This window comes from Marinobacter xestospongiae (assembly GCF_023156385.1).
In the GTDB taxonomy this organism is placed as follows: domain Bacteria; phylum Pseudomonadota; class Gammaproteobacteria; order Pseudomonadales; family Oleiphilaceae; genus Marinobacter; species Marinobacter xestospongiae.
In genome coordinates this window covers 57,148-111,624 of the sequence record NZ_JAKZAK010000015.1, presented here as the reverse complement: position 1 = coordinate 111,624, position 54,477 = coordinate 57,148, and the positions used below count along the sequence as shown (strand labels likewise).

Here is a 54,477-nt window from a genome sequence, read left to right as displayed (position 1 = left end):
TTCGAGTTCTACTACGGCGCCCTGGCCAATGCCCTGCGTACCAAGTATCGCAAGGTGGACCGGCCGCTCAGCGAGGCGGGCGTGCGGCGGGCCTGGCAGCAGGGTATCCGGGCGGTGGTGCATGGTCACCGCAACCGCCTGCAGGGACAGCAGCTGACCCTGCGTCAGGGGCTGCTGCACGTGGAGGGGGATGTGACTCTGGACCGCAATTCCCGTCGCAAGGAAGGGCTCAGTGGCATTGGTGCCGGCGTCACCATCATCCGGCCCCAGGGCCAGCTCATCGGTATCAGCCGTGACTACCCCTATGCTAAGGTGTTCAGCGCCGATTCGATCGCCCACGTCCGGTCACCAAGGAACCACGCCGCGCCATGACCAACGACAAGACCCGCTTCCGTCACCAGTCCCTGCAGGATCGCAAGAGCGTACAAAGCCTGCTGAAGGCCATTACCAAGGGCATCGCCAAGGGGAACCTGGAGTTTCGTGATGAGGAAGGGGAAATCACCCTGCATCCGGAGGGGCTGCTGAACCTGAAGGTGACCGCGCGCCGCGAGGGCAGTCGCGACCGGCTGGATATCCAGGTGTCCTGGCACTCGGAAGAAGCGGTCGGTTCGGATGGCAAGCTGGTGGTGAACGGCAAGGAATAAGTCGGGGGCTGGGTCGCAGACTATTCGACAGGTCCGCTAAAAACCCTGGCGTCAGGCCAAAAAAAAGGACAACCCCTTGGGGTTGTCCTCGTCGGAACAGTTGCCGCGTCCTTGCGTCCTGGCAACATCCTGTTGCCGCTCTGTCCAATCGCCAGCTCCGTGGCGCCAGCTTCCTAGCCAGCGATCCAATCATTATCCCTTAAGCCTGTCTTCCCTGTATCCCTGCTTCTCTCCGCGTCCGGTGCGGGGGTGCCTCCAAGCGTCTTCCTTTTCCCTGTCGTCCGTGACAGCTTCACTATAGCAATACCCTTTTGATGTTTGTGTGACAGCCGCTGTTCGAATGCTGAGCGATTTTTCCGATCAAAAAATTTTGCACTAAATAACAATTGCTTGCTGTTCGGCTGACAGCCTGCTGTGCTCTTGCGCACGGGTGATTGCCGAAAAGACTTACTCGCATGTAGGAAAAGGCTTACACCGCTATGAGCCATTGTCGCAATGGGCGGACGAGGTGTTCAGAGTGCGTTTCAGCCAGTCCAGTCCGACCCAGCCGGTCAGCCCCAAAATAATGCCGATCAGGTCAGCAACCAGGTCATCCAGACCGAAGCTGCGATAGTGCAGTTGTGCCTGGGCCAGCTCGATCAACAGGCCGTAGCCCAGCAGCCAGAGCGCAGCATACCAGGCTCGCGCCGCTGGCCAGCCAAGGTGTGCCAGCAGGGTCAGTTCAACGAACGCCAGGACGTGATTGATTTTGTCACCGTGGGCGACCGGCAGCGCCGGGCCGGAGCGGATGGTGGCCAGGACCAGAATAGCCAGCAGTGACACCACCAACGCCAGGCGCCAGATCGACGGTTGTGCCAGCAGGGCGCCAAGGCGCTGTTTCAGTGCGGACATGGGACTCCTCGGGCTGTGGGCGCTGGCACAACATGATATGCTTTGCGCCCCGTTACTGTCATCGCGGTTATCACCGGCGGAGAACCTCATACCATGCTCAAAGGCAACTTCTTTCACGGGCTGGGGTATCTGGCAGAAGGGTTTCGTCTGATTCGCCAACCGGGGCTGCGACTGTTTGTCGTGATCCCGTTGGTGCTCAACATCCTGCTCTTTGCCACCCTGTTCGTTTTTCTGGCTGATATCTTTTCTGTATTCATCGCAACCGCCATGGGCTGGCTGCCCGACTGGAGCTGGCTGCAAAGCCTCGACTGGTTGCTGTGGCTGCTTTACGGCGGCGTGATCCTGCTGATGCTGGCCTATGGTTTTGTGATTGTGGCCAACCTGATTGGCTCCCCCTTCTATGGCTATCTGGCGGAACTGACCGAGAAGCACCTGACCGGCCAGGAGGTCGGGGTGGACGGCGGCTGGGCCCAGATCATCAAAGACATCCCACGCGCGCTCTGGCGCGAAGTGCAGAAGATTCTCTATTACCTGCCCCGGGCCCTCGGGTTGCTCATCCTTGGTCTGATTCCGGTGGTCAACCTGGTGGTGGCGGTGCTGTGGTTCCTGTTCAACAGCTGGATGATGGCACTGCAGTACGTGGATTATCCCGCCGACAACCATCGCATGAGCTTCCCGCTGCTGCGTCAGCGGCTGGCACAGCAGCGGCTGTCCGCCCTCGGGTTTGGCCTGCCGGTGTCGCTGGGGGCGATGGTGCCGATTCTGAACCTGTTTGTCGTGCCGGCCGCGGTGTGTGGTGCGACCGCCTACTGGGTGCGAGAACCCCAGTTGTCTCTGGAAAAGCAAACGCAAGCCTGATCAGGCCAGTCAAAGAGTACTGGCAAGAAAGTGCGAGCAAGAAAGTACTGGCAAGAAAGCAATCGGAGGTTTTTTGGATACATCAGATTTTGTCGTCGGGCAGCGCTGGGTCAGCCACAGTGATTCCGGACTTGGCCTTGGTATCGTTACCGAGGTTTCCGGCCGACGGGTTACGCTCGGGTTTCCAGCGGCGGACGAAGAGCGCACCTACGCCATCGACAACGCCCCGCTGTCGCGGGTGGTGTTTCAGATTGGCGAGCAGATTGAAACCTTCGACGGCGAGGCGTTCACAGTAAGGGCGGTGGAAGACCTTGGTGGTGTTCTGCTTTACCACGCCGATGACGGCGGTGAGACGCTGCAGCAGATCTCCGAAGTCAAACTCACCAGCGTGGTGAATTTTTCGGCCCCGCACCAGCGGCTGTTTGCCGGTCAGTTTGACCGCAACGGCGCGTTCCGGCTGCGGGTGGCCTCCATGCAGCACCTGGACCGGCTGCGGGGCTCGCCCGCCCAGGGCCTGATTGGTGCCCGTACCCAACATCTGCCCCACCAGATCCACATAGCCCACGAGGTCGCCAGCCGGTTTGCACCGCGGGTGCTGCTGGCGGACGAGGTTGGCCTGGGCAAGACCATCGAGGCGGGGCTGATCGTCCATTATCAGCTGCACACCGAGCGCGCCCGCCGGGTGCTGATTGTGGTGCCGGATTCGCTGGTGCACCAGTGGTTGGTGGAAATGCTGCGGCGCTTCAACCTGCGCTTCACCATCATTGATCAGGACCATTACGTCAGCGACTACGACAGCGATGACATTGAGCTGGAACGGGACAACCCGTTTGAGGCCGAGCAGCTGGTGTTGTGCAGTCTGGACTTCCTTACCCGCAATCGCTCCGCCCAGCAGGATGTCGCTGACGCCGACTGGGATCTGCTGGTGGTGGACGAAGCCCACCATCTGGCCTGGAGCCCGGAATCCGCCAGCCCCGAGTACCAACTCATTGAACGCCTGGCGGACCAGGTTCGCGGGCTGCTGTTGCTGACCGCGACACCGGAGCAGGTGGGGGTGGCCAGCCACTTCGCCCGTTTGCGGCTGCTGGACCCGGCTCGCTTCCATGACCTGGAGGCCTTCCAGCGCCAGGAGCAGGATTACGAACGCATCAATCAGGTGGTGCGGGGGCTGCTGGACAACCCGGGCCTGCCCGACGCCGACCAGCAGACCACCCTGCGGGCGTGGTTGGGGGATGAGCTCGACACCCTGCTGACAACCGAACAGCCGGTGCAGGCCATTGTTGATGCCCTGCTGGATCGACACGGTACCGGGCGGGTGCTGTTCCGTAATACCCGGGCGGCGATTCAGGGCTTCCCGCAACGTCAGCCCGAGCCGGTGCCGTTGGCGTGTCCTGAGCTGTATGACGAACGCCGCGACGGTCGCCATGGCCTGACCCCGGAAACCGGCCGGGACGATGAGGAGTGGCTGGCTGCCGATCCCCGTGTGGCCTGGCTGGAACAGACCCTGACCGCGCTCAAGAAAGAGAAGGTGGTGGTGATCTGCGCCCATGCCGAAACCGCAATGGCGCTGGAGGTTTATTTGCAGCTGCGTGCCGGCATCCGCAGTGCAGCCTTCCACGAGCACCTATCGCTGGTGGAGCGTGACCGTGCCGCCGCCTACTTCGGCGAGACCGAACAGGGCGCCCAGGCGCTGATCTGTTCCGAGATCGGCAGTGAGGGTCGCAATTTCCAGTTTGCCCATCACCTGGTGCTGTTCGACCTGCCGGAGAACCCGGACCTGCTGGAACAGCGCATCGGGCGCCTGGATCGCATCGGGCAGGCGGAGACCATCCGCATTCACATTCCCTATCTGCAGGGAACGGTGCAGGAACGCCAGTTCCGCTGGTTCCATGAAGGGCTCAATGCCTTCGCCGAGAGCTGTGCCGTTGGCGTTGCGGTGAAGGAAACGGTTGCGACGCAATGGCAGGCGGTGATCGATGGGGAAGGGGATCTGGACGCGCTGGTGGCGGCCTCCCATGACGAGGCCCAGCGTCTCCGCGCGCTGTTGCACAGCGGCCGTGACGCGCTGATTGAACTCAACTCCTGCCGTCGCCCCCAGGCAGAGGCACTGATTGCCCGAATTGAGGAAGAGGAAGCGCCGGAGCGGGTGCGGGACTTCATGATGGAGGCCTTCGATATCCTCGGCGTGGATGTGGAAGACCACTCCGAACATGCCGACATTCTCAAGCCCAGCGAGCAGCGCAACACCGGCCATGTGCCGGATCTGCCGGAAGATGGTCTGACCGTAACCTGGAACCGCCAGCAGGCGCTGGAACGAGAGGACATGGCGTTCATGAGCTGGGAGCACCCGCTGGTGGCGGGCGTTCTGGAGTCGGTGACTACTACCGATCTGGGCAAGGCGGCGCTGGCAAGCATGTCGGTCAAGGGGGTGGCACCGGGAACGCTGATGCTGGAGGCACTGTTCAAGGTGCATTGTCCAGCCCCGGCGGCGCTGCAGCTGTCCCGTTACCTGCCGCTGTCTCCGCTGCGGCTGTTGGTGGACGTGAATGGCCGTGACCTGTCCGAGATCCTGCCCCACGATCGTCTCAACGGTCTGTGCTCCAACATCCGCCGACGCACCGCCCAGGCGGTGGTGCCCAAGGTGCGGGCGGAAGTGGAAACCATGGTGGATCACGCTGAAACCCTGGCCGATGGCCATCTTGAGAGCCTGCGGGAACAGTCACAGAAGCGGGTGCGGGCGTTCTTTGAACCGGAAATCCGCCGTCTGGAGGCGTTGCAGCGCGCCAATCCGGCGATTCGTGACGAGGAAGTGGCGTTCTTCCGCGACCAGCTGGCGGCGAGTGAGGACGCCCTGGCCCGGGCCACGCTCAGCCTGGAGGGAATTCGGGTGATTGTGACCTCGTGAGTTGACGCCACGGCGCTGGCGAGCAACCATCACAGGGCTGGTCCGCCATGGCGGGCGGGGACGCGGGCCTGGCCGGCGTCCCTGAGTCGGTTCCCGGACGCCGCTGGTGTTGGCGGGCCGACGGCAACGTGCCGCACCTCAAGTCTGTGTTGCGGCCCGGTGCGTACAATGCTGCTGAGAGAGTAGACGGATCAACCCATTTCAACCCTGGAGTCGCGGAGACGATCCCGGCGGGAGCGCTCCCGGACTCCGTAAGGATGATGAGTAGCTATGATGACGTTTATCCTGTTGCTGATAGCCATCGCCGGCCTGCTGGTGGTGATGCGCAAGGAAGCCGGAGCCAAACCGGCACTGACGGTGCTGGTCTCGGTGGCGGTGGTATCGCTGCTGTTCGCCTCCGGCACCCTGGCGCTGATACTGTTTGTGGCTGCGGGCCTGGTGGCCGCGGCCGGTCTGCCCGGGTTCCGCCAGAGCTGGCTGACCCCCCGTGTTTTCGCCATGTTCAAAAAAGTGGCGCCGAAAGTCTCTGACACCGAACGTACGGCCCTGGAAGCGGGTACGGTTGGCTGGGATGGCGAACTGTTCAGTGGTCGCCCGGACTGGCACAACCTGTTGATCAATCGCAACACCGGCCTGACCGAAGAGGAACAGGCCTTTGTCGATAACCAGTGCGTGGAGGCAATCTCCCAATGCAACGCCTGGGATGTCGCGGTGGAGCGTGCAGACCTGCCCCCGGAAGTGTGGGAATTCCTCAAGAAAGAGAAATTCTTCGGAATGATCATCCCCAAGGCCTACGGTGGTCTGGAATTCTCCGCCAAGGCCCAGTCTGCGGTGCTGCAGAAGCTGGCTTCCAATGAGTCCCTGATGGTTACCGTTGGCGTGCCTAACTCACTTGGTCCGGGCGAACTGCTGCTCAAATACGGCACGGACGAGCAGAAGAACCACTATCTGCCAAGGTTGGCAGACGGCCGGGAAATTCCCTGCTTCGGTTTGACCGGCCCTCGCGCGGGCTCCGATGCCACCTCCATTCCCGACACCGGGGTGGTGTGCAAAGGCACCTATGAGGGCAAGGAAGTTCTCGGGCTGCGGCTCAACTTCGAGAAGCGCTGGATCACCCTGGCACCGGTTGCCACCGTGGTGGGGCTGGCGTTCCGGATGTTCGATCCGGACGGCCTGCTGGGTGAGACCAAAGATTACGGCATCACCTGCGCGCTGATTCCGCGGGGGACCGAGGGCATGGATATCGGCCGTCGCCACTGCCCGATCGGCAGCCCGTTCCTCAACGGCCCGATCAAGGGCAAGGACGTGTTCATCCCGCTCGACTTCATCATCGGTGGCCAGGAGATGGCCGGTCAGGGCTGGCGCATGCTGGTGGAATGCCTGTCGGTGGGCCGCTGCATCACCCTGCCGTCCGGTGCGGCCGGGGCTTCGGCGTACGCTGTGGGTACCGCCGGTGGCTTCACCAGGGTCCGTCGCCAGTTCAATACCCCGGTGGCGGATATGGAAGGGGTGCAGGAACCGCTGGCGCGTATCGCCGCCCATACCTACATCGCCAAGGCGGCGGTCAACCAGACCGCCAACATGGTGGATAATGGCGAGAAACCCGCCGTACCCTCGGCCATCCTCAAATACCACCTGACCGAGTTCCAGCGCAGCGTGCTGACCGACGCCATGGACGTTCACGGTGGTAAAACCGTGACCCTGGGGCCGCGTAACTACCTGGGCATCGGCTATTCCGGTGCGGCGGTGTCGATCACCGTGGAAGGCGCCAACATCATGACCCGCAGCCTGATGATCTTCGGCCAGGGCGCGATACGCTGCCATCCCTACGTGCTCAAGGAGCTGGCGGCGAAGGATAACGACGACATCAACGCTTTCGACGATGCCTTCTTCAGCCACGCCGGTCTGATCATGGGCAACGCCGCTCGCGCCTTCACCCAGGCGCTGGGGCTGGGCCGTGCCGAGGTGCCGTTCGATAACGCCTCCCGTCGCTACGCCCAGGGTGTGGCTCGCTTCAGCGCGGCCTTTGGCCTGTGTTCCGATGCGGCCATGACCACCCTGGGGTCAGAGCTGAAAATGCGTGAGCTGATTTCCGCCCGTCTGGGGGACATGCTGTCGAACCTGTACCTGGCATCGATGGTGCTCAAGCACTGGTACGAAACCCAGCCGGTGGAAGGTGAGAAGGAAGTGATGCAGTATAGCCTGGAGCTGCTGCTCAACCGCACCGAGACCGCCCTGGAAGAGTTTCTTCAGAATCTGCCGAACCGGGCCGTTGCAGTGGCCTTGCGGGCGGTTACCCTGCCGCTGGGCCGGCGCTGGGATCGTCCCCACGATGACCGGGCGCGGGCGTTGGCGCGGGCTATCTCCACCGATACCCCGGTTCGCGGCAAGCTGTTGGCCGGGGTTTGGACCACGGCCGGTAACGACGCGGTGGACAACCCGGTTGCCCGCTACAACGACCTGCTGAAGGATTACAGCAAGGCTGAAGGGCTGTACCGCAAAGTCACCAAGGCCTACGCCAAGGGTGAGCTGCCGATGGATGCGCTGCATCCGGAGGAGCGTGTGGAAGCGGCGCTGAAGGCTGAGCTGATCAGCACCGAGGAAGCCGAGTTCATGCGCGCGTACGAAGCCAATGTGCTGGATCTGCTGTCGGTGGATGACTTCCCCTTCGACGCATTTGCCCAGCGCAAGGAATCGGTGATCGAGCACAACGCCGCCTGACTTGGCAGCCCTTGCCGATCGACCTGACAGGACCCGCCGTTGGGGCTGTAAGGCAGCGTCACGCCGAGCCGGCGTGACGGCCTGCCCGAGGTCCCGGCGGCGGGTTCTTTGTTCTATCAGCAGGAGAATTTGCCATGTGGTTGTCTTGCCTGGCTGTCAGCCTGGGGGCCGTGATTGGCGCCAACCTTAGATGGCTGCTGGGGTTGTGGCTGAACAGCAGCTACCACGCCATTCCCGTCGGTACTCTGGTGGCCAACCTGGCGGGTGGGTGGCTGATCGGTGTGCTGATCAGCTACTTCAGCCACGACAATGCCCTGGCGCCGGAGTGGCGATTGTTCGCCATCACCGGCCTGTGCGGTGCCCTGACCACCTTCTCCACGTTTTCTCTGGAAATGTTCGCCGCCATTCAGGATGGCAAGTGGCTGATGGCGGTGGCCGGCAGTCTGGCGCACCTTCTGGGGTCCCTGCTGATGGTGGCTCTGGGGGTCTACAGTGCCGGTCTGCTGCGGGCGTAATGGGCCACTTTCAGGCTGGGATAAGCGTCGGTATTGTTGTGAAAAAATCAGCTTGGCAAGAATAAAAACAAGGAGTAGAGTGCAACGGGTAGGAAAGATTTGAAAAGCATGTCATGAATAAGACGTATTCGGCCGAAGTGAGTTGTGCATCGTCCTGTTTTTGATCCGCGAGTCCAGTTTTTCCGTTACCAGGCGTCACCACATGTGACGACAGAAATATGATTGATTTCAGGAAGTGTTAAGATATGTCTACAACCACCGGCACCGTTAAGTTCTTCAACGAAACCAAAGGTTTCGGCTTCATCACCCGCGAAGATGGCCCGGACGTTTTCGTTCACTACAGCGCCATTCAGGGCTCCGGCTTCAAGACCCTGGCCGAAGGCCAGCAGGTCGAGTTCACCGTAACTCAGGGCCAGAAAGGTCCTCAGGCGGAGAACGTTGTAGCTCTGTAATCGCAGAGATACGGCAGAAAAAGGCAGCTTCGGCTGCCTTTTTTCGTTTTTGCGTCCCGGGCCGTGATTCGGTCGATCAGCAACGTAACCCGATGGGCCACTAGTGTTCGAACAGTTGCCGGTAGAACGCCAGGGTACCGTCCCAGGTCCGCTGGGCGGCGCCTTCATCGTACCCCAGCGGCAGGTCAAAACGTTCACCGACCTGATCGGCGGCAGGGTTGCTGAAGGAATGCTGGACGCCGGGGAAGCTGGTGATGGTCAGATCTACGCCCGCCGTCTGCATCTCCTCCACCAGACCGGCCACCTGGCTGGCCGGCACCAACTGGTCCGCACCACCGGTGTACACCTGGACCCGCGCCTGCACCTTGCCGGGTTGCGCCGGCACAGCGCTGGTCAGCGCGCCGTGGATACTGACCACGCCGGTCAGCTCCACCCCCTGTCGAGCCATATCCAGCACCACCGACCCACCAAAACAGTAGCCCTGGGCGGCAATCTGGTCCGAAGCTACCGTGTGGTGATTTTTCAGCACCGCCATTGCCGCCAGAAAACGCTGCCGCAGTCGCTCCGGGTCGGCTTTGGCAAACGCCATGGCGTCTTCGGGATGTTCGGCCAGCTTGCCATCACCATACATGTCGAGGGCGAACGCGGTGTAGCCCTCTGCTGCCAGTCGCTCGGCCTGCTGGCGGGCAAACTCGTTATGCCCCCACCACTCGTGGACCACCAGTACGCCGGGGCGGGGCTGGTCGGAACTGTCATCGAACGCCAGGTACCCTGAGAAGGTTTCATCGTCGATCCGGTAATCGACCGTCTCGGTATGAAGCGCCGCCAGGGCGGGTTGACCGAGCCACAGTAGCGAGGCGGCTGCCAGGGCTGGAAGAGGGTACAATTGCATGTCCGGGACTCCTGTCTAGATGGGAAGGGAAGAGGCGGCGCCAAGTGGCCGCAGGCTCTCAAACTATAGTTGTTGTGAAGGGACTCTGTGACAGATGTTGGTAACAGCGGTGGTTCGTTGGTGATGAAGTGGACGCAGTTACGGGGTGTCCGCCGTCTGATCTGGCTGGTGGTCTGGGTCTTCACCGGGGTCACGGTGTGTTCGTTGGCAGCGGCTGGCACGCCGCCGTTCCGGCCGGCGATTCTGTTTAACGGCGAGGTGCTCGACGATCAGGGCTTCAATGCCCAGATGGTGCGGGGCATCCGGCGGTTTGAAGATCGCTACGGTGTGGCGGTGACGCCCTTTACCGAAGTGGAGCCGGTGGCTCATCGGCAGCGGCTGCGGCAGCTTGCTGAGGCCGGCTATACCCCGATCCTGGTGCCGAGCAGCAGCACTGCGGAGTCGGTGCGCCGGGTCGCAGCCGATTTTCCTGATACCGTATTTATCACGCTGGATTACACCCTGGACCGCCCCAACGTCCGCTCGGTGGCCTTTCGCGAGGCGGAAGTGGCTTTCCTGGCCGGTGTGGCTGCGGCTCGTCGCAGCGACAGCGGGCATCTGGGCTTCCTGGGTGGCGTTGCCAACGAAGCGCTGGAGGAGTTTCGCCGAGGTTTCGAGGCCGGTGCACGAACTGTTCGGGACGATGTGCAGGTAACCGTCCGCTACCTGGCGGAGGTGACTCCGCGACCGTGGAGCGATCACGCAGCAGCCCGTCGGTTGGTGGCGGCCATAGTGGCCAACGGGGCCGATGTGGTGTTCCCGGTGGCCGGTGACAGCAGCCTGGGGGCGTTGGCCGAGGCGGACCGCCTGGGAGTGTTGGCCATCGGCGTGGACAGCGACCAGAATCCGCTGTTTCCCGACAGTGTCCTCACCTCCGCAACGAAACGGCTGGACCAGGCTGTATATGTCTCCCTGATCAACGAGCGCTATCGGCTTTGGTTGACCCACCAGAAGAACCTGGGGCTGGCCCAGGGCGGTATTGCTCTGGTACTGGATGGCGGCAGTCGGCGCCTGCTGGGGGAGACTCTGGTGGCCGAGTTGCAGGATTATCAGCGGGAAATTGTGCTGGGTGCACGGAACCCGCTGACCGGTGAGCGTGACGATGTTTTGTGGCAGGCGATGGCCTCCACCCGCGGCCGGCCGGCGGAAATGACGGTGGCGTTGCCCGCCGAAGCCTTTTTCCCGCTGCTGCTGAGCAATGGTCCTGCCCTGCATCAGCCTCGTCCCGGCCTGCTGGTGGATGCTCTGGAACTGCTGGCAGAGCGCGCGGGAGTCACCATTCACTATCGCCGTCAGCCCCGAAAGCGGGCGCTGATGAGTCTGCAGCAGGGGCGGGTGGACGGCGTGATCAGTTCCACCGCGCTGGATGATGTCCGCAGCCAGGGGCACCTGCCCGGTGGCACCGAGCGACTGGACAGTGCCCGTGCGGTACTGAGCTGGCGCTGGGGGCTCTATCGACTGAAGACCGACGATGAGGATCGCCCCTGGCCCCGGTCGGCGGTGGTACCGACTGCGTCCTCGGTCGGTCAGCGGCTGCGCCGCCACGGCGTCCGGGTGTATGAGAACCCGAGCCTGGAGGGACGCTTTGAGATGCTGCTGCGCGGTCGGGTGCAGGCGGTAGCAGCGGACCGGCTGTATGCGGAACATCTGCTGGCGGTCAACCCGTGCTTTCGTGAACGGATCGAGCCGATACCGGCGCCCCTCGGTCGCGGGTACTCCTATCTGGTGTTTTCCGACGACTTTTATCAGCGTTATCCGGAGTTCTGTGAACTGTTGTGGAATCAGTTGTCTGAAATTCAGCAGTCTGCTGAACTGTGGGACAGGGTACCCGAGTATCTCGACAGTCTCTGATGCACCGGGGATCACCTCAGGGTGACGTCCGGGTGGATCAGTGGCGTCTCTGAAGCGTGGCAAGCTGTGGACGGGGGTGAGTCGGCCCGGTCCGCTCGGGTAGCCATTGGCAGGCCGGCGCCGGTGAGCCGGTGGCCGGTCCAGTGGAGTAACCAGCAACGGAGGACAGTGCGCACCGGGGAGCCCGCTTTGGCGGCTGACCAGGTGGCGTACCGGCATCATGATTATCGGCGTACCCAAGGAAATCAAGAATCACGAGTATCGTGTCGGCATGACACCGTCGGCGGTTCGGGAACTGGTCGGCCATGGCCACCGGGTGGTGGTGGAAACCCAGGCCGGAGCCGGCATCGGCTTCAGCGACGACGACTACGCCCGCGTGGGCGCCAGCATTGCCGGTACGGCGGCGGAGGTGTTCGGGCAGGGGCAACTGATCGTCAAGGTGAAGGAACCCCAGGCCGGCGAACGGGCTATGCTGACCCCCGATCATACCCTGTTTACCTACCTGCATCTGGCTCCGGATCGTGCCCAGACCGACGACCTGATCGCCTCCGGCGCCACCTGTATCGCCTATGAGACGGTGACCGACGATCACGGCCACCTGCCGCTGCTGGCGCCAATGTCAGAGGTTGCCGGGCGAATGTCGGTGCAGGCCGGCGCCCACTGCCTGGAGAAATCCCTCGGCGGCCGCGGTGTGTTACTGGGAGGCGTTCCCGGCGTCAGTCCGGCACGGGTGACGGTGATTGGCGGCGGCGTGGTCGGCCAAAATGCACTGGCCATGGCGGTAGGGCTGGGCGCGGATGTGACAGTGCTGGATCGCAACATGGAGGTGTTGCGGAGCCTGGATCGTCAGTATGGCAATCGCATCCGCACGCTGTTCTCCACCGCCGACGCCCTGGAACAGGCGGTAACCGAAGCGGATCTGGTGATTGGCGCGGTGCTGATTCCCGGCGCCTCGGCGCCCAAGCTGGTCACCCGGGATATGCTCCGGGGGATGCCAGATGGCAGTGTGCTGGTGGATGTGGCGATTGATCAGGGCGGCTGTGTCGAGACCTCCCGGGCCACCACCCACGACAATCCCACCTTTGTGGAAGAAGGGGTGGTGCACTACTGTGTGGCCAACATGCCCGGGGCTGTGGCGCGTACATCCACCCTGGCATTGAACAACGTCACGCTGCCGTATATCGTCGCCCTGGCGGACCAGGGCACGGCACAGGCGCTGCTTAACGACGCTCACCTGCGCCGGGGGCTGAATGTCTGCCGTGGCCAGGTCGGTTACCGGGAAGTGGCGGAAGCCCACGGCTACGAAGCGGTCGATCCCGACACTCTGGTATCCCAACTGGCCAACAACCCCTAAGGACCTGTCATGAAACTGATTGGCTCAACCACCTCGCCCTACGTGCGACGAATCCGCCTGCTGCTGACCGACGAACCCCATGAGTTCGCCAACCTGGACATCTATGGCGGCGATCGGGACGAACTGCGTAAGCACAATCCGGCGCTGAAGATACCGATGCTGATCGACGGTCATCAGACCCTGTTCGATTCCCGCGTCATCGCCCGCTACCTGAGCGCCCGCCAGGGCCTGGACCCGCTGACCTGGGACCAGGAAAACCTGCTGACGCTGATCGACGCCGCCAACGATTCCTTCGTGACCCTGCTGTTGTCCAAACGCTCGGGGCTGGATGTCGACCAGGACGCGATGTTCTACAACCTGCAGTGGGAGCGAGTGGCCAAGACCCTCAGCGCCCTGGCGGAGCGGGTTCAGGACGGTGAGTTTGACCACTGGCATTACCCGGCGATGTGTTTGTACTGCCTGGTGGACTGGCTGGAATTCCGCGATTTCCTTCAGGGCGAAGGCGTGGACGTACTGCTGGCGTTCCGCGATCGAAACCGGGATCAACCAGGGGTTGAGGCCACCGACCCCCGGCTGTCGTGATGGCGCGTCGGTAAACTGGAGCTTTGGCCGTTTCTGATCTAGTTTCAAAGTGAGGCGTATAAAAAATGCGCAACACAACAATAGAGGGAAACGGCTATGCTTCTAGGTCACGCGTTTGGTCTGTTTACCCACCCTGATGATGAGTGGGCATCCATCCGAAAAGAACACGAAACCCCGACCCGGGTCTATGTCGCCTATGTGGTGCTGCTGGCGGCGATTGGTCCGGTATGCGCCTATGTTTCTACCGCCATGTTTGGCTGGACCATCGGCAATGACCGTCTGATCAAGCTCACCGAGATCAGCGCGCTGCAGCTCAGCGTCCTGACCTATCTGGCCATGCTGGTGGGGGTCTTTGCGCTGGGCTACGCCATTAACTGGATGGCGCGGACCTATGGCGCACGAGAAGAGCACAATGCCTCCAACGGCATCGCCCTGGCGGCTTACTCCTGCACCCCCCTGTTTCTCGCCGGTTTTGCTCTGCTGTACCCGGTGCCCTGGTTCAACGCCGTGGTGTTCCTGGTGGCGGCCTGCTACGGCGCCTGGTTGATGTACGATGGCCTGCCGATTGTCATGCAGATTCCGAAGGAACGGGCGGTGATGTACGGTGGCGCCCTGCTGACGGTTGCCCTGGTGATTCTGGTAACCACCCGGGTGGGCTCGGTGCTGTTGTGGAACCTCGGCTTCGGTCCGGTGTTCATCTCCGGCTGACGATCACTCTCGCATCTACCCGCCCTGTTGCCCGTCGCTGGCGGAGGCCTCCGCCAGCGCCATTTCCTGCTCCGTGTAGTGACCCACCATGGTAGCCAGGCCCTCCACCAGTTCGTCAAAGCTGATGGGCGGTGCCGGGTCCGACAGATGCCGCACCACCGCAAAGATACCGCCGTTGATCATGATGTAGCTCATGGTGGGAATGTTGCGGATCTTCAGGGTTTCCGGGTGGTGCATCAGGTATTGGGTCACCAGTTCTGACAGCGCTTTCTGCAGCGGCTCCATGTGTTCTTCGAAGCCCAGCGTCATGGCGTGACGGGCGCATTTGAGGTAACGCTCGTCGTCTTCCTGCAGGAAATCCCGGAAATGCTGCAGCAGTTCCCGCACCGCATCCTTCATCGGTTTCCGAACAAGGGTCGGAATGAGGGGGTGGATCAGGGCAATGGTGTCGGCCACGAAGCGTTCCCCCATCACCTGGAAGATCTGCTCCTTGTTGTCGAAGTACTCGTACAGCGACCCCACACCAACCCCTGCAATATCAGCAATCTGGCGAGTTGTGGTGGCGGCGGGGCCGTGCTCTGCCATGGCGATGAAGCTGGCTTCAATGATGGCGTTGACGGTGGCTTTGGCGCGTTGTTGACGGGGTTTTCTGGCCATGATTTTCCGAATTGAATCCGAACAAGCATTCGCTTTACTGTGGACGAAAGTAATCGGGGATGCAACGCCCGCCTGCCCACAGATCGGCTGTACGGAGTACCCATGGCCAAGATTGATCTCGACAAAATGCTTGCCAAGGTGAAGGCGACCCAATGGTCCCTCGCCGACATCGACTGGGACGCCCCGGGGGCGGACCGGATCACCGACGAACAGTGGCCAAGGCTGAAGGAATTCATGGCCGATTTGATGTGGATCGAGCACGTCGGCGCCCGGGCTTTCGCCGCCATGGCGAAGAAAGCACCCACCGACACCCTGAGAGAGCTGTACAGCTACTTCCACGCCGAGGAGCAGCGCCACGCCAATGCCGAGATGGCACTGATGAAACGCTGGGGCATGCTCGACGGCGATGAGCTGCCCGAGCCCAATATCAACCTGCGTCTGGTCATCGAGTGGCTGGATCGCTACAGCGATGAGATGCCGGTGTACGTGCTGGGGACCGTGGTGCCGATGCTGGAAATTGCCCTTGATGGCGCCCTGTGCAAGTTCCTGCTGGATACCGTGGATGATCCGGTGTGTCACCAGGCCTTCGAAAAGATCAATGACGATGAGTCCCGCCATCTCGGGGTGGGCTTCACGGTCATGGAAATGCAGGGCCATGGCGCCACCTACACCAGAATGGTGACCATGGCGGCACGGCTGATGGACCCCCGGCTGATCCTGGGTATTGCATCCTACTTCCCCCTGCTCAACAAGATGCGGGACAACGTGGTGGCGATGGGGCTGTCAGAGGAGAAGCTGTACGAGTGCATGGGCAAGTTCGAGAAGATCGGTGGTCGCACGGAAGATGGTCGCCGTAATCCCTGGTTCCAGATCATCAAGCTCCACAGTCGCTGGGTGGTCAACCGTGACAACCGTCTCTACCACACGCCGGTGGATGCCATCGTCAAGGTCACCAGCTACATCCCCCGCCGCGCGCTGCCGGCGGTCCCCAGCTGGGTGCGGGAGCTGACCTACCGACCCACCGCCTGAGCTGTGGTATCACCGATGACCCCGGGGCGTTTCGGGCGCCCCGGGATGGCCATCGTTCCGTTTCCGGTTCTGTGAGAGTTTGATATGAGCAATCCTTCCCGCCCCAAAACGCCCGGACGCCGCAAGCGTCATCCCTCCGCCACGGTGTTGATCGTCGGTGCCGGCTTCGCCGGCCTGGGCACCGCCATCCGCCTGCAGCAGGCCGGTATCCGCGATATCGTGATCCTGGAGCGGGCTGCCGATGTTGGCGGTACCTGGCGTGACAATCAGTACCCCGGTGCGGCCTGCGACATTCCGTCCAACCTGTATTCATACTCGTTCGACCAGAACCCGGACTGGAGCCGCAGCTTCTCCGGCAGTACCGAGATTTTCGAGTACATCAAGGCGATGGTGGAGCGTTTCGACCTGGCGCAGTATATCCGCTTCAACCAGAACGTCACCGACCTGGCCTACGATGATCAGCATGGCCTGTGGCGGGCCAGCACCGAGTCCGGCGAACAGTTCAGCGCTCGCGCGGCGGTGATGGCCCATGGCCCGCTGTCCAACCCCAGCTACCCGGACATCGCCGGCATTGATCGCTATCAGGGCCATAAGATCCACAGCGCCGCCTGGGATCACGACTACGATTTCCGCGGCAAGAAAGTGGGGGTGATCGGAACCGGAGCCAGCGCCATCCAGATCATTCCCGAGCTGGTCAAGGACGCGCAAAAGCTGACGGTGTTCCAGCGCACGCCGGCCTGGGTGATGCCCAGACCGGACTTCGAAACACCGCAGTGGCAGAAACAGTTGTTCCGCCGGCTGCCGGCCAGCCAATCGGCGTTACGGAAGGGGCTGTACCTCGCACATGAATCCATGGCGCTGGCGGTGATCTGGGACTCACCGGTCACCCGGCTGGCGGAGCGTCTGGGGCGTTGGCACCTGCGTCACCAGGTTCGCGACCGCTGGCTGCGGCGCCAGTTGACGCCGGATTACCGGATTGGCTGCAAGCGTATCCTGGTGTCCAACGACTACTACCCGGCGCTGCAGCAGCCCAACTGCAAGCTGATCACCTGGCCCATTGCCCGGCTTTGTGAGAACGGCATCCGCACTGTGGAGGGCATTGAGCACCAGTTCGACTGCATCGTCTTTGCCACCGGATTCGATGTCAGTCATTCCGGCACCCCTTTCCCGGTGCGGGGCAGTGGCGGCCGGTTGCTGTCAGAGGATTGGCAGCGGGGCGCCCAGGCCTACAAGAGCGTCAACGTGGCGGGTTACCCCAACCTGTTTTTGACCTTCGGTCCCAACTCCGGCCCCGGCCACAACTCGGTGCTGGTGTACATGGAATCGCAGATCGACTACATCGTGCGGGGGGTGAAAACTATCCTTAACCGCAACCTCAAGTCCCTGGCGGTGCGGGACAGTGCCCAGCAGGCCTACAACGACGGTATCCAGAAACGGCTGGCCCGCACCAACTGGAATTCCGGCTGCAAGAGCTGGTACCTCACCGAAGATGGCTTCAACGCCACCATGTATCCCGGGTTTGCCTCGCAGTACGCCCGCCAGATGAAAGAGCTGGACCTGCGGGACTACGTGCTGACCCCACCCTGAGCGGCGATGACGGGTTGATGAAGGAGTGATGGCAGGGTGGTGAAAGGGATGTTGAAGGACGTTCAGGCCGCCGCCGGCCAATAGGGCCCGGCGGCGTTCGCTGGTATAGTAGGCGGATCGTGTCCGCAGTTTCGGCTTGCGGATTGCACCGGCCCTGTGCCCAATCGCCTGACCAGAGAGCCCCGTTCTACATGTTCCGTCGTTCATTTTGCCGTCTTCTTGCCATCACCCAGGCGCTGTTGCTGTTGAGTCTCGCTGGGGGTGCCCAGGCCGGAGCAACCGGAGAGACGTCAACTACGCCGAAGCTGGCTTCCGTCAGCGCCGCGGTAGCCTACCTGGATGACGGCGAGCTGCTGGTGAACAAGCACGCTGAGCGTTCGGTGCCCATCGCCTCCATCACCAAGCTGATGACCGCCCTGGTGGTTCTGGATTCCGGCGAACCGCTGGACGAGTGGCTGGAATTCTACCCACGGCACCAGGCCGCCAGCGCCAATGCCTACACCCGCATCCGCGTCGGCTCCACCCTGCGTCGGGGCGACATGCTGCGCATTGCGCTGATGTCGTCGGAAAACTTTGCGGCCTATACCCTGGCACGTCATCACCCGGGAGGCTTCGATGCCTTTGTGGCGGCGATGAACGACAAGGCCCGGGCGCTGGGCATGAGCCACACCCGCTTCGTTGATCCCACTGGCCTGTCTACCGACAACCGTGCCTCCGCCGGCGATCTGGTCCGCCTGGCGAGGGCCGCCGCGGCCGATGAGCGCCTGCGGCAGTACTCCACGACTGTGACCTTTGAAGGCCGTTTCCGTCAGCCCCGTTATCGTCTGCTGTTCGGCAATACCAACGTGTTGGTCAACCGGGGTAACTGGTCGGTGGGGTTGAGCAAAACCGGCTACCTGGACGAAGCCGGCCGGTGCCTGGTGATGGTGTCGGAGATGCAGGGACGTGAAGTGATCACCGTGTTGCTGGATTCCTTTGGTACCCGGTCACCGCTGGGGGATGCCGGCCGTATCCGGCGCTGGCTCGCCACCGGGGAAACCGGTCAGGTGGCCGGAGCCGCCCGGGACTATGAACAACGCCGCAATGCCCATTACGCCGCTGCGGCCCAGGACCGTAAGGTGCACTAACCGAGGGTGGATTAAGGACGTACCCGTATGATTCAGATCTTCACCACTGGCGGCACCATCGACAAGCACTACTTCGATGCCAACAGCGAGTTTGAGGTGGTCGACAGCCTGCTGCCGACCCTGCTGCAGGAAGCCAACATCAGTGACGGTTATGAGTTGACCGGGCTGATGCGCAAGGACAGCCTGGAAATGGACGACCAGGACCGGGCCATCATTCGCGATGCGGTGCAGGCCTGTAAGGCCGAGCGGGTGTTGATCACCCACGGCACCGACACCATGCCCCAGACCGCGGACGCCCTTGCCGGTATCGATGGTAAGACCATCGTGCTGACCGGGGCCATGCAGCCGGCGCGTATGCGCCACAGCGATGCGGTGTTCAACCTGGGGTTTGCCTGGGCCGCGTTGAAACTGCTGCCCGCCGGTGTGTACCTGGCGATGAACGGCGAGGTTTTTGCCGCCGGCCAGGTCCGCAAGAACCTGGCTCAGCAACGGTTTGAGTCCACGTCCTCCTGAGCCGCTGACCGACCGGGAACCGCTTCAGGCCGGTTCGTTCTCTCCACCTTTCAGAAAGCCGTCAATCTCGCTGTCTGTCAGCGCCCGAAACTCACCCGGCGCCAGCTCAGGGTCCAGCACCAGATCGCCGATGCGGGTCCGGTGCAGGGCCACCACCCGATTCCCCACCGCCGCAAGCATCCGTTTTACCTGATGATAGCGACCCTCCCGCAGAGTCAGGTCCAGACAGTGGGTGTCCACCGCTTCCGCCTCGGCGGGTGCTGTGGGAGTGGGGTCGTTGCGAAGCCGCAGACCTTCTCGCAACTGGGCCAGCGCGCTGGCGGTCAGTGGCTCGGCCAGGGTGACCCGGTAGGTTTTCGGGCAGCGGTGGCGAGGGGCGGTGATGCGGTGGGACCACTGGCCATCGGTGGTCAGCAGCAACAGGCCGGTGGTGTCCTGATCGAGGCGGCCGACGGGGTGCAGGTCTCGTTGCCACTGCGCGGGCAGCAGGCTCAGCACGCTGGGGTGGCGGTCCTCACCGACCGTGGCGCTGACCACTCCGGCCGGTTTGTGCAGCATCAGGTAACGCGCCGTGGGGGCGTTCAGCTCACGGTCATCCAGGGTAACCGTGTCGTCGGCAGCGACGGCGTGGGCGGCCTGGCGACAGGGGGAGCCGGCCACCTGCACCCGGCCCTGGCCGATGGCACGCTTGGCGTCCTTGCGGGACAGTCCGGTGGCCTTGGCGATAAATCCATCCAGTCGCATGATCAGCTACAGCTTTCGGCGTCCGGTTGTGCCTGCAGGGTGGCCAGGCACAGCACCGGCTGCTCGCCAGTCAGACGCTGCCACAGGGTGCCCAGCAGCCGGCGGTCCGGGGTTGGGGTTTCGTGGCGGCTGGAGCGGGCGGGCTGCCATTGGCCGTCCTGACGTTTGGCCAGCACGAAGGTGAACGGGTGGGCGCCGGGCACGCCGAGCCGGACGTCGGTTGCGGCCAACTGACCTTCAATGATGGTGTAGTCGAGAAAGCTCCGGGTGAACCAGGCCAGGCGTTGACCTTCCGGTAACCGCTGCGCGGCGGCCGCCAGCTCTGGCCGGGTGGGAAAGGTCTCCACATGCAGTGGCGCATCGCCATCGAGCAGGCCGGTCACCATCTCCAGGCGGCGATCGCCGTCCATCACCGTGACCCGCCACAACAGTGTGGTCAGGGGCATGGGCTGTACCAGCCGGGGAGCGTCCGCGGCACCCAGCTCTGCCAGTGTCGGGGTGACCCGCTCGTTGATCAGTTGCTGGGCCATCAATGACCAGCCCAGATAGCCGGTGGACAGTATCAGGCCGGTCACCAGTGCCCGGGGCTGGGCCGGCCGCCACAGGAACAGGGCAATGGCGGCGAGCAGTGGCAAGGTGTAGAGCGGATCAATAATGAACACGCTGTTTAGGGCCACCGGGTCGCCCAGTGGCCACCAAAGCTGGGTGCCGTAGGTGGTAAAGGCATCCAGCATCGGGTGTGTCATCAGGGTGGCGCCGCAGAACAGCCACCAGTGGCGATAGCTCATCACCGGTCGCCACCGCTGTAACGCCCAGGCCAGCAAGGCGCTGAACGGCAGCAGCACCAGCAGCGAATGGCTGAAGCCCCGGTGCAGGGTGAAGTCCGCCACCGCGCTGCCGTAGTCGATCAATACATCCAGGTCTGGCAGGGTGCCGAGCAGGGCACCGCCCAGCAGGGCCTTACGGCCCAGCACCCGGCCGGCAATGGCTCCGCCGAGAGCGGCGCCCAGCGCCGCCTGGGTTATTGAGTCCATCCGTCCAGCTCCAGGGCCTGGAACAGGCGTTGGTCCGGGTAGCCGTCCGCAGTCAGGCCGTTACGGGCCTGAAACTGGCGAATGGCCCGGCGCGTCGCCGGTCCCAGGATGCCGTCGGCTGAGCCGGCGCTGAAGCCCTGCCGGTTCAGGCTCTGCTGCAGGGTCTTGATGATGTCGCGGGACAGCGCCGGGGTATCGGTCGGGGGCGGATTGTGCAGGCCGCCGGCGCCGGCAATACGGTCTGCCAGGTGCCCGACGGAGATGGCGTAGTATTCCGAGCGGTTCCAGCCCATGATCACCCGGAAGTTCTTGTAGACCAGGAACGCCGGACCGCGATGGCCGGCCGGCACGATCAGTTTTGCCTGCAGCTCGAGGTCGTCCAGGGGCTGGCCGAAGGCGTCGGTGATTCCCAGCTCACGCCACTGCGCCAGGGACCGCTGGCCATGACCGGCCAGGCTGTAGTCAAAGCCCTCTGGCAACTGTACTTCCCGTCCCCAGCGGTAGTCCGGGTCCCAGCCCATGGACTGCAGGAACTGACCGGCGGACATCATGGCATCGGGCAGGCTGTTCCAGAGATCGCGGCGGCCATCGCCGTCGGCGTCGACGGCGTGCTTTAGGAACACCGTGGGCATGAACTGAACGTGCCCCATCGCCCCGGCCCAGGAACCTTCCATCTGTTCGGCGGCAATGGCGCCTTCATCAATGATCTGCAAGGCGGCAATCAACTGGGTGGTGAAGAAGCTGCTGCGGCGCGGATCGCACGCCAGGGTTGCCAGGGCGCTGGGTACCGACATGCGACCGAAATAGCTGCCGAAGTTGGTCTCCAGTCCCCAGAACGCCAGCAGGTAGGCTGGTGGAACACCGGTTTCCCGGGTTACCCGTTGCAACAGTTCCTGATGCTCTTCCAGCAGCAGACGGCCCTGTTCAATGCGTCGGGGATTGACCCGTCGGTTCAGGTAATCCGCGAAGGTGGTGGTGAACTCCGGCTGGCGCCGGTCCAGCTCGATCACCCGATCCAGGTGCTCCACGCTTGCCAGCACGTCGTCGGCCACCGGCCGTGACACGCCCGCTGCAATGGCCTTGTCTTTCAGCCCGGCGACGCAGGCATCGAAGGCCTCGTTTGATGTATCGCTGGCGGGAGTGGCCAGGGCGCTGGAACTGGCAAACAGGGCCAGCAGTCCAAACTGGCGCAGTCGATGAAAGCTGGGGAACCTGCCTTGGAACCGGAAATTCTGGGTAACCACGTCTGACCTCAAAACGCTGTGGGGGAGTCGCCGGCGAGTTGCCGACCTGTGTTGTTACTGTCATCCAATGTCCATGTTATCGCGTTTCGGCGATTGTTGAACGTGTCGCTTGAGCGCTCAGGGTGACAATTCCTTAAGGCGCCCGGACTCGCTGCGCCGGGTGGTAAGCCTCTGCATGAGTTTGTAGCGATGTAGTAACCGGATCGCCTGCGCTTGAATGGTTTGTTCTATAGTTACCGTGTGCGGACTGTTGCCGCGCACAGACAGTTACCGTGTACGGACGGCTACTGTGTTCAGACCGTTACCCATACCGATAACGAACGACAGGTTTGCTCGACGAAAGTTCTCTCGACAAAAGTTCTCTCGACAAAAGTTCTCTCGATAAAGGTTCTCTCTATGGCAGTGTTGAAGGCGTTGGTGGTGGATGATGCCAGCTTCGTGCGCGATCTGGTGAAACGGACGGTTCGCCAGCGATTTCCGGTGATGGAGCTGACCGAGGCAGCCAATGGCAAACGTGCCCAGTCACTGATGTCGAGGACGACCTTCGACCTGATACTGTGCGACTGGGAAATGCCGGAGATGACCGGTCTGGAGCTGTTGCAGTGGATGCGGGAGCAGCCGCAGTACCAGAAAGTGCCATTCATCATGATCACCAGTCGTGGCGACAAGGACCATGTCATTGAAGCGGTCAAGCAGGGGGTGTCTGAATACCTGGGCAAGCCGTTCAGTCCGGAGGGCCTGAGTAAGAAGATCATCAAGGTGATGGGCAAGCGCCTGAAGGAAGCCATGTCGCGCAGTGGCAAATCGATGGCCAGCCCGGCGGACGCGTTCAAGGAGTCGGCCTCGTTGCTGACCCAGAAGCGGGAGCCCGCCGAGTCGCCCAAATCCCCCGCCGTCCCGGCGGACAATCCGTTGCTGCGGGGTGCTGCGTCCAGCCAGCCACCGGCGAGCAAGGCGCGTCCGACCAAGGCGCCGCTGAGCGTGGCCTCGGTGCGCTTCGCCGAGAGTACGCTGCGGTCGGTGGTCAAGGATATTACCCTCAACGAAGTGCGGGTCATTGCCAAACGCGATCAGGACTTTCCCGGCATTCTCGACCAGGCCGTGGTGGACATTGAAGTAGCGGAAGGCCAGATGGCCCGGCTCAACGGTTATGTCCATCAGTTACAGGCAGTGGACAAGCGACAGGACACCGACTTCGTCAGTGTGGTGGTGCGGTTTGTGGACGAGGACCCCCAGAAGCTGGAGGACCTGTCCCGTTTCATTGCCCGCTTCCGTGCCGGCGGTTAGTGGTTCGCCAGGTCCGTGTTGGCCCGTTCTGGCGGCACTTCTACCAGCCGTTCACGGGGGAAGTGGCAGATAAAGGTGCTGCCCTCGCCGATCCGGCTCTGGATCTCCAGATTGCCATCGTGGTTGAGCAGCACGTGCTTGACGATGGCCAGGCCCAGGCCGGTGCCACCGGTTTCCTTGTGGCGGCTCGGGTCGGCGCGGTAGAAGCGTTCGGTCAGGCGCGGAATGTGGATCGGGTCGATGCCGATACCGGTGTCCTTCACCGCCAGGTGAGCGCCCTGACGATCGGTGTACCAGCGCACGTCAATCCGCCCGCCAGCCGGGGTGTACTTCACGGCATTGAAAATCAGGTTCGAGAAGGCGCTGCGAATCTGGCTCTCGTCGCCCCGTAACAACCGCCGCTCGCCCACCTCCACGGTGATCTCGTGCTGCTGCTCTCCGCTCAGGGCCTGGGCGTCATGGCACACCTGACTGATCAGCGCCTGAACGTCGGTGGTGCTGTCGGAGATGGTGTTCTCGCCGGTTTCAATCTTCGACAGCAGGATCAGATCGGTGATCAGCGCCTCCATGCGGGAAGCCTGCTGATCCATGGTGTTGATGGCCCGGCGCCACTTCGGCGGCAGGTCGTCGGCGTTGTCCACCAGGGTTTCCAGATAGCCGCTGATGACAGTCAGTGGAGTGCGCATCTCGTGGGACACGTTGCCGACGAAGTCCCGCCGCATTTGTTCCAGCTGGAACAGCCGGGTGACATCCTTGGCCACGATCAGGCGGTCGTCGTCACCGAACAGACTGATCTGTACCTGCAGGTGAATATGGGGCTTGGAGGGCGATCGCATGTCCAGCGGTTCGCGGTAGTCGCGGGCGTCGAAGTAGGATTTGAACGCCGGTGTACGGATCAGGTTGTGGATATGCTGGCCCCGGTCCGACTGGCGCTGGAATCCCAGCAGGTGCTCTGCTGAGCCGTTCCACCACTCCAGAATACCGCGGGAGTCGGTCATGATCACGCCGTCCCGCATGGCGTTGGTGGATTCCTGAATACGGTTGATCTGCGCCACCAGCCGATCCCTGGTGAGCAGGTGATGCTGTTGCATCTTGTGGAGGCCGTCGAAGATGTCTCCCCACATGCCCAGGCTTTCTGGTGCGCCGTCGGCGGTGGTGGGATTGGCCAGCCAGTGGTAGAGCTTGCGGGCCTGCACCAGGGTCCAGATCAGGTAGATGATCAGGCCGGTCAGCAGGCCCAGCACCGGCTGTCCGAAGAACAGGCCGATGCCAGTGGTCGCAATAAGAAAGCCGACGATCAGTCGCAGATAGCGTGACCAGTTGTGTTGCATGGGCTGTCCATCGTATGGCGGCGAGGAAATGACCTACGCGGCCCGGGTGGAGAAACGGTAGCCGGTACCCCGTACAGTCTGGATCAGGTGATCGTACTTTTCCCCGAGGGCCTTGCGCAACCGGCGGATATGGACGTCCACCGTACGTTCCTCAACGTAGACATTGCCGCCCCAGACCTGGTCCAACAGTTGGGAGCGGGTGTACACGCGCTCCTGGTGTGTCATGAAGAACTGCAGTAGTCGGTACTCGGTGGGGCCCATATTGAGGGCGCCCTCTGCGGTGGTGACCCGGTGGCCGACCGGGTCCAGAGTCAGGCCGTCCACTTCAATCGGGCTTTCCACACCCGGTGGGGTGGCGCGTCGCAGCACTGCCTTCAGGCGGGCGACCAGCTCCCGCGGGGAGAAGGGCTTGGTGATGTAGTCGTCGGCGCCGACTTCCAGGCCCTGAATCTTGTTGTCCTCCTCAACCTTGGCGGTCAGCATGATGATGGGGATTTCCGCCGTGGCTTCTTCTTTCTTCAGCCGGCGGGCCAGCTCGACGCCGCTGGTGCCGGGCAGCATCCAGTCCAGGAGGACCAGATCCGGCTGTTTGTCGATGATCAGGGCATGCGCTTGGCGGGCATCCTCTGCCTCCAGGTAGTTGTAGTCTGCCATCTCGAGGGCAACGGCGATCATTTCGCGGATCGGCGCCTCATCGTCAACGATCAGGACAGTTTTTCCAGACATGAGCAATAACCTGTATCAGACGGGGTTCGGAAGCGGTGTGGGAGCGGGTCACAATCTCCCGTGATAGCTTCTTTGTTGCTGCCTCATTACAACCGCCTACTGTTACAGGTATATGACAGTTGCCGTTGCAACCGGTTCGTCACAGGCGATCGATGAACAGCCCCAGGAACACCACCATCCCGGCCCAGTTGTTGTTGAGGAAGGCTTTGAAGCAGCCGTCACGCTCCCGGTTGCGGGCCAGGTGCTGTTGATAGAGAAACAGGCACGCCATGGCCACCAGCCCCAGGTAGAACGCCAGTCCCAGCTTGGCCTGGCCCCCCACCACCGCCAGTACCAGTACCACCATCGCCTGCAGGCCGCCAATAATGGCCCGGTCGGCGTCACCAAACAGAATGGCGGTGGATTTCACCCCGATCTTGAGGTCGTCGTCCCGGTCCACCATGGCGTAGAGGGTGTCATAGGCGACCGTCCACAGCACATTGGCGGTGAACAGCAGCCAGGCCAGGCGGCTTATGTCACCGGACTCCGCAGCCCAGGCCATGGGAATGGCCCAGGAGAACGCCGCCCCCAGGAACAGCTGGGGCAGGTGGGTGTAGCGTTTCATGAACGGGTAGATGAACGCCAGCAGCAGGCCGCCGAAGGACAGGTAGAGCGTTAGCGCGTTGGTGAACAGTACCACCAGCAGAAACGCCACCAGCGACAGGCCGGCAAACAGCCCTACCGCTTCGACGGGTTTGACTCGGCCGGAGGCCAACGGGCGATCCTTGGTGCGTTTAACGTGGCCGTCGACCTTGCGGTCGGCAAAGTCGTTGATGGCACAGCCGGCTGCGCGCATCAGGAACACCCCGAGGGTGAACACCACCAGGTTGCCGAGGGCGGGAATGCCGTCCGCCGCCAGCCACAGGGCCCAGTAGGTGGGCCAGAGCAGCAGTACGCTGCCGATGGGACGGTCGAGTCGAAGCAGGTGGGCATAGTCCCTGGCGCGGGTCTGCATCGCCGGTGAGACCAGTTCGGAAGCCATATCAGCCGGTTCCTGTTGAGCTGTCGAATGTCGGCGGATTATAGCGCGTCTGGTGGCTGGCGTAGAACCGCGGCGGCCGGAAGGCGCGAAAGGGCCTCTGGCGCGCCGTTAACCGAACAGCTTTGTCAGCAGCCCAACGCTCAGCAGCAGCACACTGAACACCATGGTGTAGAGCATCGGGCGGTCGCCCAGGCGGCGGGACCGGCGGATCACCAGCCAGCTCAGCAGCATGTTGTAGAACACCAGCAGCGCCGGGATCACAACTGCCGCCGGCAGCCGCAGCCCGCCCGCCAGGGAAAAATAGGCGATCACCAGGATCAGATTGAGGATGACCAGGTAGACAATGATCTTCTGGCTCAGGGCGACCCGTCGGGCCTGTATGACTCGTGCCATGCGCGCTCACCCGCCGGATGGCGTCCGGCCTCTGCGGTTGCGGGAGGGGCATCGGTGTGCCGGTCCGGGGCGCCGATGCGTCTGGCCAACAGTATAGATGGTCAGGCGCAGGCGTTGTGGTGATGGCCCCGGAAGGCTGGGATTCCCCCATTACTGATCAATAAGCGACCGCATGGGGGAGAAACTTTAGCAAGCCTCTGATTAACGTCGGATCACCACTGAAGGCCCGGAGCTCGCGTTTTGGGGGCTTGGGAAGGGGGATTCACCGGGTGACCGGCTGGTTCTGGCGGGCCTGCTCCCGGGCCTGGTTGAGCTCGCTGTTGGCCTGGTTGGCGTCGAACAGTCCCATCAGTTCCGCCTGCGCCTGTTCGGTCAGGACCAGGATTTCGATGCGGCGGTTGGCGCTGTCGGTGGGATCATCCGGATTGGCCAGGGTGCGATCAGACATCGCCACCACCTGGAGGAAACGGTCTGACGGCGCGCCGCCGGCCATCAGGACCCGCCGGGCGGACAGCGCACGATCCCCGGAGAGTTCCCAGTTGCCATACTGGCGGCCCTGATAGGGCACGGTGTCGGTATGACCGGAGATCACCAGGCCGTTGTTGATGCGTCCGAACACCGGGGCCAGAGCCAGCAGCATGTCCTCAAAGAAGGGGTGCATGGCGGCCCCGCCACGCTCGAACATCTGGCGGTTGTCGTTGTCCTGAAGCCGAATCCGCAGCCCCTGGGGGACCAGATCGATGGCGAGGTTGTCCATGGCACCCAACTGGCGCCCCATCTCCTCCATCACATCGGCCATCACCTGCAGCGTGGCCAGGTCCGGGAAGGGGGATTCGAAGATGCTGTCGAGGCTGGTGCCATCGCCGGTGCCGGACATCTTGAGGCCATCTTGCCGCTGCTGATTGTGCAGCGAGGTGCCCACACCGTGGTTGCCGCTGGTCAGGATTTCGCTGGCGACCCCCTGGATCAGTGAGGGATAGCCCTCCAGGTCGAACGGGTGGGGGCTGTTGCCCAGTTCGAAGGGGTTGGGCTGGCCATCGAAGATCGAGTAGTTGCGCAGGGTGCTGGAGACCACTTCCCGTTCCTGTTGCGTCGACGCGGACAGAATCCACAGGATCAGGAACAGCGCCATCATTGCCATGGTGAAGTCGGCAAAGGCCACCTTCCAGGCGCCGCCACCGCCGGAGTCGTCGTTGCGACGGCGGCCGCCCCGTTTAATGACAACCGTTTGCTGGGTGCGCATCAGGCGGCCTCGCGCGCTGGCTCTTCGAAGCCGGCTTCATCGCCGTCAGCGTCGTCGATCCAGTTTTCCAGGGTGGCAAAGGACGGTTTGATGTCCAGCTCCAGTACCCGCCGACCGGCATCCACCGCCAGCAAGGGGGCCTTGCCCTCCAGTTGCGCGGTGAGGATGGCCTTGACCGCCTCCAGCAGTGAGACGTGGCGGTGAACCTTTTCATGCAGTGCCGAGGCGGCCGGTTCCAGCACGCCGTAACAGAAGAAGATACCGATGAAGGTACCCACCAGCGCCGCGGCTACGTGCAGGCCGATGGTGGCCAGCGGGCCGTCGAGGTACTGCATGGTAATGATGATGCCGCCAACTGCCGCCAGGATACCGAACCCGGGCATGGCTTCACCGGTGCGATGCAGCGCCTTGGAGGGCTTTAGCAGGTCATCCTCGATCGCCATGATTTCCTGCTCCAGCAGGGCTTCCACCTCATGGGCGTTGGCCTTTCCCATGGACAGCATACGCAGGTTGTCGGCAATAAAGTTGACCAGAATCGGATCGGCCAGCACCAGCGGGTACTGCTGGAACCAGGGGCTTTCAAACGGTTCCTCGACGTGTTCGTCCAGCACCAGCAGACCATTCTGGCGAATGGCGTCCAGCAGGTGGTGCATCAGCATCAGGAACTGACGGGTTTTCTCCGCCTCGTCTTCCTTGCCTCCAAACAGGCCCTTGAGCTGGCGCAGGCAATCCTTCAGCACCACCTTGGAGTTGCCGACAATCATCGACCCCAGGCCGGCCCCCAGGATCACCACCAGCTCCGCCGGTTGCCAGAACGCCGCCAGCTTGCCGCTGGCCATAATGAAGCCGCCGAACACGCCGGCAAGTACGATGACAAGGCCAATGATGATCTGCATAGCGTGTTATTCCCCCAGCAGGCGGTTGAGATGGGCCAGGCACTCTTTGTGCAGCTGGCAAACCCGGGATTCGGTCAGCCCCAGAGTCAGCGCGATCTCTTTCATGTTGAGTTCGTGCTGGTAGTACAGGGCAATGAGCAGCCGCTCCCGCTCCGGCATCTGGGCCATAGCGGAGGCAATGGTGTGCTGCAGTTCGGTGCGGGCGAGGCTGTGGCTGCCAATGTCGCCGCCTTTGGCCAGCCAGTCGTCCAGGCACTGCATTTCTTCCGCCTGACTGTCGTAACGGATCTCCCGGACCTGCGCGCTGGTGACGCCGGCGGCCTCGGCCAGCTCTTCGTCCGTGGGCTCGCGACCCAGCTGGTTGAACAGGGTGCGATGATGGTGGTTCAGGTCATGGCTGGCCTGGCGGACCCGCCGTGGTCGCCAGTCCTGCCGCCGCAATTCGTCGAGAATGGCGCCGCGGATGCGTTTGAAGGCGAAGCTCTCAAACGCCTCATCCGGCTCACCGTAGCGGCGGATGGCCTCCAGCAGGCCCATCAGGCCGACCTGTTCGAAGTCTTCCTGATTGAAACTGGCACTGACCTGGCTGCGCAGGTGGCTGCAGGCCCGCTTGACCAGGTAGGCGAAGCGGTGCAGCAGTTGGCTCTCGCGGGCGGCGAAATCCTCTCCCTGGGAACTGGTGGCGTAGGCGGTCTGCATGGCGCGTTCTCCTACTGGATCACCACGTTGGTGACCAGAACCTCTTCAATGGCCAGGGGCTGGCCGTAGCCTTCGGCGGCCGCCACCAGGCTGGTTTGCAACTGGGCCTGGAGCTGGTCCATGGCCGCCATCTGTTCCCGCACCTCGCTGCGGGTCATGCCGGCGAACTGTTTGAGCAGGGCGTTGCGGATCACCGAGTTCAGCGCCTCGGCCTGCTCCGGCATGCGTGGGTCGTGGCTGACCAGGGACAGCTCCAGCATCATGTAATGCTGGGTCCGCTCATTGGCCAGACTGACCACAAACTTGTCCAGATCCTTGAACAGCGGTGTCTCGCTCATCTGCACCGGTGGCGGTGGTGGTTCCTGGAACAGGCTGGACAGGTCCAGCCGGCCGCTGGAGACCGCCCAGGCGCCGCCACCGACCACGGTCAGCAACAGCAGCAGGATCAGGCTGATGACGATCATCAGCATCTTGTTCATGGCCCCGGCCTGTTGATGTCTGTTCACGGTACTGGTTCTCCTCAAGCGCTGGTACTGAGCCAGCGGTCTGACGGTGTCGGTGAATGGTCGCGGTCATCGGGTGTCGCGGTGGTGTTGGCGATGATCCGTTCGGCCGGCTGTGGCTGGTTGTGGCCGTGACGTTCGCCACCACTGTGCTGGCCCACCTGGACATCGACGGTCTGGCCGTTCTGGGCCATCAGGTCCATGCGCAGGCGTTCCGCATGCTGGGACAGCAGGTCACGGACCTGGCCATTGCTGGCGTGGAGCTGGATGTTGAGGCGATCGCCGTCCATCCGTACGGTCAGCTCAATCCGCCCCAGCTCCGGCGGATCAAGACGCACGCTGGCTTCCTTGACCTGCTGGCTGACCTGCATCTGCAGCCGGTCACCCAGTGCGGCCGCGAGGTCGCGGCTCCACTGGGTATGTTGGGTATCCACCTTGACCGGGGCCCACTCCGCCGCCGGTGTCAGGCGCTGGCTGGCGGCCAGACCGTCGGGACGGGCATCGGCGGCCGGGTTGGTCACCGCGCCGGTCTGGGTGCCGGAACCGCTGGCTTCCCGGCGGGCACTGGCCAGCAGCGCCTCAAACCCGTTGCCGGAGCCGCTACCGCCGTTGGGCAGTGGTGCCCGGGTTTCCAGACTGTTGGGCGCCGCGGTGAGCGGACGACCGGTGTCGGTGGTGGCCCGCTCTGCCGTTGGTGTGGCACTTGTGGTAACGGTCGGAGCCTGGGGCCGAACCGGACCGGCGGTGGCGTCACTGCCCGGGACGGCGAGCGCCCGGGCCGCGGTTTGGGCGGCCGCGTTCGGTTCGGTGCCCGGGGCCGTCGAGGCCGGGGGCACTGGCGTTTGTCGGAAGGCCCGCTCGTTACCCGCGGCCGGATGGATTGCCTCCGCGGCGTCTGCGCCGGTGTCCTGGTCTGCCCCGGGCGCGTCGGCGAGGAGGGCATCGGCATCCTCGCTGGCTGGCTCGCCTGCTGCCGCACCGCCGCGGCTGGCGTCGGCTGATGTCGGCAGATCCGCCCAGGCGTCGGAAGAGCCGTCGGAAGAGGCATCGGCGGTGCGGAAACCGTCCAGTGTTGTCTCCTTGCCTGGTGATCCGCTGGTCGCCGGCGTGGCACCCATCAACGCCTGGAAGGGGCCAGTCGGGGCATCCGTCGCGCTGCCCTGGGACTGGCGGAAACCGGTGGCCGGAGCGGATGAGTGCGTTGAGCCCGAGCTAGACGGTGGCGCTGAGCCGAAGCTGATCATGGTTGCCCCTCCATCTGTTCGTACGCCCGCAGGCCCTCGCTGTGATCCTGCATCCGTTGCAGGCGCTCACCCAGGGCTTCGGCGTGGCGCGTGGCCCGGGTCATGGCGTAACGGTGTGCCTGCTGCAGTTCGGCGAGCGCACCGTTCAGCGTTGACGGCATCGGCCGGGTCCGTTGCAGCAGCTCGTTGACCTGGCGGTCCAGCCCTTCCAGGCGGGCCCAGTCCTGATCATCGGTGGCGGCGCGAAGCTGGGTCGCCAGTTGCTGTATGGAATCCGTAAGCCGTGTGCTCATTGCGGGTGTCCTGTCACATCCAGTGGTGCCGGCAGTGGCGCCAGCGATACCTTGGGCCTGCGCCCGGTGCTGCGATCTGACTTTGCTAAGCAGGGGGTATGCCAACTTGGTTGGCTATAAGAATCAAGGGGTTGCTGGAAGATTTAAGCCGGGGAGGAAGTGGGTTTTCCGCCCCGGCGGAAGCGACCGGAAGTGGCGGCAATCAGGCCGCCATGGCCTGCCAGCCCTCCCGCAGGTCGGACATCACCTGGTGTACCACCTTGAGGCCGGCCGGGTCGTTCTTGACGCTGACATCAAACAGTTGGCGGCCGCAGAAGTCGTACAGCCGGTGCAGTTCCTCCGCGATGGGGCCGCCATTTTCCAGGTCCAGGGCGGTATCCAGGCCGCCAAGGATGTCCATGCAGCGGGTAACGGATTCGGCCTTGCGTTCCAGGTTGCCTGCTGCCAGATGCCCTTCGATGCGGGCCAGCTCGTCCAGCAGACCGTCCACCAGCATCAGCACCAGCTGGTGGGGATCGGCCGAAGCCGCACGGGCTTCCACCTGGGCGTGTTGATAGGCGTCGTAGCCGGTATTGTCGATCATGATCTCACCTGTGAATAAATGGCTTAGAACAGGCCGGCGGTCTGCTGCATCTGCATGACCAGGCTCTGCATCTGGCTGAACTGGTTGACGTAACGGTTGTAGGTTTGCTCCATCCGCAGGTCGAACCGGTCCATCCGGTCCTGCAGTTGGTCGAGACTGGACTGGACCGCATTGCTGGAACTCTTCAGCAGCGAATCGTCACCCTTGGTGAAGGTATCGAGACGGGCATCCAGCTTGGCCAGCAGACCGGTGTCGCCGCCGAAGGTTTCGGTCAGGGCATCGGGGTTGGCGGCCAGGGCGTCGTCGAGACGGCCGCTTTCCAGGGTCAGCTTGCCGGACATGTTGAACTCCAGGCCCAGACCACTGATGCCGGACCCGCTGAGTTCCCGTCGCAGCTGCTGCACCAGCATGCGTGCGGTGCTGTCGCCGGTCACGCCCTTCTGGTTCACAGTATCGACAATGGCGTTGTAACCATCCACCAGGGTTTGTAACTGCTCGCGGGTGGCTTCACCGTCCTGGCCGACGGTAAAGGTCAGCACGTCCCCGGCCGCGGCGTGGGTCTTTTTCAGGTCGATGGTGAGGCCATCAATGGCGTTGTCGAAGCTGTTGGAGGCTGAGGTCAGCTCCAGCGACTGGTTGGCCCCCAGATAGATGCGGGCATCCTGGGCCTGGCTCAGCTCGGTGTGGTTGTCGATGGCGGTCTGGATGTCCGCCATGGCGGGATCGCCACTGGTGGTCATCGACACCACGTTGGCGGCGCCGGTTTCCTCGCTGGTAAGCATCAGTTTGACCGCACCGCCGGTGCGCACGATGGATGCCTGCACCCCCGGGTTGTCGGCGTGGGCGTTAATGGCATCCCGCAGGTCGGTGAGGTCGGCACCGGCACCCAGGCTGGCCATGTCGATGTTGAAGGTGTCGCCGCCAAGGCCAAGGGTCAGCTGGCCGCTGGTGGCCACCGGATCGGTCTCGGAGGCAAAGTCCAGAGCGACCTGGTGGGCGGTGGCAAGCTGATCGATGTTGATCTGGTACTGGCCGGAGGCGGCGTTACCGCTGGCGGTAATGTCGGCATAGCCTTCGGCGGACTGGGTCACGCTGTAGGCTTCCAGACTGTTTTTATCCGCCAGGGCATCGATGGTTGAGTGCAGCTCATTGATCTTGCCGGTCAGCGCCTGGTAGGCCTTGAGCTGGGTCTGGTAGGCGTTCTGGCGCTGGGCGAAGAACTGGTCCTGGGACGCCCGGTCGGCCTGCATGAACTGCAGGGCGAGGGACTGAACGTCAGTACTGCCGTTGATCATGGTCGGGTCTCCTTGGTTGGCCCGGGAACCTTTGGTTGTGTCCTGCGACGGTGGGAGTCAGGCCACAATCAGAGATTCCCCGCTGGGAAAAGCAAGAGCCCCGGGTGGGGCTCAAGCGGGGAACGCCGGGACTTAGCGCAGCAGGGAAGTGACCAGGCCACTCATCTGGTTGGCGTTGCCCAGAACCGAGATGCCGGACTGCATCAGCATCTGCTGTTTGGTCATGTTGGAACTTTCGGTGGCGAAGTCCGCGTCCATGATCCGCCCTTTGGCAGCCTCGGTGTTCTGGCTGATGGAGGCCAGGTTGTTGATGGTGTGCTCGAGACGGTTGACGTTGGCACCCAGCTTGGCGCGAACAGAGCCAACGGCGTCGATCAGGGTGTCGGCCGCATCGATGTTGGTGTCTGCGTTGGCCTGGGTGGTGATGTCAGTCAGGGCGCCGTAGGCAGTTGTAACAGCAGTAACACCGCTGGAGGCGTCCAGGGCCAGGTCTTCACCGGAGCCGGCACCGATCTGGAAGGTTACCGCTGCTGCCAGGGTACCGCCTTCCAGCAGGGTCTCACCGCCGTAGCTGGTTTCCTGCATGATCCGGGTCACTTCCGCGGTCAGCTCCTGGTATTCCGCATCCAGGGCGGCACGGTCGTCAGCGTTGTTGGTGCCGTTGGCAGACTGGGTGGCCAGGTCTTTCATGCGGAAGGCGATGCTGGAGATTTCATCAAGCGCGCCGTCAGCGGTCTGCAGCATGCTGATGGCGTCCTGGGAGTTGCGCTGGGCGACTTCCATGCCGCGGGTCTGAGCGTTCAGACGGTTGGCAATCTGCAGGCCGGCGGCGTCGTCAGCGGCGCTGTTGATGCGCAGGCCGGTGCCCAGACGCTCCATCGCGGTGGAGAGCATGCCGTTGTTCTTGTTCAGGGTGTTCTGGGTAACCAGGGAAGCGAAGTTGGTGTGGATGGACAGTCCCATGATGGTTCTCCTGTGTCTTGGGTCGTACCGCGTTGGCGGTGTTGCGTTGTCTCATGGGAAGAAGAGCGGCCAGTGGCTGGGGAAACTGAAATTCTTCCTGCAATAAAATGCGAGGGTTTTGTTACCGAATGTTGTTGGTGTGAATGTGATTTAAAAACAGTGGCTTGGGCTTGGTTTTGTTGCTGGTCGATCTTGGCAGGATGGGCGCGGCGAGATTGTTCTGAAGAAAGTGGTGTGAAGAAAACGGAGATGTGTTGGTCGGGATTGCCGAATCCGGACGGCTTCAGCGACCGAGCAGAGCAACGACCGAAAAACGGGAGACGTTGGCCTGCGCCATCAGGGTATTGAGCTGAAGCGTGAAATCGCCGTTCTGCAGGGTCTGGCGGACCGCGCCGCTGAGTTCCAGATGCTGTTCGGTCTGGCCGGTGTCGGACGTGCGTAGCTGGGAAATCTGCCGCAGCAATTGCTGGCGCTGATTCTCCAGGGTGCGGCGCTGCTGCTCCAGGGTGCTGAGCAGGTCTCGCAGGCGTTGTTTTTCCGCTTGGACGTTGCCCTTGTCGAGACCGGCCTGGAGCTGCGACAGCTGGTCTGGTTCCGCGCCCAGCTGGATCGGCACCGGATTGCCCGCCGGTACCCGGATGCCCTGGCCCCGGAACACCCAGGGTGAGGATAACAAAGCCTCGGCCCCGCGCAGCCGCAGTTGCCCCTGGTCGTTGCGGTCGGCTTTCAGTCCATGCGGCTCGAAAGCCTGTTGCAGTTGCCGGAGCTGATCATCCGGGCTGCTGTTGGCGGCCAGTTGCAGGGTGAGGGGCTGACCATTGGGCAGCTGGATGTTGAGACGCTCGCCCTGGGGGCGGGGGCTGAGCAGGTCGACTCGGTCCAGCAGGTAGCTGACCTGTTGTGGTCCTTCCCGGTGCTGGAGTCTGAGATTGCCGTCCAGGTGTGGAGTCTGGTTAAGCTGCTTGCGAAGGTCGGCGACCCGTGAGGAGAGCTGGTCGCCGCGAGTCTGGCTGCGTTCCAGTTGGCGCATCAGTTGCAGCAGCTCGCGGTAGCTGTCGACCACCGCCTTTTCCGCGCCCTGCAGATGGGATAGCTGGCTCTGGGCCCGGCCCAGCAGGTCCCAGCGGCCGTGCCGCTCGACCCGCACCGCCATGGCGCTGTGCTCCCGCCGGTCTGCCTGGGTGCTTGGCGCTTTCTCGCTGCTGCTCGGGCCAGACGGTCCCTGTACCCCGGAATTGGGGCGGTGGGGCGCGGAAGCGCGATTGACAGGCAGCTCGGGTTTCATGGCAACGCCTAGAGGTGATTGAACAGGCTCAACTGACTGAGTTTGCTGTACGTCTTCTGGGTGGTGTTCATCGCCAGCTCGATCTGGCTGACCCGGCCCATGGCATCAAGGTAATCCAGATCCTGGATCTTACCACGGATCTTTTCGTTGGTAAGGGCGAGGTCCTCCTGGGCCATATCCAGACTCTTCGCGCTCTTGATGCGCGACCCCACCTCCGTCAGCTTCTGACCGATGCCGTTGACGGTGCGGTCAATGGCATCCAGCATCGCCGGACCTGTGGTATCCAGGGTGGCACTGCCGGTTTCCAGATCGGTGATGAAGTTTTCCAGGTCGGTGAAGAAGTTGCCGCCATTGAAATAGACCGATTCGATGGTCTCGTTGGCGGCCAGGGTCACGCCCTGGGCAACGGGCACTTCCCGTCGCAGGTTGTCGCCCTGGTAGGCCAGGCCGGCGCCGGTGTCGGAGACCGGTGCGGTGTCGAGCTGACTGCCGCTGAACAGGTAATTGCCCTCTTCATCGCGGGCGTTGGCAAAGTTCACCAGGGTGTCTTTGAGGGTTCGCAGCTCCGATGCCATCGCCTGGCGGTCGTCATTGGTGGCGGAATCGTTACTGGCGGCCAGTGCCAGATCCTGAACCCGCAGCAGGGCATTGAAGCTGGTGTTGAGGTAGGTCTCACTCTGCTCCATCCGGCTCATGACCCGGGTGGCGTTGTCACGGTACTGCTGGTAACTGGTCTGTTCCCGCTCCAGGCCAATCAGGCTGACGGTGCCCAGGGGATCGTCGGAGATGCGGTTGATCCGCAGTCCCGAGCTCATCTGGGTCATCACATCGGCGTAGGATTTGTCCTGCTGGCGCAGGCCCTGCAGAACTATCTGGTTTAACTGGCCGCTACTGACTCGCATTAGAACATCCCCAGTAAGGTGTTGAAGACCTGATCGGCGGTGCTGATGACCTTGGCGTTGGCCTGGTAGGCCTGGGTAAAGGTCATCAGCCGGATCGCCTCTTCATCCTGGTTGACGCCACTGACCGAGTCGCGCTGGTTCTGGGCGTCGTGCAGCAGTGACTGGCTGGCATCCGCCTGGGCCTGAGCCTGGGCGCTGCCGATGGCGATGTCGCCGACCAGTCCGCTGAAGTTGTCGTAGAAGCCGGTTTTCAGGGCCACGACGTCGAGCAGGTTGCTGTTGTCACCGCTGCCGCCGACCGGGTTGCCGCTGCCGTCATCGCCAATGAACGCCAGTTCCTCGGGAGTGATCGCCGGGTTGAGTTCAAGGGTGCCGGAGGGCGACGCCGGGTCGTACTGGAACAGCGCGGCACCCGGGTTGCCGTTGAGGTCGAAGCCGGCCGCCAGCTGGTTGTTGATCTGGTCGGCGAGATCCTGGGCCTGGGTGTCGAGGCGGCCCCGGATGTCCGCCAGGGTCACGTCGCGGTAGGTCAGCAGGGCCCCCATTTCACCGCCCGGCTGGTCCACCGGGAAGTTCTGGCCTTCCAGCTCCAGGCTGAGGGTGCCGCCGCTGAAATCCAGCGTGGCGGACTTGTTGCCCAGCACCAGGGGCTGGCCACTGGACAGCGTGACGTTGACCCGGCCATCCGGAAACGCCTGGGTTCGCAGCTCCATGTGACCGGCCAATTCCTTGATCGCCAGGTCACGCTGGTCCTGAAGCTGGGCGGTGTTGCCACCGCGGGCCTGGACATCGGCAATGCGCTCGTTGAGGCGGGCGATGCTGGCGGTCTGGCTGTTGATGGTGGCGGTCATCGCCACTGCCTGTTCGTCGATCTGCCGCTGCTGGATGTCGAGGTTGTGAGCCAGTTGGTTGAAGCGGTCCGCCAGCGCGCTGGCACTGGCGAGGATCTGCTGTCGGGTGGCGATGGACTGGGGGGCTTCGGTGGCGGCGTTGAAGGCGGCAAACAGGGTGTCGAGCCCCTTGTTGACGGAGAGTTCGTCGCTGCCGACGATGCCTTCCACCTGCTGCACCAGGGTCTGCATGCGGTCGTCGTAACCGAACTGGCTGCTGGCCCGCCACAGGGTTGCTACCCGGTAGTCATCGGCGATCCGGCGGATGGCGGTGACTTCCACGCCGTTGCCAGCGCTGAGCCGGTCATTGCCACCGCCCCGTGACATCAGCACGGCGTCCTGCCGGGTGTAACCCGGGGTGTTCAGGTTGGCAATGTTCTGGCTGGCGACCTCCAGCACTTTCTGGGACGCGGACAGGCCGGACAGACCGTTCAGCAGCAGGCTCATGGTGGTTAGGTCTCCTTGTCGTGCGGCCGGTTAAGGGGCTGTTGAAAAGCCGCCGAGTTCACAGAGGGAGAAGCGACCACCGGCCCGGAATTCTTTAATGGCTCCGGCGATTCGGTGCCAGTGTGACCGCCGAGCTGCTGTACCAGGGCATCGGCCAGGCCCATGCTGCCGCGTTTGGCCATGTCGCTGGCCAGCTGGCCGTCGGCCATCTGCTGGTAGAACTGCTGCTGTTGACTGCTGAAGGGACTGTTGTCGTCGGCAATGGCCTCGGTGGCGCTGCGCATGTTCTTCAGCACCATCTGCAGGAACATCGCCTCAAACTCGCTGGCGGCCGCTTCCAGGCCTTCGCGGCCCTTGAGCTGCTTGAGCTTGGAGGTGTCCTGGTAAAACGTTGGCGTCGTGGTATCGATACGGCTCATCTTGATTCCTTACTCAGATCACGACCAGGTCACCTTCCAGGGCACCGGCTTCGTCCAGCGCCTGGAGGATCGACATGATGTCACTGGGCGCCGCGCCCAGACTGTTGACCGCCCGCACAATGGTGTCCAGGTCGGTGCCTTCGGGCCACACGAACATGTGGGGCCGCTCCTGCTCGACGTTGATGCGGGAGTCCGGGGTGGCAACGGTGCGGCCGTTACCAAAGGCCCGGGGCTGGGACACGTTGGTGTCCTCGGAAATGGTTACGGTGAGGTTGCCGTGGCTGACCGCCGACTTGTGTACCTTCACCCCCTGGCCCATGACCAGGGTGCCGGTGCGGCTGTTGAACACCACCCGCGGGCGGTTGCGGCCTTCCTCCACATTGATGTCTTCCAGCATCGACATGAACACCACCCGCTGGTCCGGCTGCACCGGTGCATTGACGTGGATACGGCCGGAATCCTGGGCGGCGGCCACGCCCGGACCAAAGACCCGGTTGATGGCCAGCTCAACGTTACGGGCGGTGCGGTAATGAGGCGCTTTCAGGGTCAGGGTGACCTGTTGCGGCAGCTGTTCCTGCACCGGCACTTCCTGCTCAATGATGGCGCCCTCGGGAATGATGCCAACGGTGGGGATGTTGACCTGCACCGAGGAGCCGTCGCGGCCACGGGCGCCGAGCCCGCCCACCACCAAGTTGCCCTGGGCGACCGCGTAAATCTCGCCGTCGACCCCGTGCAGGGGCGTCAGCAGCAGGGTACCGCCCTGCAGGCTGCTGGCATCGCCGATGGAGGACACCGTCACGTCCAGGGTCTGGCCGCTGCTGGCAACGCTGGACAGGGTGGCGTGCACCGAGACCGCGGCGACGTTGCGCAGCTTGGGATCGACGTTCTCCGGCAGTTGAACACCAAACTGCTTGAGCATGTTGGTCATCGACTGGCTGGTGAAACGCACCTGGTTACGGTCGCCGGTGCCGGTCAGGCCGACCACCAGGCCATAGCCGATCAGCTGGTTCTGGCGCAGGCCTTTGACGTCCACCAGGTCCATCAGTGACCGGGCCTCGGCGGAGAGGGTGAGCAGTAACAGCAGGCAGCTAAGCAGGGTTCTCATTGCAAACCTCAAAACGGGAACAGGGGGCTCTGGAAGAAGCGGGTCAGCCAACCGGGCTGATTGGCTTCTGCCAGCGAGCCGCGACCGGCGTAGGTGATCTGGGCGTTGGCAATGCGCTGGGAGGAAATGCGGTTGCCGTCGTCGATGTCATCGACCCGCACCAGCCCCTTGAGACGGATGAACTCATCGCCCTGGTTGAGACGCAGCCATTTCTCGCCCTTGATCGACAGCACGCCGTTGGCCATGACATCCGCCACCGTGACGGTGATGTAGCCACTGAGGGAGTTGCGCTGATTGGCGCTGGCCTCGCCGGAGAACTCACGCTGGGCGTTGAGTTCCGCGGTCAGCTCCTCAATGGTCTTGGTGCCGAAGGTGGGGGCACCCATCGACAACCCGGAGCTCTTGCCCATGGAGGCGCCGGAGCGTTTGGAGGACTCGGTGGCCTCGTCCAGGGTGACCGTGAGGATGTCGCCGATGCGATAGGCTCGCCGGTCCTGAAACAGAGTAAACAGTTGCGCCGAAGCGTACAGACTGCCCGGCCCACGTCGGGCTTCACTGGCATCCACCACGGTCGGCGCCCAGGCCTCCTCACCGGGCTGGGGCACCGCCACGTCGTAGTGGGCGCTCTGGCAACCGGCCAGCAGCAGGCTGGCCAGGGTGAGCAGGAGGGTCAGGCTACGCACGGCAAACTCCTTACATTGACTGGCTGGCAAAGCGCAGCATTTCGTCAGTGGCGGACACCACCTTGGCGTTCATCTCGTAGGCACGCTGGGTGGCGATCATGCTGACCATTTCTTCCACCACCGAGACGTTGGAGCTTTCCAGGCTCTTCTGCTTCAGCGGACCCAGGGCATTCTCTCCCGGGATGCCTTCCAGCGGCTGGCCGGAGGAGGCGGTTTCCAGGAACAGGTTGCCACCCTGGGCTTCCAGGCCAGCGGGGTTGGCGAAATTGACGGTGGCGATCTGGCCGATCTGCTGGGGCACCGGGTCGCCGGCCAGCTTGGCCATCACAATGCCGTCGGTGCCAATGCTGACGCCGACCGCATCCTCGGGGATCTGGATCTGTGGTACCAGTGGCAGGCCACTGGTGTTGACCATCAGGCCTTCGGCGTTGCGCTGGAACTGACCGTTACGGGTGTAGGCCAGCTCACCATTGGGCTGTTCAATCTGGAAAAAGCCCTTACCGACGATGGCCACATCCAGGTCCTGGCCAGTGTTCTCGAAGTTGCCCGGGGTGTGGACTTTCTCGGTGCCCGCCAGGCGCACACCGGTGCCGACCTGCACGCCGGTGGGCAGCTGGTTCTGGAAATCCTGCTGGGCGCCGGGCTGGCGTTCGATCTGGTAGAACAGGTCCTCAAAGGACGTCCGGTCACGCTTGAACCCGACGGTGTTGACGTTGGCCAGGTTGTTGGAAATGGTGGCCATCTTGACGTCCTGGGCGGCGAGGCCGGTCTTGGCGACCCAAAGTGCTGCCTGCATGACTTGTCTCCTGTCTCAATCTTGGGAAATCGTTATCGGTTCGGAAAACTGGCGTTGGCCAAGCGGTCGGTGACCGCTTAGCCGCCTCGAACCAGTCGGTTACCGGCGTTGGAGTTCTCGTCGGCCGCTTTCATCATTCGCATCTGGATCTCAAAGGTTCGGCTCAGCGCCATGGTGGTGACCATCTCGTCCACCGGATTGACGTTGGACTGTTCCAGATGGCCCGACACCACCAGAACCTCCGGGTCGGCTGCGGCGGCTTCACCGTCGGCGAGACGGAACAGGCCGTCTTCACCCTTGCGGAGCTGGTCCAGCGGCGGGTTGACCAGTTTCAGCTGACCGGCTTCCAGCTGGCCACCGCCGGGGGGCGTCACTGAGATGGTGCCGTTGTCACCGATGCTGATGGCCTGGTATTCGGGAATGGCGAGCTGACCACCGCCGGCGCCGACTACTTCCCGGCCGCGGATGCGCAGCTGGCCCTCGGCATCGAGACTGAGGTTGCCAACCCGGGTGTAGGCCTCGTTGCCGGCCTCGTCGATCACCGCCAGGAAGCCGGCGCCGCGGATGCCCACGTCGAGGTCGCGGCCGGTGGTTTCCAGTCGCCCGGGGGTGAAGTCGGTGACCGCACTCTGGCTCTGGCTCAGGTACTTGGTCTCCAGGCCCGCCCCCTTCACCTGGTATGTCTCGGCGCGTTCGAAATCACGGCGAAACCCGGTGGTGCTGCTGTTGGCCAGGTTGTTGGCGTGGATGCGCTGCGCCGTGAGGGTGTGCAGCGCGCCGCTCATTGAGGTGTAGAGGTAACGTTCCATGGTCGGGCCCTATTACATGTTGCTGAACAGCACCTGGGTGAGCTGGTCGGCGGTGCTGACGCTCTTGGCGTTGGCCTGGTAGTTGCGCTGGGCGGTCATCAGGTTCACCAGTTCGCCGGTCAGGTCGACGTTGGAGCCTTCGTAGGCGCCGGGAGTCAGGGTGCCAAGGGCGCCGGTGCCAGCGGTGCCGGTAACGGCGTCACCGGAGGCGAAGGATTTGGTCCAGGTGGTGCTGTCGGCCTGGGACAGGCCGCCCGGATTGGCAAAGTTGGCCAGTATCACCTGACCCAGCAGCCGGTCGCGGCCGTTGGTGTACACCGCCGAGACGGAGCCATCTTCATCCACCCGCAGCCCGGTCAGGTCACCGGAGGCGAAACCGTCGGTGGCGTTGGCGGTAACCGCGAAGTCACCGGCGTACTGGGTGGTGCCAGTGAGGTTGAGGTCAAAGTTCATGACATCCGCGCCAGTAGTGGCACTCGGGTCATAGGTGAGGGCGACCGGGCCGGCCGGGGTATTGAGACTGCCATCCGAGTTGAAGTTCACGGCCGTCGGCGCGCCCATGGCGGCGCCGTTCATATACATGTGCACATCCCAGGTATTGGCGCCGGTTTTCACCATGTACTTGGTCAGGGTGTGCTCATTGCCAAGGGAGTCGTACACCTCACTGGAGTAGGAAAAGTTGTAGGTGTTGGTGTCGTTCGGATCCAGCGGTGCGACGGCCGGCACAGGCGCATCGGCTTTGAAGTTGGCCACGAAATCCAGGCTGGTGGAGGCCTGGGCCGGTACCGTGGCGGCCTGTACCTTGAGGTCGGTCAGCACACCCGGAACCAGATCGCCGTTGGCGTTGACGCCGTAACCCTGGAGTTTCATACCGTTGGCGGTGGTGACGAAGTTGTTGGCGTCCTTGCTGAACATGCCGGCGCGGGTGTAGCGGTCCTGGCCGTTCTGATCCTTGACGATGAAAAAGCCCTGGCCGGAGATGGCCATGTCCAGCTCACGGCCGGAGAAGTTCTTGTTGCCGTCCTTGCCGAAGTTCTGCGACACGTTATTCATCTCCACACCACCAGGCTGACCGCCGGAGTAGAGTGCGGCCAGTTCCGGGCGGCTGGCCTTGAAGCCCGCCGTGGACACGTTGGCAATGTTCTGGGAGATCACATCCAGAGACTGGTTGGTGGTGCGCAAACCGCTAAGACCGATGTTGTAGCTCATGAACGTCCTCCAAGGAATTCGCTGATACTGAACAGGGAAACACTGCCCACGCCGGCAACCTGCAGGCGGATGTCGCTGCCATCGGACGGCACGCTGACTTTCTCAACGGTACGCTGCAGCTTGGGCGGGTAGGTGGTGAGGTCATCGCCGTTGCGGGCGATCACCTCCAGGGTGTATTGGCCGGCATCCAGCTCCGGCAGAGTAAAGGCGGTTTCGCCGGCGTCGCGGGCGCCCAGATTGACCGACTCCACTACGTTGCCAGCGGCGTCGAGGGCACGGACTTCCACCTCACTGGCGGCGGCGGGCAGGGCCACGGTGCCGGTGAGTTCCTCTTCCGCATCCAGGTTGATGCGATCCACCGGAATGCTGACCTGCTTGCCGGCCAGGTTGGTGCTCTGCAACACCTGCAGGGTGTCCATCAGCACGTTGTTCTGGTTCTGCAGTTTGCCCATGTTCTCGATGCCTTCAACGGTGGAGAACTGGGCCAGTTGGGCGACGTACTCGGCGCCGTCCAGCGGGTTAAGCGGGTCCTGATTCTTGATCTGCGCCACCATCAGGGTGAGGAACTCGTTCTTCAGTCCCGCGGCGCTGTTGTCATTGCCGGCAATGGCGTTGGCGGTCGTGCCGGTGTTCGTCGCGCCGCCGGTTTCGCGGTTCTGCATGGCTGAAACGGTCATGTCGGTTCCCTATCCCCTCAGGACTGGCCAAGGCGCAGCAGGCCCTGCTGCATGCTGTTGACCCGGCTGACCATGTCCACCGAGGTCTGGAAATTGCGCGACGCCGACATCATGTCTGCCATCTCTTCCACCACATTGACGTTGCTGTAGTAGACGTAGCCATCGCCGTCGGCAATGGGGCTGCCGGGCTCGTGACGACGCTCGATGGCGCGGTCGGATTCGGTGACACCGGCGATGCCGACACTGGCGGCGGCCAGACGTTGGCTGGTGACCGGGCTGCGGGTCTCCAGACTCTGATAGAGGCTGGCGAACACCGGCTTGATGGCGCGGAAGGCATCTTCCTCACTGCCCGCGGCGCTGTTGGCGTTGGCCAGGTTGGAGGCGACGGTGTTCAGTCGAACCGACTGGGCGCGCATGGCGCTGCCGGCAATGTCGTAGATGTTGTGGAATGCCATGGTTTGGCTCCTCGATCCGTTATCCGTCGATGGCCTTGCGCAGGCCGGAAATTTTCATGTTCAGGAACGTCAGGCTGGTCTGGAAGTCCATCGCGTTGGCGGCGAACTGGGCCTGTTCCACGCCGAGCTCGGCGGTGTTGCCGTCTTCGGACGGTTGCATCGGCACCCGGTACTTGAGATCCCGGCTGGCATCGAGGCTGGGTGCGGGCAGGCCGCTGTGGTGGCCGTCCAGCTCCCGGGCGACCCGCTGCAGGGAGGCCTTGAAGTCGAAATCACGGGACAGGTAGCCCGGGGTATCAACGTTGGCCAGGTTGCTGGCGAGGATGCGGGAGCGTTCCATCCGCATCGACAGGGCGTATTGATGGACGCCCAGTGCCTTGTCCACAATAAGTGCCATGGTTGGTCTCCAGTGCCATGCAGTGAGATTTCCTGCTACCGTACTAACAAGGTATGTGCCAACTTTTAGATTCTATAAATCAAGGGGTTACTGATTGAGGGCGGAAGTGGGGAAGGCAGGGCGGAAATCGTGGTTTCCGCCCCGGAAGTGGCAGGTTCCCCTGACGGGCGGGGCACTGCTGTTGGTCTGGCTGCTGGCCGCTGGTGGTGTTCAGGCCCAGAACCAGAATCGGGCGGACCTGGTGGCGCGGGTCACCGCGGACGCCGAGCGCCAGGTCCAGCGTTACGCCCGTCAGCGTGGTTGGGTCAATTTCGATTACCAGGTGGAAGCCTGGGTGCCGGGAGCCGCGGACCAGCATCCCGGCTGCCAGGGCGAGCTGGTGGTGGCGCCGGCCCAGGCCTCCGGGCGAATCTGGGGGCGGGTGCCCTATCGCATCGGCTGCAGTGAGCCGGAATGGGAACTGCGGGCGCGGGCGGAAGTATCGCTCAAGGTTCCGGTGGTGACGGCCCGGCGGACGGTGCGCCGGGGTGAGAGCCTGAACCGGGACACCATGCGGCTGGCGGTGCGGGACCTGGCCGACATCTACGGCGATTTTGTGACCGACATCCGCATGTTGCGGGGGCTGCGGACCCGGCGCGCGATCCGTGGTGGCCAGGTCATCACCCTGGACCTGGCGGAAGCACCGCTGCTGGTGGAGCGAGGCGACCAGGTGCTGATCCGGGTCGAGGCCGACGGCGTGGTTGCCTCGATGACCGGCGAAGCGCTCCAGAGCGGCAGCAAGGGGGAGGGTATCCGGGTGCGGAACCATTCGTCCGGCAAGGTCATCACCGCCTGGGTGGTGGAGCGGGGCATCGTCGAAACCCGATTCTGATGGGCCCTGGACCGGTGCGGATACCTGCCAACGCATTTTTTCCAAGTTCGGTTACAGTTTCGCCGGCAGCCGGTCGCTATACTCTGACAGAGACACTGATTGGGTTTGAATGCTATGAAAATCAATCACGCCACGACACCGGTTACCAGCGCCAACCAGCGTGCCAACGCCGCCCGCCATGACCAGGGGGCGACCAGCAGCACGGCCGCCAGTGCGACGCCAGAACTGCAGAGCCGCGGTCTGGAAAAGTCCCTGGCGGACGCCTCCGATGTCGACATGACCCGGGTTAATGCCCTGCGTCAGGCCATCGCCGAAGGTCAGCTCGATCTGGACCCGGCGGTACTGGCGGAAGCGGTGCTGGACCTACACGGCTCATGAGCGCCAAGGCTGCCCTGGCGGAGCTGACCCGGGGAATCCGTGCCGACCTGGCGCGTTGCCAGGGGTTGCAGCCACTGCTGGTGGAGCAGCAACGGCTGCTGGCGCGCACTGACGCCGAGGCGCTGCAGCCGCTGGGAGAGCAGATCGGTGACGCGTTGGCGGCGCTGGAAGTCAGTGCCGGCCGTCGGGGGGAAATCCTGGTGGGCCTGGGACTGAACGCCGATGCCGGCGGTTTTGAGCGGCTGTTGACCAAACTGCCACCGGCCCTGGCCGCGGAATTGCGATCGCTTTGGCGGGAACTGGAGGCGTCACTGGTGCGCTGCCAGGCCCTGAATGAGCGCAACGGCGAGCTGCTGGCCAGTCACCGCACGGCGCTGGATGATCTTCTGGGCACCACCACTAACCCTTACGACCAGCTCCGTTGAGCCAGTCGTCCACCTGTCCCTGCTCCTGGCGCCGCTGGCGCTGCTGATCCTGCTGCTGGCGCCGTCGTACCAGCAACTCCAGTCCCTTGACCTTACCGAACTGCGCCAGCAATGCCCGCTGCCGTGCTTCCAGTTCCTTGCCCGCCAACAGCAATTCGTCGGCCTGCTGATCCAGTAGCTGGTTGAGCTGATGGCGCATGGTCAGTCGGTTCTGGTGCACCAGCGCATTGCCGCTGGCGCCGCTGGCCATGCTGTCGACATAGAACTTCAGGCTGTCGTAGCGCTGCTGTTCCTGCTGGTGGCGCAACTGCTGCTGTTGCTTGTCGTTGCCCAGGCGTTCCAGGGTTTTCTGCTGCTGGTCGAGGAAGCGGTGGAACATCAGCCAAACAGCCCTTGCAGTTGTTGCAGGCTCTGGTCATAGCCTGCCGGTTCGTCGATCGCCTGCTGCAGGAAGCTCGCCAGCCGGGGATGCGTCTGTACGGCTTCATCCAGCTCCGGGTCCTGGCCGGCGTGATAGCCGCCAAGGGGAATCAGTTCCCGCACACTCTGGTAACGGGACAGCAGCCGGCGGAAGCGTGCAGCGGTCTGCTGGTGGTCGCGGTCGGTGACCTGGGGCATGACCCGGCTGATGGAGGCATTGATATCAATTGCCGGGTAGTGGCCGGCTTCCGCCAGCTCGCGACTGAGGATGACGTGACCGTCGAGGATGGCGCGGGCGGCGTCGGCAATCGGGTCCTGCTGGTCATCACCTTCCGCCAGCACCGTGTAGATGGCGGTCAGTGAACCTTCACCTTCGCCGTTGCCGGCACGTTCCGCCAGCCGGGTCAGGGCGGCGAACACCGATGGCGGGTAGCCCCGGGTTGCCGGCGGTTCGCCGATGGCCAGTGCCAGTTCCCGCTGGGCCTGGGCATAGCGGGTAAAGGAATCCATCAACAGCAGCACGTCCTGGCCCTGGTCGCGATAGTATTCCGCCAGCCGGTGGCAGGTCTCGGCGGCCCGCAGTCGCATCAGCGGAGACTGGTCCGCCGGCGCGGCGATCACCACCGAACGGGCCAGGCCTTCCGGCCCCAGGGCGTCTTCAAGAAACTCCCGGACTTCCCGTCCGCGTTCACCGATCAGGCCCACCACAATCACGCTGGCCTGGGTAAACCGGGTAATCATGCCAAGCAGCACACTCTTGCCCAGACCGGCGCCGGCAAACAGCCCCAGACGCTGGCCTTTGCCCGGTGTGAGCAGGGCGTTGATGGCGCGGACCCCGACATCCAGTGGTTCCCGCACCGGCCGCCGTTTCAGCGGATTGGGGGGCGCCGCGTGCAGCGGCAGGCGGTCGCCACTGACGGCGGGACCGTCGTCGAGGGGCTGCATCAGGCCGTCAAAGGTGCGGCCAAGCAGGTTGTTGCCCACCGGCAGTTGCAGATCGTCGTCCAGGCGCTGGACCCGGGCCCCGGCGTACAGGCCACCGACCGCGCGGTAGGGCATCAGGAAGGCGGTGTCGCGGTCAAAGCCGACCACTTCCGCCAGCACCGGGTCGCCCTGGTGGGTGTCCACCAGGCAGCGTTGGCCAATCACCAGTCGACAGCCGACGACTTCCAGGGTAAGTCCGGTCACCCGCACCAGGCGGCCGGTGACGGTCTCCCGTGGCACTTCCCGCAAGCGCTCGGCGGCGCGCGCCAGCTGTTCGGGCAAGGTGTTCATGCGCGGGTTCCGGTGCGGATCATTGTGGCGACTCCTGGGTCAGTTCCTCGCGCACCTTGTCCACACAGCCCTGCAGCCGCTCTTCGCTGCGAATGGTCTGTTGCTGCTGGTCGCTCTCCAGGCGGCAGTCGCCAATGGCCAGGGCGTCGTCGGGCTGGACCGGGTAATCACCAATGTGGTTGGTGCCAGTACGGGCCAGGCGCTGGTAGTCGTCCGGCGACAGGTACACGGTGACGTCGCCCTTGCGGGTGTCCATGCGGGTCAGCGCCTCTTCCACCAGTTTCAGCATTTGGTCGGGGTTGAGGCTGAGTTCGGCGTGCACCACCCGCCGGGCCACCTGTTCCACCAGTTGGCACAGCTGTTCGGTGTGTTCCCGTAGCTCCTGCTGACGCAGCTCCTCCAGCTTACCCTGGATACTCTGCAACGGTGCCAGCGCGGCGTTGAAGGTGTGGCGTCCGGCATCCTCGCCCTTGCCCAGGCCCTGCTGGTAGCCGGCCTCGTAGCCCTGGGCCTCGCCCTGACTGCGGCCATCGGCCAGGCCCTGCTCCAGGCCGCGTTCCTGGCCCTGGCGGAAGCCTTCGTCATAACCCTGCTGGAATGGGTCCTGCTCGCCGCGATCGCTGGCCTCCAGTGCGGCCAGGGAGCGGAAGCGATGCCTGCGGTAGTTGCCCCTGAGTTTGTCCATAGCGTCAGTCTACGACCGTTTCCTCGAAGATCTGGTAGTTGATCACTTCCTGTTCGTGCAGTTCCCGCACCAGGCGCATGACTTCCCGCCGGGCGTCTTCCACCTGACTGACCGGCACCAGGCCCAGAGCCTGGGTGCGGTCGAGGATGGACTGCGCCATCCGTCGGGGCAGGGCGCCCATCAGTGCATCCCGGACCTCCGGCGCAGCGCCCTTGAGGGAGAGCGAGAGGATGTCCTCGGGAATCTCCTGCACCAGCACCTGGAGCACGTCGGTGGACTGGCGCCCCAGGGTCATGAAGTCGTACATGTTCTCGGACACCGAACGCGCCAGCTCTTCGTTGTGGAGCTTGAGCATGTCCATCAGGCTGGCGCGATCACCGCGGAAGCGATTGAGGATGTCGGCGGCCTGCTTGACTCCGTCTACCCGCGCAGTGCTGCGCTCGGAGACGAACTGCAGACAGCGGCCGAGGGCGTCGCGCAGCTCTGACAGCACCTGGTCACTGACTTCGTGCATGTTGGCGACCCGATAGAGCAGATCGTCGTGGCAGTTGTCCGGCAGCTCTGCCAGTACCCCGGAGGCGGTCTCCGGTGGCAGGAAGGCCAGCAATACCGCCTGCATTTGGGGATGCTCGGTGGCGAAGAAGCGGGCCAGGGTTTCCGCCGGCACCCATTGCAGCTTCTGCAGCTCGTCTTTCAGGGCGTCGCCGTAGATGTCGTCGATCATGCCCTTGGCCAGGCGCTTGCCCACGGCCATGTCCAGGGTGCGCTCCAGGTAGTCGCGGGAGGCCGCGCTGATGCCACTCTGGTCGCGGAAATGGTCAAAGAAGCCCTGGATCACGTCACGGGCGGCGTCGGTGGAGACGCCGGCGAGCTTGGCCATGCGATTGGACAGGGTGGTGACCTCATCCCGGCCCAACCGACTGAGAACCTTGGCGGCAGCATCTTCACCCATCGACAGCAGCAGGATGGCGGCCTTGTCGAGGGAGTTGGTTTCAACGACTTGTGTGTCCATGATCCTCTACCCATGATTTGATGACGTCGGCAACGCGGTTGGTTTCTTTATCGGCCAGCAACCGCAGGTGTTCCAGTTGTACCTCCAGTTCCGAGCCCGGTGGTGGCAGGCTCAGGGTGGAGGCGGCATCAGCGCTGGTCTCGGCGGCTTCCTGTTTGCTGGCGGAGGCCTCGGCACTGGCGCTTGCTGTTGCATTGGTGTCGGTACGGGTGACTGTGCGTTCGTCGTCGTCACTGTCATCGGTGTCCTGACTGCGCTTGCTGGCGAAACGGTTCTGGGGCTGGCCGGCGGCGCTGTTGGTCAGGTGCTTCACCAGCGGGCGAATGCCGAACAGGATCAACAGCAGCAGCATCAGGCTGCCGAGGGCGTAACGGATGTGGGTCTCCCATGGGGTCAGGTCCTGATACCAGGGCGTGGCCTGGGGTACGGGCGCGGCTGCCGGCTTGGCGACGAACGGCGCGCTCTGCAGGGTTATGACGTCGCCGCGCTCGGTATCGAGTCCGGCGGCGGTGTGTACCAGTGCGCTCATCTTGTCGAGCTGGGCCTGGGTCCAGCCGCCATCGGGGGCATTGCCATCATTGACCAGTACCGATACCGACAGCTGACGGACCCGAGCCTCATCCAGGCGGGTGTGGGTGACCGCACGTCCGGTTTCGAAGCGGCGGTTGACCTCTTCCCGGCGATTGACCGCGGCCGCATCCTGGCCTTCCTCATCGGCCTGATCCGGTTGTGGGACCGGTGGCTGGTTGGTGAGGGCGCCGGGAATGCCCAGCGCGAGCTGGCCGGCGGCGTTGTCCAGCACCGAGTTTTCCGACAGCAGCACCGGCTCGCCGTCCAGGACTTCGCGGGTTTCCTCAACCTCTGAGAAGTCGACGTCGGCGGCGACCCGGATGCGGAAGTTGCCGGCGCCCAGCATCGGCTCCAGCATGTCGCTGGCACGGTTGGCGACCTTGTCTTCCAGCTTGGAGATGTAGTCCATCTGGCGGGTGCTGACCCGGCCTGGGCTGTCCTCGCCAATACCGGCGGACAACAGCTCGCCGGCCTGGTTGACCACCGACACCGAGCCCGGCTTCATGCCGGGAATGCCGGCAGCCACCAGATTCACGATGGCTTCCACCTGGGTTTCATCGAGGTGGCCACTGAGGTCCAGCACCACCGAGGCGGTGGGGGTCTGTTCCTCGCGGCCAACAAACAGCGTGCGCTCAGGGATGGCCAGGTGCACCCGGGCATTGCGGACCTGCTCCAGGGTCATGATGGTGCGGGCCAGTTCCCCTTCCACTGCGTGGGTGTAGCGGGTGGACTCCATGAATTGGCTGGTGCTGATGCCGGACAGTTCGTTAAGGCCTTCGATACCGGCCGGCATCTGGGCGGTTACGCCGCGAGCAGCCAACTTCATCCGCGCGCTGGCAATCTGGTCCTTGGGCACCAGGATGTTGCCGCTGCGGCTGTCGAGTTCAAAGTCGATGGTTTCGGCTTCCAGTACCTCCAGGATGGAGGCGCTGTCGTAACGCTCCTGGTTGCCGTATAGCGGGACATACTGGCCGCTGTTGGTCCACAGGATGATAACGATGGCGGCGGCCACCAGGGCCGCCAGCAGGGCGACCACGATGATCGAACGGGAATCACCGGAGAGGCGGCGCCAGCCCTGCAGCAGGGACTGGGCCCGGGAACGGCTGGCGCTGGCGCCGCCTCCCTGGCCATTGGTGACGGTGCTGGGCAGTGCGTTGATCAGCTCAGACATGACTCAGGCCCTTACACCGGCATCCGCATGATTTCATCGAAACCGGACACCAGGCGGTTTCGAACCTGGACCAGTGCCGAGAAGCTCAGGCCGGCCTTCTGGCTGGCGACCATGGCGCCCACCAGGTCGTCGCTCTGGCCGGTTTCCACCGCGGTCTGCAACTGTCCGGCGTGATGCTGCTGGGCGTCGATGGTGTTGAGGGCGGCCTGCATCACCTGGGTGAAGTTGACGTCCTGTTCGGCACTGCGCTGGGCCGGTGCCACGGCCGCATCACCCCGTAACTGGGTCATGGTGTCGAGCAGTACCGACTGGGTATTGATTGCCTGAATAGCCATGGTGTTCTCCTGTTAGCCGGTGACGGCAGCCTGATTGATGTCGATGCCTTGCTCGCGCATTGCCGCGAGTTTGTAACGCAGTGCCCGGGTGGTGACGCCGAGGGCCTCGGCGGTGTCCTTGCGATGGCCGTTAAAGCGGCGCAGGGTATCCAGTACGTGCTGGAATTCGGCAGAGCGCCGGGAGTGCTGCAGGCTGGACGCCGCCGGTGCCGGGGCGGGCACTGGCACGGTGTCTGGCAGCATCAGGTCGATGCTCTGGATTACCAGGCCACGGGCCAGGATCAGCGCGCGCTGGATGGTATTTTCCAGTTCCCGCACGTTGCCGGGCCAGTCGTGGGCCAGCAGCGCCCGGGCAGCCTCCGGATGCAGTTCGAAGCCGGATTCCGGGGCGTGCTTGGCGAGGAAGTGACGGGCCAGTGGCAGGATGTCTTCCTGACGCTGGCGCAGGGCCGGCCAGCTCAGTGGCAGCACGTCGAGGCGGTAGAACAGGTCTTCGCGGAAGCGGCCGGCGGCGGCCTCGGCGCGCAGGTCACGGTTGCTGGCGGCAATGACCCGGACATCGAGTTTCACCTTCTGGTTTGAGCCCAGCTTCTCCAGTTCCCGTTCCTGCAACACCCGCAGCAGTTTTGCCTGCAGGGCCAGCGGCATCTCGGAGATCTCATCCAGCACCAGGGTACCGCCGTTGGCCAGCTCGAACTTGCCGGTCTGGCTCTGCTGAGCACCGGTAAAGGCGCCCCGGGCATGGCCAAACAGGGTGGACTCAAGCATGGTTTCAGGAATGGCCGCGCAGTTGACCGCCACGTAGGGACCCTTGGCTCGCGGCGACTGATCGTGGATATACCGCGCCAGGCATTCCTTGCCGGTGCCGGACTCGCCACCGATCAGGATTGAGGCGTTGGTTTGGGCAGCCTTCTTGGCCAGCAGCAGGACCTGCTGGCTGGCCGGTGACGCCACCACCATGTCGGGGATGGGCTGGTTCAGGCTCAGGGCATGGTTGACCGTGGCCACCAGTTGCTCACCGGTAAAGGGCTTGAGCAGGTAATCCATGGCGCCATGGTGCATGGCCTCGCCGGCCAGCGCGCTCTGTCCCGCATCCACCAGGGTGATGACCGGGCAGCCGGGGTAGCGCAGGCCGAGGTCGCGCAGCACCGGCACGATGTCCGGGCTGACGGCGGCGTCCAGCAGGATCAGGCTTGGCGGCGGTGTACCCGGGTCCAGCTCCGGCGCGGTGCCGTTGACCAGGCGAACGTCGTAGTCGGCGGCGATCAGCTGTTGGTGAAGACTGGTGGCCAGCGGGCTGGCTTGAATCATGAGCAAGGGCGTCTTCATGAGGTTTCCTCAGTTTCCTGCCTGACGATACGGATGGTGACGCGGCGGTTCAGGTCCCGGCCTTCAGCGGTGTCGTTGTTGGCGGACGGGTAGCGGTCGCCGTGGGCCCGCTGTTCAATCATGGTGTTGGGAATGCCGGCGGCCTTGAGCACCGCAGCCACGTCGGCGGCACGTTCGCGGGCAATCTGCAGGTTGCCCAGGCGGGAGCCGGTGTTGTCGGTGTGGCCATCGACCAGCAGCTTGCGAACCTGGGGATCAAGCTGGACATAGCGGGCCAGGTCCTCCAGGTCGGCGATCTGCTCGGGAGTCAGGGCCCGTTGACCGGCCTGGTAGAACACCACCTGGTCGCGGGCCTGGTGCACCGACAGCGGTGACAGTTGCTGCTCGCACTGGCGGAAGCGGTCGGCAACCGGTGCCCAGTTCACGGTGGGAATGCGCAGCTCCAGGGTATCCAGGTACAGGCTGGTCCAGAGGCCGCTGTCGAGGGCGGTCAGCACTGAGCGGCTGGTGTGCTGGTCGAGCCGGAAGTGATCGTCGCGGGCCGCCAATGCGGTGGCCTGGCTCTGACGATCACCCTGCCAGGGTGCGGTGCGGCTGGCCAGTGACACCTCGGCCGGCAGGGCCTGGGCCGGGCGGTAGTGCACCTGCATGGGGGTGCCAGCCGGGTGGCTCAGCAACAATTCGCCATTTTTTTTCAGATCCAGCTCAAGTTCGCAGTGGAAGCGGTCGCCAGTAAAAGACCAGTGGACCTGATCCATGGCCAGTTGCTGGACTACCCCCGGATTGGCGGCGGCCATGCCGGCGACCGACAGTGCCAGGATGGTGGAGCTGGCCCGGGATAATAATTTGCGCATACCTTGCGACGTCATCGTTTCCGACCTTACTTGGGGCACTGGTTGGTGCAGACCAAGGCGTATTGCGAAGACAACAGCAGGCACCACGGCGATGACAAACATGTCTGCTGTGTGGTGACTGTGGGAAAAGATATCGACCTGGACGGCATCGGGATCGACGCCGCGGGGAAGAGATATCTTAGCCCGGCAACCCCGCTATCATGGATTCTGTCGAATCGGTAGACCGGAGGCTTTGCGTCCTGCGCTTTCGCGAC

Annotated in this window: 58 protein-coding genes and 1 riboswitch (2 of these 59 cut by a window edge); of the genes, 19 read left to right on the top strand and 39 right to left on the bottom strand. The window is 63.5% G+C overall.

Annotated features, from left to right (window positions below):
- Positions 1 to 372: the 3' portion of a metallophosphoesterase gene (locus MLD24_RS12240; RefSeq protein WP_248166842.1), read on the top strand. The gene continues 930 nt to the left of window position 1, outside the view; the window shows 372 of its 1,302 coding nt (coding positions 931-1,302); its start codon lies beyond the left edge, outside the window; its stop codon occupies positions 370 to 372.
- Positions 369 to 644, top strand: coding sequence for an amphi-Trp domain-containing protein (locus MLD24_RS12235; protein ID WP_227173688.1), 276 nt, complete (start codon positions 369 to 371; stop codon positions 642 to 644). Before MLD24_RS12240 ends, MLD24_RS12235 begins: the two co-directional genes overlap by 4 nt.
- 477 nt (positions 645 to 1,121) lie before the next feature.
- Here the strand turns inward: MLD24_RS12235 and MLD24_RS12230 are convergent, their stop codons facing one another.
- Entirely contained in the window at positions 1,122 to 1,535 is a 414-nt protein-coding gene (locus tag MLD24_RS12230) for a VanZ family protein (RefSeq protein WP_248166841.1), read from the bottom strand.
- A gap of 93 nt (positions 1,536 to 1,628) precedes the next feature.
- On the opposite strand from MLD24_RS12230, the gene cysZ reads away from it, so the two are divergent.
- The 5 genes from cysZ (at position 1,629) to cspE (ending at position 8,986) form a co-directional block, all read left to right on the top strand.
- Positions 1,629 to 2,393 (top strand): sulfate transporter CysZ, encoded by a 765-nt coding sequence (cysZ, locus tag MLD24_RS12225; protein WP_227173692.1) that lies wholly within the window; start codon positions 1,629 to 1,631, stop codon positions 2,391 to 2,393.
- Between the two features lie 73 nt (positions 2,394 to 2,466).
- A complete protein-coding gene (rapA, locus tag MLD24_RS12220; protein WP_248166840.1) occupies positions 2,467 to 5,298 on the top strand; it encodes an RNA polymerase-associated protein RapA in 2,832 nt (943 codons plus the stop codon).
- A 273-nt stretch (positions 5,299 to 5,571) separates the two neighbouring features.
- Positions 5,572 to 8,019: an acyl-CoA dehydrogenase gene (locus tag MLD24_RS12215; RefSeq protein ID WP_228752856.1), complete on the top strand. Its 2,448-nt coding sequence runs from the start codon at positions 5,572 to 5,574 to the stop codon at positions 8,017 to 8,019.
- Positions 8,020 to 8,153: 134 nt separating this feature from the next.
- A complete protein-coding gene (crcB, locus tag MLD24_RS12210) occupies positions 8,154 to 8,534 on the top strand; it encodes a fluoride efflux transporter CrcB (RefSeq protein WP_227173698.1) in 381 nt (126 codons plus the stop codon).
- Between the two features lie 245 nt (positions 8,535 to 8,779).
- A complete protein-coding gene (gene cspE / locus MLD24_RS12205) occupies positions 8,780 to 8,986 on the top strand; it encodes a transcription antiterminator/RNA stability regulator CspE (protein ID WP_227173699.1) in 207 nt (68 codons plus the stop codon).
- A 100-nt stretch (positions 8,987 to 9,086) separates the two neighbouring features.
- Here cspE and MLD24_RS12200 read toward each other — a convergent pair whose 3' ends face one another.
- A complete protein-coding gene (locus MLD24_RS12200) occupies positions 9,087 to 9,878 on the bottom strand; it encodes a dienelactone hydrolase family protein (RefSeq protein ID WP_248166839.1) in 792 nt (263 codons plus the stop codon).
- An 87-nt stretch (positions 9,879 to 9,965) separates the two neighbouring features.
- On the opposite strand from MLD24_RS12200, the gene MLD24_RS12195 reads away from it, so the two are divergent.
- From MLD24_RS12195 to MLD24_RS12180, 4 genes are all read left to right on the top strand, one after another.
- Positions 9,966 to 11,768, top strand: a complete 1,803-nt coding sequence (locus tag MLD24_RS12195) for a BMP family ABC transporter substrate-binding protein (protein WP_248166838.1) — start codon at positions 9,966 to 9,968, stop codon at positions 11,766 to 11,768.
- 220 nt (positions 11,769 to 11,988) lie between these two features.
- Positions 11,989 to 13,122: an alanine dehydrogenase gene (gene ald / locus MLD24_RS12190; protein ID WP_248166837.1), complete on the top strand. Its 1,134-nt coding sequence runs from the start codon at positions 11,989 to 11,991 to the stop codon at positions 13,120 to 13,122.
- 9 nt (positions 13,123 to 13,131) lie between these two features.
- Complete coding sequence (locus tag MLD24_RS12185; protein ID WP_248166836.1) at positions 13,132 to 13,704, top strand: glutathione S-transferase family protein; 573 nt, start codon at positions 13,132 to 13,134, stop codon at positions 13,702 to 13,704.
- A gap of 96 nt (positions 13,705 to 13,800) precedes the next feature.
- Complete coding sequence (locus MLD24_RS12180) at positions 13,801 to 14,412, top strand: Yip1 family protein (RefSeq protein ID WP_227173708.1); 612 nt, start codon at positions 13,801 to 13,803, stop codon at positions 14,410 to 14,412.
- A 15-nt stretch (positions 14,413 to 14,427) separates the two neighbouring features.
- On the opposite strand, the gene MLD24_RS12175 is transcribed toward MLD24_RS12180, so the two are convergent.
- Positions 14,428 to 15,069, bottom strand: coding sequence for a TetR/AcrR family transcriptional regulator (locus MLD24_RS12175; RefSeq protein ID WP_248166835.1), 642 nt, complete (start codon positions 15,067 to 15,069; stop codon positions 14,428 to 14,430).
- Between the two features lie 102 nt (positions 15,070 to 15,171).
- Here MLD24_RS12175 and MLD24_RS12170 point away from each other — a divergent pair, with 102 nt between their 5' ends.
- From MLD24_RS12170 to MLD24_RS12155, 4 genes are all read left to right on the top strand, one after another.
- Entirely contained in the window at positions 15,172 to 16,098 is a 927-nt protein-coding gene (locus tag MLD24_RS12170; RefSeq protein WP_248166834.1) for a ferritin-like domain-containing protein, read from the top strand.
- 84 nt (positions 16,099 to 16,182) lie between these two features.
- Positions 16,183 to 17,685, top strand: coding sequence for a flavin-containing monooxygenase (locus MLD24_RS12165; protein ID WP_248166833.1), 1,503 nt, complete (start codon positions 16,183 to 16,185; stop codon positions 17,683 to 17,685).
- Between the two features lie 191 nt (positions 17,686 to 17,876).
- A complete protein-coding gene (gene pbpG / locus MLD24_RS12160) occupies positions 17,877 to 18,812 on the top strand; it encodes a D-alanyl-D-alanine endopeptidase (protein WP_248166832.1) in 936 nt (311 codons plus the stop codon).
- A 27-nt stretch (positions 18,813 to 18,839) separates the two neighbouring features.
- Positions 18,840 to 19,325, top strand: a complete 486-nt coding sequence (locus MLD24_RS12155) for an asparaginase domain-containing protein (RefSeq protein WP_227173718.1) — start codon at positions 18,840 to 18,842, stop codon at positions 19,323 to 19,325.
- Between the two features lie 24 nt (positions 19,326 to 19,349).
- Here MLD24_RS12155 and MLD24_RS12150 read toward each other — a convergent pair whose 3' ends face one another.
- Genes MLD24_RS12150 through MLD24_RS12140 form a run of 3 tightly spaced genes read right to left on the bottom strand, consistent with a single transcriptional unit; the run spans position 19,350 to position 22,296 of the window.
- Positions 19,350 to 20,069 carry a pseudouridine synthase gene (locus tag MLD24_RS12150; protein ID WP_248166831.1) on the bottom strand — a complete coding sequence of 240 codons (720 nt, stop codon included), beginning with the start codon at positions 20,067 to 20,069 and terminating at the stop codon, positions 19,350 to 19,352.
- 2 nt (positions 20,070 to 20,071) lie between these two features.
- Entirely contained in the window at positions 20,072 to 21,103 is a 1,032-nt protein-coding gene (locus MLD24_RS12145; RefSeq protein WP_227173721.1) for a metal-dependent hydrolase, read from the bottom strand.
- Positions 21,091 to 22,296: a lytic murein transglycosylase gene (locus tag MLD24_RS12140; protein ID WP_425562304.1), complete on the bottom strand. Its 1,206-nt coding sequence runs from the start codon at positions 22,294 to 22,296 to the stop codon at positions 21,091 to 21,093. The genes MLD24_RS12145 and MLD24_RS12140 overlap by 13 nt, the downstream gene beginning before the upstream one ends.
- Before the next feature lie 447 nt (positions 22,297 to 22,743).
- On the opposite strand from MLD24_RS12140, the gene MLD24_RS12135 reads away from it, so the two are divergent.
- Positions 22,744 to 23,634, top strand: a complete 891-nt coding sequence (locus MLD24_RS12135) for a response regulator (protein ID WP_227173723.1) — start codon at positions 22,744 to 22,746, stop codon at positions 23,632 to 23,634.
- Here the strand turns inward: MLD24_RS12135 and phoR are convergent.
- The 25 genes from phoR to flgB all read right to left on the bottom strand — a co-directional run bounded on the left by phoR (position 23,631) and on the right by flgB (position 44,898).
- Entirely contained in the window at positions 23,631 to 24,965 is a 1,335-nt protein-coding gene (gene phoR / locus MLD24_RS12130; RefSeq protein WP_248166830.1) for a phosphate regulon sensor histidine kinase PhoR, read from the bottom strand. The genes MLD24_RS12135 and phoR overlap by 4 nt on opposite strands.
- Before the next feature lie 33 nt (positions 24,966 to 24,998).
- The gene (gene phoB / locus MLD24_RS12125; protein ID WP_227173727.1) at positions 24,999 to 25,691 is read right to left on the bottom strand and encodes a phosphate regulon transcriptional regulator PhoB; all 693 of its coding nucleotides are present in this window, start codon (positions 25,689 to 25,691) and stop codon (positions 24,999 to 25,001) included.
- 139 nt (positions 25,692 to 25,830) lie between these two features.
- Positions 25,831 to 26,712: a 4-hydroxybenzoate octaprenyltransferase gene (gene ubiA, locus MLD24_RS12120; RefSeq protein ID WP_248166829.1), complete on the bottom strand. Its 882-nt coding sequence runs from the start codon at positions 26,710 to 26,712 to the stop codon at positions 25,831 to 25,833.
- Positions 26,713 to 26,820: 108 nt separating this feature from the next.
- Positions 26,821 to 27,105, bottom strand: coding sequence for a hypothetical protein (locus tag MLD24_RS12115; RefSeq protein ID WP_248166828.1), 285 nt, complete (start codon positions 27,103 to 27,105; stop codon positions 26,821 to 26,823).
- 262 nt (positions 27,106 to 27,367) lie between these two features.
- Positions 27,368 to 28,348, bottom strand: a complete 981-nt coding sequence (locus MLD24_RS12110) for a flagellar motor protein MotB (protein ID WP_248166827.1) — start codon at positions 28,346 to 28,348, stop codon at positions 27,368 to 27,370.
- Positions 28,348 to 29,244, bottom strand: a complete 897-nt coding sequence (gene motA, locus MLD24_RS12105; RefSeq protein ID WP_227173735.1) for a flagellar motor stator protein MotA — start codon at positions 29,242 to 29,244, stop codon at positions 28,348 to 28,350. Before motA ends, MLD24_RS12110 begins: the two co-directional genes overlap by 1 nt.
- Positions 29,245 to 29,250: 6 nt before the next feature.
- Entirely contained in the window at positions 29,251 to 29,943 is a 693-nt protein-coding gene (gene fliA / locus MLD24_RS12100; protein WP_248166826.1) for a FliA/WhiG family RNA polymerase sigma factor, read from the bottom strand.
- 11 nt (positions 29,944 to 29,954) lie between these two features.
- Positions 29,955 to 30,449 carry a flagellar basal body-associated FliL family protein gene (locus MLD24_RS12095; protein ID WP_248166825.1) on the bottom strand — a complete coding sequence of 165 codons (495 nt, stop codon included), beginning with the start codon at positions 30,447 to 30,449 and terminating at the stop codon, positions 29,955 to 29,957.
- 14 nt (positions 30,450 to 30,463) lie between these two features.
- Positions 30,464 to 31,690, bottom strand: a complete 1,227-nt coding sequence (locus MLD24_RS12090) for a flagellar hook-length control protein FliK (protein WP_248166824.1) — start codon at positions 31,688 to 31,690, stop codon at positions 30,464 to 30,466.
- Positions 31,687 to 31,983, bottom strand: coding sequence for a hypothetical protein (locus MLD24_RS12085; protein WP_248166823.1), 297 nt, complete (start codon positions 31,981 to 31,983; stop codon positions 31,687 to 31,689). Before MLD24_RS12085 ends, MLD24_RS12090 begins: the two co-directional genes overlap by 4 nt.
- 202 nt (positions 31,984 to 32,185) lie before the next feature.
- Positions 32,186 to 32,566, bottom strand: coding sequence for a flagellar export chaperone FliS (gene fliS, locus MLD24_RS12080; protein ID WP_248166822.1), 381 nt, complete (start codon positions 32,564 to 32,566; stop codon positions 32,186 to 32,188).
- 23 nt (positions 32,567 to 32,589) lie between these two features.
- Entirely contained in the window at positions 32,590 to 33,861 is a 1,272-nt protein-coding gene (gene fliD, locus MLD24_RS12075; RefSeq protein WP_248166821.1) for a flagellar filament capping protein FliD, read from the bottom strand.
- Between the two features lie 132 nt (positions 33,862 to 33,993).
- Positions 33,994 to 34,824, bottom strand: coding sequence for a lateral flagellin LafA (lafA, locus tag MLD24_RS12070; RefSeq protein WP_248166820.1), 831 nt, complete (start codon positions 34,822 to 34,824; stop codon positions 33,994 to 33,996).
- Positions 34,825 to 35,107: 283 nt separating this feature from the next.
- Positions 35,108 to 36,109, bottom strand: a complete 1,002-nt coding sequence (locus MLD24_RS12065; protein WP_248166819.1) for a hypothetical protein — start codon at positions 36,107 to 36,109, stop codon at positions 35,108 to 35,110.
- 8 nt (positions 36,110 to 36,117) lie between these two features.
- A complete protein-coding gene (flgL, locus tag MLD24_RS12060; RefSeq protein ID WP_248166818.1) occupies positions 36,118 to 37,011 on the bottom strand; it encodes a flagellar hook-associated protein FlgL in 894 nt (297 codons plus the stop codon).
- Positions 37,011 to 38,348, bottom strand: a complete 1,338-nt coding sequence (gene flgK, locus MLD24_RS12055) for a flagellar hook-associated protein FlgK (RefSeq protein ID WP_248166817.1) — start codon at positions 38,346 to 38,348, stop codon at positions 37,011 to 37,013. Before flgK ends, flgL begins: the two co-directional genes overlap by 1 nt.
- Before the next feature lie 5 nt (positions 38,349 to 38,353).
- Positions 38,354 to 38,767: a rod-binding protein gene (locus MLD24_RS12050; RefSeq protein ID WP_227173749.1), complete on the bottom strand. Its 414-nt coding sequence runs from the start codon at positions 38,765 to 38,767 to the stop codon at positions 38,354 to 38,356.
- Between the two features lie 13 nt (positions 38,768 to 38,780).
- Positions 38,781 to 39,872: a flagellar basal body P-ring protein FlgI gene (locus MLD24_RS12045; protein WP_282450616.1), complete on the bottom strand. Its 1,092-nt coding sequence runs from the start codon at positions 39,870 to 39,872 to the stop codon at positions 38,781 to 38,783.
- Between the two features lie 8 nt (positions 39,873 to 39,880).
- Positions 39,881 to 40,555, bottom strand: a complete 675-nt coding sequence (flgH, locus tag MLD24_RS12040) for a flagellar basal body L-ring protein FlgH (protein WP_227173751.1) — start codon at positions 40,553 to 40,555, stop codon at positions 39,881 to 39,883.
- Between the two features lie 10 nt (positions 40,556 to 40,565).
- Positions 40,566 to 41,351, bottom strand: a complete 786-nt coding sequence (gene flgG / locus MLD24_RS12035) for a flagellar basal-body rod protein FlgG (protein WP_227173752.1) — start codon at positions 41,349 to 41,351, stop codon at positions 40,566 to 40,568.
- A 77-nt stretch (positions 41,352 to 41,428) separates the two neighbouring features.
- Positions 41,429 to 42,160, bottom strand: a complete 732-nt coding sequence (locus MLD24_RS12030) for a flagellar basal body rod protein FlgF (protein ID WP_227173753.1) — start codon at positions 42,158 to 42,160, stop codon at positions 41,429 to 41,431.
- A 12-nt stretch (positions 42,161 to 42,172) separates the two neighbouring features.
- The gene (gene flgE / locus MLD24_RS12025) at positions 42,173 to 43,369 is read right to left on the bottom strand and encodes a flagellar hook protein FlgE (RefSeq protein ID WP_227173754.1); all 1,197 of its coding nucleotides are present in this window, start codon (positions 43,367 to 43,369) and stop codon (positions 42,173 to 42,175) included.
- Positions 43,366 to 44,046, bottom strand: a complete 681-nt coding sequence (locus MLD24_RS12020; protein WP_248166815.1) for a flagellar hook capping FlgD N-terminal domain-containing protein — start codon at positions 44,044 to 44,046, stop codon at positions 43,366 to 43,368. The genes flgE and MLD24_RS12020 overlap by 4 nt, the downstream gene beginning before the upstream one ends.
- Before the next feature lie 17 nt (positions 44,047 to 44,063).
- A complete protein-coding gene (flgC, locus tag MLD24_RS12015) occupies positions 44,064 to 44,501 on the bottom strand; it encodes a flagellar basal body rod protein FlgC (RefSeq protein ID WP_227173756.1) in 438 nt (145 codons plus the stop codon).
- 19 nt (positions 44,502 to 44,520) lie between these two features.
- Positions 44,521 to 44,898, bottom strand: a complete 378-nt coding sequence (gene flgB, locus MLD24_RS12010) for a flagellar basal body rod protein FlgB (RefSeq protein WP_248166814.1) — start codon at positions 44,896 to 44,898, stop codon at positions 44,521 to 44,523.
- A 181-nt stretch (positions 44,899 to 45,079) separates the two neighbouring features.
- Between flgB and flgA the strand changes: the two genes are divergently transcribed.
- The 3 genes from flgA (at position 45,080) to flgN (ending at position 46,572) form a co-directional block, all read left to right on the top strand.
- On the top strand, positions 45,080 to 45,769 hold the full coding sequence (flgA, locus tag MLD24_RS12005; RefSeq protein WP_248166813.1) for a flagellar basal body P-ring formation chaperone FlgA: 690 nt from the start codon (positions 45,080 to 45,082) through the stop codon (positions 45,767 to 45,769).
- A 114-nt stretch (positions 45,770 to 45,883) separates the two neighbouring features.
- Positions 45,884 to 46,147: a flagellar biosynthesis anti-sigma factor FlgM gene (flgM, locus tag MLD24_RS12000; protein ID WP_227173759.1), complete on the top strand. Its 264-nt coding sequence runs from the start codon at positions 45,884 to 45,886 to the stop codon at positions 46,145 to 46,147.
- The gene (gene flgN / locus MLD24_RS11995; RefSeq protein ID WP_248166812.1) at positions 46,144 to 46,572 is read left to right on the top strand and encodes a flagellar protein FlgN; all 429 of its coding nucleotides are present in this window, start codon (positions 46,144 to 46,146) and stop codon (positions 46,570 to 46,572) included. The genes flgM and flgN overlap by 4 nt, the downstream gene beginning before the upstream one ends.
- On the opposite strand, the gene MLD24_RS11990 is transcribed toward flgN, so the two are convergent.
- Genes MLD24_RS11990 through MLD24_RS11955 form a run of 8 tightly spaced genes read right to left on the bottom strand, consistent with a single transcriptional unit; the run spans position 46,547 to position 54,223 of the window.
- Entirely contained in the window at positions 46,547 to 46,951 is a 405-nt protein-coding gene (locus MLD24_RS11990; RefSeq protein WP_248166811.1) for a flagellar FliJ family protein, read from the bottom strand. The genes flgN and MLD24_RS11990 overlap by 26 nt on opposite strands.
- Complete coding sequence (locus tag MLD24_RS11985; RefSeq protein ID WP_282450615.1) at positions 46,951 to 48,267, bottom strand: FliI/YscN family ATPase; 1,317 nt, start codon at positions 48,265 to 48,267, stop codon at positions 46,951 to 46,953. The genes MLD24_RS11990 and MLD24_RS11985 overlap by 1 nt, the downstream gene beginning before the upstream one ends.
- Before the next feature lie 19 nt (positions 48,268 to 48,286).
- The gene (locus MLD24_RS11980; protein ID WP_248166810.1) at positions 48,287 to 48,952 is read right to left on the bottom strand and encodes a FliH/SctL family protein; all 666 of its coding nucleotides are present in this window, start codon (positions 48,950 to 48,952) and stop codon (positions 48,287 to 48,289) included.
- Between the two features lie 4 nt (positions 48,953 to 48,956).
- Positions 48,957 to 49,964 carry a FliG C-terminal domain-containing protein gene (locus MLD24_RS11975; protein WP_227173763.1) on the bottom strand — a complete coding sequence of 336 codons (1,008 nt, stop codon included), beginning with the start codon at positions 49,962 to 49,964 and terminating at the stop codon, positions 48,957 to 48,959.
- The gene (gene fliF, locus MLD24_RS11970) at positions 49,945 to 51,705 is read right to left on the bottom strand and encodes a flagellar basal-body MS-ring/collar protein FliF (protein ID WP_248166809.1); all 1,761 of its coding nucleotides are present in this window, start codon (positions 51,703 to 51,705) and stop codon (positions 49,945 to 49,947) included. The genes MLD24_RS11975 and fliF overlap by 20 nt, the downstream gene beginning before the upstream one ends.
- A gap of 11 nt (positions 51,706 to 51,716) precedes the next feature.
- The gene (gene fliE, locus MLD24_RS11965) at positions 51,717 to 52,040 is read right to left on the bottom strand and encodes a flagellar hook-basal body complex protein FliE (RefSeq protein WP_248166808.1); all 324 of its coding nucleotides are present in this window, start codon (positions 52,038 to 52,040) and stop codon (positions 51,717 to 51,719) included.
- 12 nt (positions 52,041 to 52,052) lie between these two features.
- A complete protein-coding gene (locus MLD24_RS11960; protein ID WP_248166807.1) occupies positions 52,053 to 53,369 on the bottom strand; it encodes a sigma-54-dependent transcriptional regulator in 1,317 nt (438 codons plus the stop codon).
- Positions 53,366 to 54,223: a MotY family protein gene (locus tag MLD24_RS11955; protein ID WP_248166806.1), complete on the bottom strand. Its 858-nt coding sequence runs from the start codon at positions 54,221 to 54,223 to the stop codon at positions 53,366 to 53,368. The genes MLD24_RS11960 and MLD24_RS11955 overlap by 4 nt, the downstream gene beginning before the upstream one ends.
- A 182-nt stretch (positions 54,224 to 54,405) precedes the next feature.
- Positions 54,406 to 54,477, bottom strand: a riboswitch (cyclic di-GMP riboswitch); it runs 18 nt beyond the window's last position.

What these genes read in the sequence shown, in the direction of transcription:
- MLD24_RS12235 (WP_227173688.1), top strand. Translation starts at nt 369, where the DNA reads ATGACCAACGACAAGACCCGCTTCCGTCACCAGTCCCTGCAGGATCGC.
- MLD24_RS12230 (WP_248166841.1), bottom strand. Translation starts at nt 1,535, where the DNA reads ATGTCCGCACTGAAACAGCGCCTTGGCGCCCTGCTGGCACAACCGTCG.
- cysZ (WP_227173692.1), top strand. Translation starts at nt 1,629, where the DNA reads ATGCTCAAAGGCAACTTCTTTCACGGGCTGGGGTATCTGGCAGAAGGG.
- MLD24_RS12215 (WP_228752856.1), top strand. Translation starts at nt 5,572, where the DNA reads ATGACGTTTATCCTGTTGCTGATAGCCATCGCCGGCCTGCTGGTGGTG.
- crcB (WP_227173698.1), top strand. Translation starts at nt 8,154, where the DNA reads ATGTGGTTGTCTTGCCTGGCTGTCAGCCTGGGGGCCGTGATTGGCGCC.
- cspE (WP_227173699.1), top strand. Translation starts at nt 8,780, where the DNA reads ATGTCTACAACCACCGGCACCGTTAAGTTCTTCAACGAAACCAAAGGT.
- MLD24_RS12200 (WP_248166839.1), bottom strand. Translation starts at nt 9,878, where the DNA reads ATGCAATTGTACCCTCTTCCAGCCCTGGCAGCCGCCTCGCTACTGTGG.
- ald (WP_248166837.1), top strand. Translation starts at nt 11,989, where the DNA reads ATGATTATCGGCGTACCCAAGGAAATCAAGAATCACGAGTATCGTGTC.
- MLD24_RS12185 (WP_248166836.1), top strand. Translation starts at nt 13,132, where the DNA reads ATGAAACTGATTGGCTCAACCACCTCGCCCTACGTGCGACGAATCCGC.
- MLD24_RS12180 (WP_227173708.1), top strand. Translation starts at nt 13,801, where the DNA reads ATGCTTCTAGGTCACGCGTTTGGTCTGTTTACCCACCCTGATGATGAG.
- MLD24_RS12175 (WP_248166835.1), bottom strand. Translation starts at nt 15,069, where the DNA reads ATGGCCAGAAAACCCCGTCAACAACGCGCCAAAGCCACCGTCAACGCC.
- MLD24_RS12170 (WP_248166834.1), top strand. Translation starts at nt 15,172, where the DNA reads ATGGCCAAGATTGATCTCGACAAAATGCTTGCCAAGGTGAAGGCGACC.
- MLD24_RS12165 (WP_248166833.1), top strand. Translation starts at nt 16,183, where the DNA reads ATGAGCAATCCTTCCCGCCCCAAAACGCCCGGACGCCGCAAGCGTCAT.
- pbpG (WP_248166832.1), top strand. Translation starts at nt 17,877, where the DNA reads ATGTTCCGTCGTTCATTTTGCCGTCTTCTTGCCATCACCCAGGCGCTG.
- MLD24_RS12155 (WP_227173718.1), top strand. Translation starts at nt 18,840, where the DNA reads ATGATTCAGATCTTCACCACTGGCGGCACCATCGACAAGCACTACTTC.
- MLD24_RS12150 (WP_248166831.1), bottom strand. Translation starts at nt 20,069, where the DNA reads ATGCGACTGGATGGATTTATCGCCAAGGCCACCGGACTGTCCCGCAAG.
- MLD24_RS12145 (WP_227173721.1), bottom strand. Translation starts at nt 21,103, where the DNA reads ATGGACTCAATAACCCAGGCGGCGCTGGGCGCCGCTCTCGGCGGAGCC.
- MLD24_RS12135 (WP_227173723.1), top strand. Translation starts at nt 22,744, where the DNA reads ATGGCAGTGTTGAAGGCGTTGGTGGTGGATGATGCCAGCTTCGTGCGC.
- phoR (WP_248166830.1), bottom strand. Translation starts at nt 24,965, where the DNA reads ATGCAACACAACTGGTCACGCTATCTGCGACTGATCGTCGGCTTTCTT.
- phoB (WP_227173727.1), bottom strand. Translation starts at nt 25,691, where the DNA reads ATGTCTGGAAAAACTGTCCTGATCGTTGACGATGAGGCGCCGATCCGC.
- ubiA (WP_248166829.1), bottom strand. Translation starts at nt 26,712, where the DNA reads ATGGCTTCCGAACTGGTCTCACCGGCGATGCAGACCCGCGCCAGGGAC.
- MLD24_RS12115 (WP_248166828.1), bottom strand. Translation starts at nt 27,105, where the DNA reads ATGGCACGAGTCATACAGGCCCGACGGGTCGCCCTGAGCCAGAAGATC.
- MLD24_RS12110 (WP_248166827.1), bottom strand. Translation starts at nt 28,348, where the DNA reads ATGCGCACCCAGCAAACGGTTGTCATTAAACGGGGCGGCCGCCGTCGC.
- motA (WP_227173735.1), bottom strand. Translation starts at nt 29,244, where the DNA reads ATGCAGATCATCATTGGCCTTGTCATCGTACTTGCCGGCGTGTTCGGC.
- fliA (WP_248166826.1), bottom strand. Translation starts at nt 29,943, where the DNA reads ATGCAGACCGCCTACGCCACCAGTTCCCAGGGAGAGGATTTCGCCGCC.
- MLD24_RS12090 (WP_248166824.1), bottom strand. Translation starts at nt 31,690, where the DNA reads ATGATCAGCTTCGGCTCAGCGCCACCGTCTAGCTCGGGCTCAACGCAC.
- MLD24_RS12085 (WP_248166823.1), bottom strand. Translation starts at nt 31,983, where the DNA reads ATGAGCACACGGCTTACGGATTCCATACAGCAACTGGCGACCCAGCTT.
- fliS (WP_248166822.1), bottom strand. Translation starts at nt 32,566, where the DNA reads ATGATCGACAATACCGGCTACGACGCCTATCAACACGCCCAGGTGGAA.
- fliD (WP_248166821.1), bottom strand. Translation starts at nt 33,861, where the DNA reads ATGATCAACGGCAGTACTGACGTTCAGTCCCTCGCCCTGCAGTTCATG.
- lafA (WP_248166820.1), bottom strand. Translation starts at nt 34,824, where the DNA reads ATGGGACTGTCCATCCACACCAACTTCGCTTCCCTGGTTACCCAGAAC.
- MLD24_RS12065 (WP_248166819.1), bottom strand. Translation starts at nt 36,109, where the DNA reads ATGAAACCCGAGCTGCCTGTCAATCGCGCTTCCGCGCCCCACCGCCCC.
- flgL (WP_248166818.1), bottom strand. Translation starts at nt 37,011, where the DNA reads ATGCGAGTCAGTAGCGGCCAGTTAAACCAGATAGTTCTGCAGGGCCTG.
- flgK (WP_248166817.1), bottom strand. Translation starts at nt 38,348, where the DNA reads ATGAGCCTGCTGCTGAACGGTCTGTCCGGCCTGTCCGCGTCCCAGAAA.
- MLD24_RS12050 (WP_227173749.1), bottom strand. Translation starts at nt 38,767, where the DNA reads ATGAGCCGTATCGATACCACGACGCCAACGTTTTACCAGGACACCTCC.
- MLD24_RS12045 (WP_282450616.1), bottom strand. Translation starts at nt 39,872, where the DNA reads ATGAGAACCCTGCTTAGCTGCCTGCTGTTACTGCTCACCCTCTCCGCC.
- flgG (WP_227173752.1), bottom strand. Translation starts at nt 41,351, where the DNA reads ATGCAGGCAGCACTTTGGGTCGCCAAGACCGGCCTCGCCGCCCAGGAC.
- MLD24_RS12030 (WP_227173753.1), bottom strand. Translation starts at nt 42,160, where the DNA reads ATGGAACGTTACCTCTACACCTCAATGAGCGGCGCGCTGCACACCCTC.
- flgE (WP_227173754.1), bottom strand. Translation starts at nt 43,369, where the DNA reads ATGAGCTACAACATCGGTCTTAGCGGTTTGCGCACCACCAACCAGTCT.
- MLD24_RS12020 (WP_248166815.1), bottom strand. Translation starts at nt 44,046, where the DNA reads ATGACCGTTTCAGCCATGCAGAACCGCGAAACCGGCGGCGCGACGAAC.
- flgC (WP_227173756.1), bottom strand. Translation starts at nt 44,501, where the DNA reads ATGGCATTCCACAACATCTACGACATTGCCGGCAGCGCCATGCGCGCC.
- flgB (WP_248166814.1), bottom strand. Translation starts at nt 44,898, where the DNA reads ATGGCACTTATTGTGGACAAGGCACTGGGCGTCCATCAATACGCCCTG.
- flgM (WP_227173759.1), top strand. Translation starts at nt 45,884, where the DNA reads ATGAAAATCAATCACGCCACGACACCGGTTACCAGCGCCAACCAGCGT.
- flgN (WP_248166812.1), top strand. Translation starts at nt 46,144, where the DNA reads ATGAGCGCCAAGGCTGCCCTGGCGGAGCTGACCCGGGGAATCCGTGCC.
- MLD24_RS11990 (WP_248166811.1), bottom strand. Translation starts at nt 46,951, where the DNA reads ATGTTCCACCGCTTCCTCGACCAGCAGCAGAAAACCCTGGAACGCCTG.
- MLD24_RS11985 (WP_282450615.1), bottom strand. Translation starts at nt 48,267, where the DNA reads ATGAACACCTTGCCCGAACAGCTGGCGCGCGCCGCCGAGCGCTTGCGG.
- MLD24_RS11980 (WP_248166810.1), bottom strand. Translation starts at nt 48,952, where the DNA reads ATGGACAAACTCAGGGGCAACTACCGCAGGCATCGCTTCCGCTCCCTG.
- MLD24_RS11975 (WP_227173763.1), bottom strand. Translation starts at nt 49,964, where the DNA reads ATGGACACACAAGTCGTTGAAACCAACTCCCTCGACAAGGCCGCCATC.
- fliF (WP_248166809.1), bottom strand. Translation starts at nt 51,705, where the DNA reads ATGTCTGAGCTGATCAACGCACTGCCCAGCACCGTCACCAATGGCCAG.
- fliE (WP_248166808.1), bottom strand. Translation starts at nt 52,040, where the DNA reads ATGGCTATTCAGGCAATCAATACCCAGTCGGTACTGCTCGACACCATG.
- MLD24_RS11960 (WP_248166807.1), bottom strand. Translation starts at nt 53,369, where the DNA reads ATGAAGACGCCCTTGCTCATGATTCAAGCCAGCCCGCTGGCCACCAGT.
- MLD24_RS11955 (WP_248166806.1), bottom strand. Translation starts at nt 54,223, where the DNA reads ATGCGCAAATTATTATCCCGGGCCAGCTCCACCATCCTGGCACTGTCG.